Source organism: Bordetella tumulicola, assembly GCF_965138755.1.
Lineage (GTDB): Bacteria > Pseudomonadota > Gammaproteobacteria > Burkholderiales > Burkholderiaceae_B > Bordetella_A > Bordetella_A tumulicola.
Genome location: NZ_CBCSFP010000001.1, coordinates 849398 through 907068 on the forward strand (window position 1 = coordinate 849398; position 57671 = coordinate 907068).

Genomic DNA, 57671 nt, shown 5'->3' on the forward strand with positions numbered 1-57671 from the left:
ACCACCGGAACTCACAGTCGTGACAACGCCATGGTCGTTGGCCCGCGACGGGCTGTGATGAACATTTATCGTATCGATGTTCGGCGCGCTGAGAACACCCGAGAATGCGAAACATGATGAGCGGGCGTTCGGCGTAGCGGAAGCATCATGGACGGCCGCGCGTCAAGAACTCCTTCTCGCCGCAATGATCACTCACTCGCCTACAATCGAAAGCTATGAGTGATACGTTAAGTGCGCCCTGTCAGTACGAGGAAGATATCAAGAAGAGCCGCTTCGCGGTTTTTGCTGCGCCGGTGGCCAGCGTGGATGAGGCGATGGCGTTCTTTGCTCGGCATAGCGATCCGGCTGCGACGCACAATTGTTGGGCGTATCGCATTGGGCTGGCGTATCGGTTTAACGATGATGGTGAACCTGGCGGGACCGCTGGGCGACCTATTTTGCAGGCGATTGAGGGCCAGGACCTGGATCGGGTAGTGGTGCTGGTGGTGCGCTGGTTTGGCGGGATTAAGCTGGGTGCCGGCGGACTGGTGCGGGCCTATGGTGGGTGTGCGGCGCAGTGTTTGCGGCTTGGGCCGCGGGTGCCGATCATTGAGACGGTAAGTGTTCAGTGCCGGTGCGATTATGCGGAGCTAACTTTACTGAAGGCGCGTGTTGAGCAGGCGGGAGCCTCGGTTGAGACTGAGCAGTTTGATGGTGAGGGTGCCGCGTTGACGTTGGTGGTGCCGCGTACGGTGGTGGCGGATGTGGAGCGTGTGGTTACCGATATCACGCGTGGGCGATCTCAGTGGACGATTCAGGCACCGTGCCGACTGTGTAGGCGTGCAGATTAACCGCCGTGGCAGTCGGGGACTTCTTGGTCCAGGTAGACGTCGAATGCGACGTCGCGGGCCCATTTTTCGATCATGGTGTTGATGGTGCCTTGGCGGCGCCATTCTTTCATGGTGTCGGTTAGCCAGGTTTTGGTCGCGACGTCGTGGTCAGGGATGAGCCAGACGCGTTCGGCGCGTGGGCCGTTTTCGGACAGGGTGGAGGAGAATTTTTTCCACTCGGGGAATTTCATTAATGGCGCCCAGGTGACGTCGTCGATCAGGCCGATGTCGCAGTTGCCTTCGCGTACGGCGACGAGGGCGTCGGATGGAACGCGGTAGGTACGTACGGTGGTGCCCCATTGTTGGGCGAGTGCCTGGGCCTGAAAGGCGGCGGTGGACATGCAGACGGTGAGGCCTTTGGCGTCTTTCCAATGCTGCAGTGTGGTGTCGCTGCGAATGATGGCTTTGGGGCGTGCGGCGTAGCCGGTGGGAATGGCGGCGATGTGTTGATCGGCCTGCGCGGGTACAGGTTGATCCGTTCGGTGGGTCACGTTTTCGCCGGCAGGGGCTGGCATGTTGTGGGTAGTCAGCCCGGGCGTGCTTTGACCGGCGATGTGATCGCCGATCAGGAGATCGACTTGGCCGGTAGTGAGCGCATTGGCCTGCTGAGCCGGATCGATTTGCACGAGTTTTACGGGCAATCCGAGTTGTTCGCCAAGGCGTTCGGCCATGACGGTGTCCAGGCGTTCCGGCGTACGAATTTTGGCGCCAGCGATGGCTTCGGGTGCGAGGTATGGGATGCCGACGATCAGCATCCCACGTGTGCGTGCCTGCGCGAAGGGGGTAGCTGATCGAGGTGAGGCTGTAGATGCCTGTGCTAAGGAGGCCGCTGATTGAGGTGAGCCTGCGGATGCTGCCGTTGATGAAGCAGGCAGCGGCTCGGCGATCGCTACTGCCACGGCGAATAATAACGACGCCGCCAACGTACTCAACAGAGGTGATTTGATGCGGTGGCGCTGTCCAGGCTGTTTGCCGGTTGGGTAGGCGGCCCTGCCCGCAGTGTGCATTGGTATCGCGTTGGCACGATGCACGGCGGTGGACGCGGTGGGTTGCCGGACACGGGTGCAAGAGGTGGTTAGAACATCCATGGCGTCAGGCGGGCGGGTTTGCTACCCGCCCCTTCCCTTTTAAACGTACTGATAGCGCAGCAAGCGATGCTTGAGGTTTTCGAGGATGAACTGGTCGATCAGGGCCGCGAGGATGGCGATGACCAGGATGTTGGCCATAACACCCGTCATGTCGGCGATTTCGCCGGAGTAGGCGAGCGACCGTCCGAGACCCTGGCCGAACCCGATCAGCATTTCCGCGGAGATCAGGGCGCGCCAGGCGTTACCGAAGGCCAGTTGTGCGCCAGTGATGAGCTCGGGCATGACGGCGGGCAGGTAGACGCGTTTGATCAGGCCCCAGGAGGTTGCCCCCATCACGCGCGCCGCAGAGACGTGGACGCGTTGCACGGATTCGGTGGCGTTCATGACGCTGAGCGCGGCCGGAAAAAATGCGGCCAATGCGACGACCACGATAATGGGCGTGTTGCCAAAGCCCATTACGATCAGGAACAGCGGTACCCAGGCGATGGACGGAATCGACTGCAGGATGACGATGGCGCTGCGCAGGACTTCGCGAAAAAAGTACAGCACCGCTGCGACGAGACCAAAACCTACGCCGGCCAGCAGCGCCAGGCCGTAGCCTGCGCCCAGGCGTCCGAGCGAACCCGCCAGGCTCTGATGAAAGGATGATTCGCCCAATTCGTTGAACAGGCGCTCGACGACGGCGGGCACGCCGGGCATCAGGAAGTCAGGCAATGCCCAGGCGGCGCACTGCCACAGCAACAGAATGAAGACGACGCCAAGCACCCCGGCGAGGTGCTTGCGCAGTCCGGTTACACGAGTAGATGCGCTCAAAGTTTACGAGCCTCTTGCCAGGACAAATCGATGATGCTGGACACGTCGTACGGCTTGCCGTCGCGGGTTTTCAGCGAACCTTGGGCTTGCAGGATATCGGCGATTTCTTGCATGCGCGCCGTGTCTTTGTCGGTCAGCTTGGCCGTGAAGACCTGGGTCTTGATGGCGTCAGTGATGACGGTTTCACGAGGCAATTCGCCTTGCTTGAGTGTTTTGAGCGTGGGCTCGGCGATGAAGTACGACGCGATCAGCTTGGAAGCCTGCTCGGGGTTCTTTTGCAGTAGTTCGATGGCGGCTTTTTGTGCGTCGAGCGCCTTCCATACGTCGTCTTTGCGCTTGTCCAGCACGTCGCCCGAGGTGATCACCACCATGCACGGGAACGGCCAGGCCTGGCCGACTTCGTAGATTTGCTTGACGGGCGCGACCAGTTGCGCGATGCGGTCATACGGCTCGAACAGGAACGCCGCGTCGACGCGTTTGCCGACCAGAGACTGCACGGCGACGGCGGGGCTCACGCCCATGATCGTGACGTCTTCGGGTTTGAGGCTGCCCTCTTTCAGGACGACGCCCTTTAGCACGACGTCGGCGGTGCTACCCTCCTTTTGCGAAGCCAGGGTCTTGCCTTTGAGATCGGCGATCTTGTCAATGCCGGAATCATCACGCACAACCAGCGAGTGGTAGCCTTGTTGCGCGCCACCGACGACCTTCAGGTCGGCGCCTTTCGACGCCCATGCGACGGCGTTGGTAAAGCCCAGTACGCCGATGTCGGCCTGGCCACCCACGATGGCTTTGATCAGGTCAGTACCCGATTTGAATTCGATCAGTTCGGTATCGAGGCCGGCGTTCTTATAGAACTCGCCCTCTTGGGCCACGATGGCCTGGGCATCGTCCATGACGCGCAGATAACCCACGCGGAGTTTCTCGGCGGCCATGGCCGGCGCCGCGGCCAACAATGCCGCAGCCAGTGGCAAAGATAACCATTGTTTAAGTTTCATGAGTGCTCCCAGAGGGGGTATCGGTAGTAGGTTCAACCCTGTCTGACACGTGCGTCCAGCGTGACGCGTCGGGTCGACAGGCGGCAGTCATAAAAAAGTCGATGTGCTCGGCTTAGGGGTGGTTCAACACGCAGCGGCGGGATCAGCGCGGATGACCCGAGGCTGATCAGGCCGCCAATGCGACATTGCCCTCGTCTTTGTCCGCGCTGTCGGTGACTTGGATACCCAACAGGCTGAGGATCTCGCGTTTTTCCGTGGCCAAATCCGACAAGTCGTGCGTCTTTCGACGTTGCGTCAGGTTGAATTCGCGCAGTACGCGGGCCGGACGGGCGCTGAACACCACGATACGATCGGCCAGGAACAGCGCCTCGTCGACGTCGTGGGTCACCAACAGCACCGTGGGCTTTTCTTGCTGGATGAGTTGGCGCAGGACATCTTGCAGACTCAGGCGCGTCAGGGCGTCCAGCGCGCCAAAGGGCTCGTCCATCAGCATCGTCTGGGGCTGGGCGATAAATGCCCGCGCCAATGCGGCACGCTGGCGCATGCCGCCCGACACCTGCTGAGGATAGTAGTTCTCAAATCCCGCCAGTCCGACGCGCTCCAGCCAGGCGACGGCTTTTTCGCGAGCCTGGGCGCGAGCGACGTTCTGGAACTCCAGTGCCAGTGACACGTTGTCGCGCATGGTCAGCCAGGGGTACAGCGCGTGCTCTTGGAATACGAGGGTACGACTGGGGTGCGGACCGGTGACGGGCTTGCCGTCGGCGAGCACGCTGCCACGCGTGGGGTTTTCCAGGCCTGCCGCCATGTGCAGCAAGGTCGATTTGCCACATCCCGAGGGGCCTACCAATGCGACTAACTCGCCCATTTTGAATTCACTGGAGAACCCGTCAACAACGTGCAGTGCACCGAAGTCTTTGTGGACATGGTCGAAAGTCAGATTCATAGAGCGGGCTCGCGCACAACGTGCTTAAAAAACATAGCCCTAATCTAACAATTCGCTATATGAATCCAAACTATATTTTAATCATTGAATCATTACTTTTAGTTATATAAATATCGCATCCTCAGGTGAGATATCGAACACCCATAGCCGCGTGATCGGTTTTCACGATGCCTTCGGCATTGATTTTCAGCAAAAAATACAACAATAAATATCAATATTAAGAAATTAATAGGACTTTTAACGTAATTATTGATTGAATTTCTTTGTATTGTGAGCCATATTTAGACTTCAAGTGACATTTAAAGTTATTTGGAAAGTTTTCAACGGTTGCAGCTTTCCCCTTTCTTGTTTTCCCTCTTGGAGCGCGAATTCAATGGCTACAGTCTCGATTACGATACCCAACGGCGATTCCAAAATCGTCAAACCCGACGATTCCCATGGCGTCAACAACGATGACACGATTGACTTAACCCTGGAGGGCAGCAATCAACTGACGGTTGAGCACCTGCAAGTGCACCTCCACGTTGTGACCTCTGAAGCAGGTACCGGCGAAAGCGTCATTACCTCTGCACAGGACTCGGATCTCTCCATTCGCCACGTCCAACTGAATAACGGTCAAACCCTCAAGTACAACGTCGACCACGAGTCGTCGCTGACGTATAACGCCAAGGCGGACCAACTCGACGCGCTGGAGTCGAGCACGTTTCATTTCATGGGCACAACCGAGGGCGGTGACCCCGGTGCCGCCATTAAGCTCGTGCTGCCTCAGCCACTGGACACGGACATTAATCCCTCTATCACGAATTTGCAGCCCGGCGACTCGCTTTTGATCGAAATCGATGACGGTAGTGGGACGCCCATCGTACCGGCACACTATCAGTTCAATACTCAGCCAAGCGGCGTTCAGTTGCGTTTCTTCGACAGCGAAGACAACGATCTGGTGTATTTTGACCTGCCCGAGGGTTTCAACCAGGACCTCACATACGAAGTGGACTCGAATGGCAACTTCGTCGTCGGTTGCTATTTGCGCGGCACACACATCGCCACACCCGAGGGCGAAAAACTCGTCCAGGACCTGCAGCCCGGCGATCAAGTGCTGACCGCCAGCGGTAGCGTCGCCACCGTGAAATGGCTGGGGCATCGCACCATGTACGCCAGTCGCATTCCCGCCAATCACGCCATTCGCGCGTATCCGGTATGCATTGCAGCCGGGGCACTTGCGCCCAATGTGCCCACGCGAGATTTATACGTGTCGCCCGGCCATCATATGTACTTTGACGGCAAGCTGATTCCCGCCATGCTGCTGGTCAATGGCAAAACCATTACGCAGGATTTCTCTCGCCACGCGTTCGAGTACTTTCACGTCGAGTTGGATCGATTCGATATCCTGCTGGCCGAAGGCGCGGCTGCCGAGTCCTATGTCGATACGGGCAACCGTTCGACGTTCGAAAACGTGAAGACAGTCTCGATGCTCGCGGACTTTGGACCTGCCGAGGGTCGCCCTTCTATCGATGGCATCCAGATCGCCCGATCCGGGCCCGCGGTCGAGGCCGTGCGCAAGCATTTACTCAAGCGCGCCGCGGCGATCACGAAATCCACGCGCGTCAATGATCCCGATCTAAAAATTTCCGTCAACGGCCAGGAAATCTTGCCCGAGCTCGCCGGCCAGACCGAAGGGGTGATGCGCTTTGTCTTGCCGTCGGGTGTCCAGGCCAGCGATCTGCACATCGTGTCGCGCTCGGCCGTCGTCCGTGAAACCACGTGGCATGCCCGGCGTGATCTACGACGCGTCGGCGTCGCGCTGGCCAGCATCACCATCGAAGACGCCACGGGCCGACGCGAGATCAATGTGCAGGATAAGCGCTTGCGTGGGCTGCAACCGTCGCAGGACGTCCGCGGCGTCATCATGCGCTGGACTACGGGGAACGCGATTATCCCCGCCACGCTGCATGCCATCGAAGGCCCGGCCGTGCTCGAGCTGGATGTGCGGCGTACGTATTCGTATTGGGCGCCCGCGCAAAAGCGCGCCGCGTAGCCGAACAGTCATCTGATTGACATCTGATTGACGCCGTACTGACATCTCACACGGCGCCGCGGCCCCGGGCCGCTGCAGACGACCAAGTTACTCGTTCATTGAGTAGCCCAAGACACTGCAGCGGCCCAAGCGACCTTAGCTACCCGTCGGCGATAAACGCTCGCTAAACGGCTGCGCCCGTTATCATGCGTTACCACTTGCAAGACATAGAACAGCGCGTTTCCCTAAGCCTACTCAACCTAGCGGATGCCTTCTTGTCATGACCCAGTTCATCTTGGTAAGCGACGAAAACATTACATTCGATTCCTCGTTCTCCCCTGAGGACGGCATTGCCGATATTGCATTCCAAAAATCCAACACGGTCACGGTTGACGATATTGATCTCACCATTAACCTCGACGCGACTCATGGCGACGAAACAGGGCTGCCCGCACCAGCACAGACCACCATCAACGCCGTCAACGATGCCAACATCGTCATTGATTCCGTGATTGGCTACGAGCGGGATGGCGCGAGTCTCACGCTGAACATCAGCGACACATCGTCGATTTTTTACAACGCAACAAACATCAGCAATCTAGACGATTTTGACAAAGTGACCGTGAATTTCACGGGCGACGATGGCGCCGGGTTGTTCAAGCTGCAACTTCCGCCCGAAAGCGTTTATCGCAGCGCCACCCTGTCCGGGCTCTCGAACGGAGATTCGCTCATTATCGAGCCATACGGTTCCGCAACGGGCATTGGTCGCGTAAATTGGGATGCGGCAAATAGCGAATTGCATATCGACGTCCTCGAGCCAGACGGCTCATTGCGACCAGCCTTGACTTTCAAGGTCGAGGGTGACATCCCGGCGGACGCGACGTTTGAGAATGTAGGAAACGGCCAGGTCACCTTCAAGTCACCGTGCTATCTGCGCGGTACGCATATCGCCACATCCGAGGGTGAAAAACGCATCGAGGACCTGCAAGCCGGTGATCAGGTGCTTACCGTCAGTGGACGGCTCGCCACGGTGAAATGGGTGGGCTACTTCAAGCTGCACAGCAATCGCATCCCTGCTCAACATGCAACCCGTGCCTATCCGATATGCTTCACGGCCGGCGCGCTCGCGCCCAATGTTCCTACGCGAGACCTGTACGTGTCGCCTGGCCATCATATGTATTTTGATGGCAAGTTGATCCCTGCCCTGCAGTTGGTCAACGGCAAAACCATTACGCAGGATTTCTCGCTACGTGCGTTTGAGTACTTTCACGTCGAGCTGGATCGATTCGACATCATTCTGGCCGAGGGCGCGGCGGCGGAGTCCTATGTTGATGCCGGCAATCGCTCGGCATTCCAGAACGTGAACATCGACTCGATGCTGGCAGATTTTGGTCCTGCCAAAGGCCGCCCCGTCATCGATGGCATTAAAGTCGTGCGCGCCGGCTCCGTCGTTCAGGCCGTACACCAGCGCTTGCTCGAGCGTGCCGAGGCACTGAAACTCGCCGTGTAAGCACGCGCACGACAACGGCTAATGCCGCTATCTTGCGTTACCCCCTGCAAGACATAGAACAGCGCGTTTCCCTAAGCCCACTCAACCTAGAGGATGCCTTCTTGTCATGACCGATTACTCGTTAAGACCCGACGAAGACCTCACGCTCGATGCCTCGAGCGACCCGTTCGCGAACATTACACCTCACGGACCCAACACGATTACCGTTGATGGTAGTGATATCTACATGAACCTCGATGGCACCTCTGGGGAATTCATCGGCGCCTTTCCGGTGACGACTATCAACGCCACCAACAATGCCAATGTCGTCATTGAACAATTGACTGGTTACTCGATAGACGAGACGAGTCTCACGCTGAATATTGACGACACCTCCTCGCTTTCTTATGGCACGAAAGACTTCAATCAAGAGGCCTTCAGCAGGACGACTGTTAATTTCACGGGTGATGGCGGTGGGATATTCAAGCTCCAGCTTCCGCCCGAGAATATTCCTGACGGTGCCATATTGACCGGGCTCTCGAATGGCGATGCGCTTTATGTTGACGCGCTGGATCCAGAGACAGGAATACAATATAAGGTTGACGTAAATTGGGACATGTCAAATCGCCAATTGTCTATCGCTTCCATCGACCCGAACGGCAATGTGCGATCACACGTGACTTTCAAAGTTGAAGGTGAGATCCCACCTGACGCGATATTCGAGGACCTTGGAAACGGCAGAATCACCTTCAAGTCACCGTGCTATCTGCGGGGCACACACATCGCCACACTCGAGGGTGAAAAGCCCATCGAAGACCTGCAGCCGGGCGATCAGGTGCGCACCGTCAGTGGACGAGTCGCTACCGTGAAATGGGTGGGCTATTTCAAGCTGCACAGCAATCGTATTCCCGCCCCACATGCAATTCGTGCCTATCCGATATGCATCACGGCCGGCGCGCTCGCGCCCCGCGTTCCTACGCGAGACCTGTACGTGTCGCCCGGCCATCATATGTACTTCGACGGCAAGCTGATCCCCGCCTTGCTGTTGGTCAATGGCAAAACCATTACGCAGGATTTTTCTCGACGAGCGTTCGAATACTTTCACGTCGAGCTGGATCGGTTCGATATTATTTTGGCCGAAGGCGCCGCGGCGGAGTCCTATGTTGATGCCGGCAATCGCTCGGCATTCCAAAACGTGAACGTCGACTCGATGTTGACGGATTTTGGTCCCGCCGAAGGTCGCCCTGATATCGATGGTATTCAGATTGCCCGATCCGGCTCCGCCGTCGAGGCCGTGCGCAAGCATTTGCTCAAGCGTGCTGCGATGCTGACGCGCTCCACTCGCGTCAATGATCCCGATCTGAAAATCTCCGTCAACGGCCAGGAGATCCTTCCCGATATTGCCGGCCAGACTGAAGGGGTAATGCGCTTTGTCTTGCCCTCGGGCATCCAGGCGAGCGATCTGCACATCGTGTCGCGCTCCGCCGTCGTGCGTGAAACCACATGGCATGCGCGACGTGATCTACGACGCATCGGTGTCGCCCTGGCCAGCATCACCATCGAAGACGCCAGGGGCCGACGCCAGATCAATGTGCAGGATAGGCGCCTGCGTGGTCTGCAGCCGTCGCAAGATGTTCGCGGCGTCATCATGCGCTGGACTACGGGGAACGCGATTATCCCCGCCACGCTGCATGCCATCGACGGGCCGGCGGTGATCGAACTGGATGTGCGGCGTACCTATTCGTATTGGGCGCCCGCGCAAAAACTCGCCGCTTAACTGAATAGACAACGCTCGCTAAGCGGCTGGACCGTTATCGTGCGTTGCCACTTGCAAGACATAGAACAGCGCGTTTCCGTAAGTCCACTCAACCTAGCGGATGCCTTCTTGCCATGGCCGATTATTTATTAGAACCCGACGAAAACATTACGTTCGATCCCTCGTCTTCTCCCGAAGACGGCACTGCCAAGCTTACAGTCGTAGGCAACAACAGAATTACGGTTGACGGTCTTGATATCGACATTAGCATCGGGGAGGTACCGGGCGTCTCCCAAAGTGCACAGACAATCATCGACGCTGCTAACAACGCCAACGTCACCATTGATGACTTGGAGGGTTACCACACAGGCTCCCAGAGTCTCACGCTCAATATTGATGACACATCGTCGATATCCTATGGTGCCGAAGAGTTCAATCCAGAGGCCTTCAGCAGGACGACCATTAATTTCACGGGTGACGGCGGTGGCGTGTTCAAACTGCAGCTTCCGCCCGGACGTGTTCCTGACGGCGCCATTCTGACCGGGCTCTCGAATGGAGACACTTTCTATCTTGAGACGGACTCTCCCTTGAGGAAGATTGGCGACGTACGTTGGGATGCATCAAGTAATGAATTGCGCGTAACCACCTTCGAACCAGACGGCTCGCGACAGACGGCCGTGACCTTCAAGGTCGAGGGCGACATCCCTGCTGACGCGACGTTCGAGAATGTTGGAAACGGCCAGATCACCTTCAAGTCGCCGTGCTATCTGCGGGGTACGCACATCGCCACATCCGAGGATGAAAAACGCATCGAGGACCTGCAGGCCGGTGATCAGGTGCTTACCGTCAGTGGACGGCTCGCCACCGTGAAATGGGTGGGCTATTTCAAGCTGCACAGCAATCGTATCCCAGCTCAGCACGCAACTCGTGCCTATCCGATATGCATCACAGCCGGCGCGCTTGCTCCCAATATTCCTACGCGAGACCTGTACGTGTCACCCGGCCATCATATGTACTTCGACGGCAAGCTGATCCCCGCCCTGCTGTTGGTCAATGGCAAAACCATTACGCAGGATTTCTCGCTACGTGCGTTTGAGTACTTTCACGTCGAACTGGATCGGTTCGATATTATCTTGGCCGAGGGCGCGGCGGCGGAGTCCTATGTTGATGCCGGCAATCGCTCGGCATTCCAGAACGTGAACATCGACTCGATGTTGGCGGATTTCGGTCCTGCCAAGGGTCGCCCCACCATCGACGGCATTAAAGTCGTTCGTTCCGGACCCGTCGTTCAGGCCGTACATCAGCGCTTGCTCGAGCGCGCCGAGACACTGGCCCAATGGGCGCAGTCCGCCGGCCCGAACGTCGGACTGACATCGACGGCCAGATTATCGACAACCACTCAGCGTGGCGCTGGAATACGTTAGATCCCGCCTACTCTGGTCATGGCAAGCGGGCCGACATTTCGACGTACGGCCCGTTTGCCAAATCCGTTTTGATTGCTTGCGACAGCGCCCCCAGTTCGCAGCTATCGGCTATCGGCTATCGGCTCCAGCTTGCGGGTTGCCAGCGACATTTGCAGTGTGGGCGTCGCGCTGCCCATCGAGATTCGTTTGATGGGATAGGACAATAAGACGGAAGGATCGGGCATCGGCAGCACCGACAACCCCAGGCCGGCGCTGACCATGGCCACGATAGCCGCGGGATTGCCGAGCTTCAGGGTACAGCGCGCATCGCCGACGTTCTTATGCACAAAACGGGTCGCCGAGGCACTGCCGACAGTGCCGGGTTTTGCGATTTTTATTTATATAAAATTCCGAATAATCACCCAATAATTTTCGTTGGAATACTGAAGTCGTTCTCTCTATCATGGATGAAACTTTCATCTGAGCAGAAGGAGCACGAGCAATGTCAACGTGGGCGATAGGAATTGATATTGGAGGTACGTTCACCGACGTTGTCGCGCTGAATTATGGCGGTGGCGCGCTGCGCTCGCTTAAAGTCTTGACGACCCATGGCGATCCCGCCGAGGGTGTGGCCAACGGTGTCCAGGCCCTGATCACCGAATGCCAGATTGACTCCCGCCAGGTAAAACGCATCGTCCACGCGACCACGCTATTCACCAACGCGCTGATTGAACGACGCGGCGAACCCACGGGCCTGCTGACCACCGAGGGGTTCCGCGATGTGATCGAGATCGGCAATGAGCGCAAGTACGATCTCTACGACTTGAATATTGAGGCCGCGCCGGCGCTGGTGCAACGACGCTGGCGCGTCGAGATCGGCGCGCGCATGGATGCCGACGGCCAGGAACTGGCGCCCGTGGATGCGGAGCAAGTCAAACGCGCCGTGGCGCCCTTGATCGAGGAAGGGGTCAAATCGCTGGCAGTCTGTCTGCTGCATGCCTATGTGGATCCCAGCCACGAAATCGCAGTGCGCGATATTCTGAAACAGGCTTATCCCGACCTGGACATTACCTTGTCCAGCGACGTGGCGCCCGTGATCCGCGAATTCGAGCGCACGTCCACCACGTGCGCCAATGCGTATATCAAGCCGCTGGCCAATCGCTACCTGACCGCGTTGCAGCGTCGCTTGAGTGCCCTGGCCCTGCCCACCGATGTGCTGATGATGCTGTCCAACGGTGGTCTGTGCCATGTCGACGAAGCGCGCCGTACCCCCATCGAATTGCTGGAGTCCGGCCCCGCCGCGGGCGCGATCTCGGCATCGCACTATAGTGCGCGTGATTCGCTGTCCGACCTGCTGGCCTTTGACATGGGCGGCACCACGGCCAAGCTGTGCCTGGTAGAAAACGGCAACCCCTCTATCGCCTACGGTTTTGAGGCGGCGCGGCAAAGGCGTTTTGCCGAAGGCAGCGGTCTGCCGATCCGCATCACCACCGTGGATCTGATCGAGATCGGCGCGGGTGGCGGCAGTATTGCGTACCGCGATGCGCTGGGCTTGCTCAAGGTCGGCCCGCAAAGCGCAGGCTCGGAGCCCGGCCCGGCGTGCTATGGCCTCGGCGGCGAGGACGCCACGGTGACCGATGCGAATCTGCTGTTGGGCTATTTGAATCCCGAGTACTTTGCGGGCGGCACCATGAACATCGACGTCGATCTGGCCGGACAACAGCTGGGCAAGATCGGCGATGAGGTCGGCCGAGACAAGGTCGGCGTGGCTTGGGGTATTCATGACATCGTCGCCGAGAACATGGCTGGCGCGGCGCGTGTGCACGTGGCCGAGCGCGGCCGCGATCCGCGCGATTTCGTGCTGCTGTGCACGGGTGGCGGCGGACCGCTGCACGGCTACTACGTCGCCCAGAAGATCGGCGTCAGCAAACTGGTATGCCCACCCGCCGCGGGCGTGGCCTCGGCCTACGGCTTGCTGGTGGCCCCGGCGCGTGCCGACCGCTCGCGTACGGTCAGTGTCCGTCCGGGTAGCGACTCGCTGCAAACGCTGGAGTCAGCATTCGCTGACCTGGAAACGCAGGTACAGATTTCGCTCAATGCACTGGAAGCCACCTTTGGACCGGTGCGGATATCCCGCTACGCCGACGGCCGCTTCGCGGGCCAGGGCTTCACCCTGACCGTCCCGTTGCCGGACGGCCCGTACCACGGTCCGGGTGCGTCTGACGAAGCCAGCGTGCGTGCCGCGCTACTGACCGCCTTCGAAGCCGGCTATCGCGAGAAGTTTGGCCGTACGCCCCCCGATGTGCCGATTGAACTGCTGAACCTGCGCGTGTCCGGCGAAGCGCCGCCACGCCAGAAGCCGCCGCATGAAGCCGTCCCTACCGGCGCCACCGCGACGCCCAAGGCGCGGCGCAACGTGTATTTCCGCGAATGCAACGACTACGTCGACACGCCTATCTATGACCGCGCCACGCTGTGCGCCGGGTTCCAGGCCATGGGCCCCTTACTGGTCGAAGATGCCGGCTCGACCCTGGTCGTTGGACCGCGCGGCCGTGTCAGCCAGTCGCTGAGCGGCAACTTGATTGTCGATATCCTGGAGCAAGCATGAGCCAACCCCAAGTCATGGACGTGACGACCGATCCGATTTTTCTGGAAGTGTTCTGGGCGCGCATTCGCTCGATCGTCAACGAAGCAGCCAAGATGATTGTCCGCACCTCATTTTCCACGCTGTCCACGGAAGCCAACGATTTCGCCGTCGTGCTGACAGACTCGCAGGGCCGCGCGTTGTCGGAAAACAGCGGCAGCATCCCGTCTTTTATCGGCACGCTGCCCCGCACCACGCAAGCCGCCATCGAGCGCTTTGGCACCGAGAACATGCGTGCGGGCGATGTCTACATCACCAATAACCCCTGGATCGGCACCGGCCACCTGAACGACGTCACCCTGGTCAAGCCGCTGTTTCACCAGGGCGCGCTGGTAGCTTTTGCGGCCTCGACGGCGCACGTGCCCGATATCGGCGGCAAGATCCGTTCAGTCGATACCCGCGAGCTGTACGAGGAAGGTTTTCATATTCCGCTGATGCTCTTGCTACGCGAGGGCAAGGAAGACGAAACGCTGCTGAACCTGTTGCGCACCAACGTGCGCACGCCCGAGCAGACGGTCGGTGATATCTGGGCGCAAATGGGCGCACTGGAATTGATTGGCGGGCGGATCGACGCGCTACTCAAGGAATATGCGCTGCCCGAGCTCGATTCGCTGGCCCATGCTTTGTTTGAGCGCAGCGAGGCCGCCATGCGCGCGGCCATCCAGGCCCTGCCAGATGGCAAGTATCAGTACCAGATGAATACCGACGGCTTCGAGGAACCATTCCTCTATGTCGTCGAGGTGCGCATCGAAGGCGATACGATCACCTGCGATTTCGAGGGCACGTCGCCCCAGCAGCCACGCGGTATCAACTGCGTGCTGCCGTATACCGCGGCCATGTGCGCGTACGCCATCAAGACCCTGCTGTTGCCGGACCTGCCCAACAACGATGGCCTGTTTCGCCCCATCAGAACCACGGCACCCGAGGGCTCGTTGCTGAATCCACGCCAGCCCGCTCCCGTGGGCGGCCGCTCGTGCACGGGCCACTATGTGCCAACCGTCGTGTTTGGCGCCATGGCCCACGTAATCCCACGCGCCGTGATCGCCGGCGCGGGATCCCCGCTGTGGGTCACCAACTTCAGCGGCACACGCCCCAACGGCAAACCCTTTGCCACGGTGCTGTTCTACAACGGTGGCATGGGCGCATCGGCAACCAAGGACGGCGCCTCGGTCATGGCATGGCCCAGCAATATCTCGCCGACGCCCGTAGAAGTCGCCGAGCGCGAGGCGCCGCTGCTCTTTAAGCGCAAGGCGTTTCGCACCGACTCCGGCGGACAAGGACGTCATCGCGGCGGGCTGGGTGAGGAAATATGTTTTGTCAGCCGTCACGACACACCCATGTCGGTCATTTTCATGACCGAACGCACCAAGGTGCCCGCGCCGGGTATCGCCGATGGCGAAGCCGGCGCCTGCGGCGAAGTGCTAATCAATGGCGAGGTCATCAACAACCGGCTGCCTCAGTGGATACAACCCGGCGACGAGATCACCCTGCGCACCCCCGGAGGGGGTGGCTACGGTCCGGTGGTCGAGCGTAACCCGACGCTGATCAACCGCGATCAGCAACAGGGATACGTGCAAAACGTGCCGTAATTTTCGGGCCGCGCATCAAGCCCGCCGGCTTGATGCACCGGCGGGGTGGCGGCCCAAACAGACGTTTTGTCACCCCGCCTATACATCGATGATCAACGATCACAAGGGGAATTTATGAACAAAGCACTATTGAACAAGCGCATCTTCTGTGGCGCGCTGACGCTGACTGCCGTGATGGCGGTGCCCATCGCATCGGCGGCTTATCCCGATCAGCCCATCCACTTCGTCGTGCCCTACTCCGCGGGCGGTTCGACCGACCTCCTGGCACGCATGCTGGGCGAGAAAGTCGGCAATCAACTGGGGCAAACCGTCATCGTGGAAAACCGCCCGGGCGCCGGCAGCAACATCGGCACCGGCTATGTCGCCAAATCCGAACCCGATGGCTACACCATCCTGATGGCGACCTCCACTGCGCTGGCAACCAACCCTCATCTGTTCAAGAACCTGCAGTACGATCCGCAAAAAGACCTCGCCCCCATCATCCTGACGAGCACCCTGCCCAGCATGGTGGTGGTCAATGACAAGCTACCGGTCAAGACGATCGCCGAGCTCAATACCTATCTGAAGGGCCCAGACGGTCCCCATACTTTTGCGTCGGCGGGCACCGGCACACCGGCTCACCTGGGTGGCGAGCTCTACAAGCGCTCGTTGGGCGTTAACGTGATTCATGTCCCGTACAAGGGTGGCGCGCCTGCCTTGACTGATCTGGTGGGAGGCCAGACCGATTTCATGATCGCGGTGGCGCCCGAAGCCATCCCGCTGGTCAAGGACGGGCGGCTGCGCGCGCTGGCGGTCACCACCAAAACGCGTTTGGCCGCCTATCCGGATCTGCCCACGGTGGCCGAATCCGGCATTCCCGGCTATGAGCTAATCGCCTGGTACGGCGTGCTGGCGCCGGCCGGGACACCTGCCCCCATCATCGATAAACTGAACGCGGCTTTTGACAAGGCGCTTCAGGACCCGGCTGTCGCCAAGAAAATGGGAGAAATGGGCTTTGTGATCGACGGTGGTACGCCGTCCGTGCTGACCGAGCGCATTCGCACCGAGAGCGCCAAGATGAAAGAGCTCATTGAGCAGGCCAACATCACGCTCGACTGACGCGAGCAGCGATACGCACGTGCCGCGGCACGGGCGTATCGTGCAGTACCTGCTCGAAGATCGAAAGAAAGGCGTCGGCACTGGGCGACAGCGACCGCAGGCGACGCGAGACCAAACAGATCTCGCGCGATAACTGCGGCGTCTTCAGTGGCCGAAACCGTAGGCCATCTGCAAATCCCGTGTGCTCTACCGTCAGCGCCGGCACGATCGAGTAACGCCCCGGTATTTTCAAAAGCGAAAACAGCGACGTCGTGGACGAAACCTCGTCGAGCTTGCCCTCGCGCCGGCGAAACCCACGCGCCTGCTTGGCCAGAAACGCGCCGATACCCGTATCGTCACTGAAGCCCACGTAGTGATCAGGATCGAGTTCGCTCCATGCCAGAGCGTCGGAGCGCTGCGCCAGCGGGTTATCCTCGCCCACCACGATGCCATAACGGTCGCTCAGCAAGGGGGTGTAGATCAAATCTTCCAGACCGTTATGCTGTGCTGCCACGGCGAAATCAATGGTCCCTTCGGCCACCATCTGCTCGACCCGCTGTGCTCCCGCGTCGCGGATAGATATCGTGATTTGAGGAAAGTCCCGTTTGAAGACTTCGATCACCCGGTACAGGTAATAGTCGATTACCGACGCGGCGGCGGCGATACGCAAGTGCCCGCGCTGCACGCTGGCAAAGGCCTTCAGGTCCGAGATCGAGGCGTCGAAACGCTTGACCAGTTGCTCGGCCTCGGCCAGGTAGTGTTCGGCCTCGTCTGTCATGGACACACGACGCGTGCTGCGATCGAAGAGTTTGACCCCGACCGAGTCCTCGAACTGCTGGATGACATTGGTCAGCGACGACTGCGTCATATAAAGGCGCGACGCCGCAGCCGTGAAGGTGCCACTGCGCGCCACCTCGACAAAGCAGCGTAAATGACGCATGGATACGTTGCGCGACATCGTTTTCCTTTATTCGTATTTTCAGAATAAATATGTCTAATTTATCACTGAAAAGTGATGCTACGATAGACGACAGATGTCATTCGTTAGTCGGCCATTGATAGGCGGCCATTCCCGGTGGCCGATATGCCGGGCTACTTAGCACGGTGGCTCAAACGGCCAACGATGCGGCCATGTCTTCCTTACGAACCTTGGGCGCCCACGTGGCGTAGAGCATGCCCAATGCGTCTGCTTGCTGCCGCTCATAGGCGAGGAAAGCCTCGCTGACCTCGGTACCGCGCATACCACCCCGCACGGCGCCCGGTCGGCCGTCCACGAAATATTCTTCCCACGCTTGTGGCAAGCGTTGCGAGATGGGCACCGCCAACCACAGGCGCAACAGATGGCGCTTCTGATCAGGATCGTCATAATCTTCGAACGAGGTCCGCGAGTGCAGCGTGACGTAGCTGTTGAGCAGTTGCATATCACCGCGTTCAAGCTCCATCGTGTAGCAGAGCTTCTCGCTGGCCATCAGTTGCTCAAGCAGTTCGATGGCGTCGGATTGTGCGTCCGTCAAGCGTGGAACTTCGGGAAAGTCCCGCTGGGCAGCGACAATATTCTTGCGGTTCATGCGCGCGGCAAAGCAATCGCCGTCTTGGGCGAACACCGGGCAGCGATAGTAAGGCGGCTGGCTAGGGTCCTGCGCCCCTTGGTAGCTATGAAAGAACGGACGAACCATCACCTCGAGCAGGTCCGGACGCAGCCGCTGGACTTCATCGTGCAGCGCGATCGAACTGACCACTTTGCTGCCGCCGCCTGACTTCGCGGTGCGACGGCACAGCAGCGCCACAACATCCGTCGAATCGATATGGAAATCCAGTTGGGCGTTGGTGTTGTAGCCACGACCACCCTTGACCTTGTACGAGCCACCGGCGTCGCGCACGTCGGTCGTGAAATCACTGGCGCGGTTCTGTGGGCGACCGACGCCCATGTACAAGCCCATGCCCCAGTAGGCCATGCGGACGTCTTCTTCGGTCCAGACGTCCACGGGAAAGCCTTTCATCAGGCACATGCCCCAGCGACCCTGGGTCATGGCGATCGCCTGGCGCAGGATGGCCTGTGTCTCGGCATCCAGCGGAAAATCCTGTTGCCGCCATTCCAGCAGGGGCTTGCCATGCGTCTTGGCGTGCCGCAGGGCCTGATTCAGCGAATCAATGTGTCGCTGGCCGACGCGCAGCACCCAGGATACGTCCTTGCGAACGTCGTCCGCGATCCAGGCTTGCGGACCGCCCTGCCCAGTGGCTTGCTGGCTACTCATTTGTACGCTCTCCATCGTTCGGGGAAAGCGTTCAGTCTAGGCAGAGGCGTCCGTCTTGGGTAGCGCCGTTGTTTGATCCCTGACGTAAGCCTTTTTGAAGGCTACGTGCGTCACGGGGCACGCACGCCAGGGCGGTGGCTGGTGGCGATCAGCCTTCGATGCCGCGCGAGGACAGGAAGTCTTCGTAGCCGCCACGATAGTCGACGATCTCGCCATTGGGCAGGACTTCGATGATGCGCGTCGCCAGACCCGAGACGAACTCCCGGTCGTGCGACACAAAGATCAAGGTGCCCTGGTACTTTTCGAGTGCGAATTGCAGCGACTCGATCGACTCCATGTCCAGGTGGTTGGTGGGCTCGTCGAGCAGCAGGACGTTATGCCGGCCCAACATCAGGCGACCAAAGGTCATGCGGTTTTTCTCGCCGCCAGACAGGACTTTGGGGGCCTTGGGCAGATCGTCCGCCGAGAACAGCAACCGACCCAGCACCGAACGAATGGATTGATCGTCGTCACCAGGCTGACGGTACTCGCCCATCCAGTCAAGCAGATTGATATCCGTTTGCTGGAACTGGTCAGAGACGTCTTGCGCCATATAGCCCAGGTCAGCGTTATCCGACCATTTCAGCGAACCTGAGTCGGGTTTCAGATCGCCGGCCAACAGGCGCAGCAGCGTGGTCTTACCCACACCATTGGCGCCGATGATGGCGATCTTTTCGCCTGCGTCGATCATGGTGGAGAAATCACGGATGACCGGCGCATCGTAGGATTTGGAGAGCTTTTCGATCGTGACCGCCAGGCGGTGCATGACCTTGTTTTGCTCGAAACGGATGAACGGGTTCTGGCGCGACGACGGCTTGACCACGACCTGCTCGGACTTGATGCGGTCGATCTGCTTCAGGCGCGAGGTCGCCTGACGAGACTTGGATTTGTTGGCGGCGAAACGGCGCACAAAGTCTTGCAACTCGGCGACGCGCTCCTTGGCCTTGGCATTGTTGGAGACCAGACGCTCGCGAGCCTGGGTCGAGGCCAGCATGTAGTCATCGTAATTGCCGGGATAAATACGGATCTCGCCGTAGTCCAGGTCGGCCATATGGCTGCAAACCTGGTTCAGGAAGTGCCGGTCGTGGCTGATGATGATCATCGTGCTCTGATAGCTGTTGAGCACGTTTTCCAGCCAGCGAATCGTGTTGATATCCAGGTTGTTGGTCGGCTCGTCGAGCAACAGCACATCGGGATTCGAGAACAGCGCCTGCGCCAGCAGGACGCGCAGCTTCCAGCCGGGCGCGATCTCGCGCATCGGCAGTTGATGCTGATCGACGGCGAACTCCAGGCCCAGCAGCAACTCGCCCGCGCGGGCCTCGGCGGTATAGCCGTCGTACTCGGCAAACTTGGCCTCGAGCTCGGCCGCACGCATGTAGTCGTCCTCGGTCGCCTCGAGGTTGGCGTAGATCGCATCGCGCTCGGTCATCGCGTCCCACATTTCTGTGTGACCCATCATGACCACGTCCAGCACGCGCAGGTCTTCGAAGGCAAATTGATCCTGACGTAGTTTGCCCAGGCGCACCCCCGGATCGAGCGAAACGTTACCGCCGGAGGACTCCAGGTCACCGCCGATGATTTTCATGAACGTCGACTTGCCCGAGCCGTTGGCCCCGATCAAACCATAGCGGTTGCCTTCCCCGAACTTGACACTAACGTTCTCGAAAAGGGGTTTGGGACCGAACTGAATAGTAAGATTGGCGGTAGATATCACGGTATTTTATTAGGGCAAGAGACGCCCGCACAGACGCGGGGCTAAACCTAACAGTGTACCAAGTCGCGATTACAGCCGCTAATCCGCCGGGAAACCCTCGTCTCGCCACGCCCAACCCCGTACGTGGGCCTGGTCGGCCAACGCCCGAGCAAAAGCGCGTTCGAAGCCCGGTGTCAGCGGCAACACGCCCAGATAGTCACCGTCATGTCCCTGCGTCACCACGCCCATCAGTCCCAGCGTGGAAAGCTCTGGCGCCAGCGTGCCCCAGTCTTTCGTGAGGGCGCAACGACGCACTAGCGAGGCGGGCAGCTCGGGGGGCATGGCGTCGCGGGGGCAGAAAAACACGACTTGCGAGGCCGACAGATGCCAGGCCCCGATGGAGAACAGGCTGCGCGCCTGCGCGGGTACATCGGTGCAGGCCAGCAGAGGCTCGTTCAGTCCGGCTATCGGCCGGATCCAGACGTCCTCGTGCCGCTGCCAGTCCTGCGCCGCGTCCTGGCCCGTCAGTCGACGAAGCCAATCGGCAACTGGCCAGGTGCGTCGCGCCTCCTGGCCATCAGGCAAGGTTTCCGTCAAAAAANCCACGCCGGCAATACGGCAGAATGCCTCGGACAAGGCGTCAATCAACGCGGACGGAAGGCCTTCGTCCACTGGCGTGGGATGTTGTGTCCAGTCCAACCGATACATCGCCTGACCGGGCGCGAGCACGCCCAACTGCAAGGCCTGCGTATCGCCTTCTTCGCCCACGCGGCCCCATGTCAGAGAGAGTGTCCCCGCGCGGGCGTCTGGCATCTTAGTGGCCTTCACCACGCAGCCAGGCGCGGACTTCGGCCTCGCTGCTGATGATCAGCGGGCGAAAACGCGTGTCTTCGGCCCAGTCATAAACCACGCCGGCCACCGTGCTGCCGACGAAATAGCCCACCCCGCCACCAATAATGCAGCCCCCGAGGCCGCCAAGACCCGCGCCAATGGCATTACCCACTAAAGGCGCCTCACTGCCGGCCCAAAAACCTGCTGTCGCACCACCCGCGCCGACGACCTTGCAACCCGCCCNAGCCCCCGCCCAACCGGCAACGACCTCGGTCGCTCGCCGCAACGGTTTATCGGCCTGAACAATAGAGACCGCGTCGACGGCCATGCCCACTACGCCCAAAAAGCGACCGCCATGACGAAAGTAGCGTGCGGCATGGTATGTCGCCGGGGCGGCACCCGAAACAGGGGTATGGTTAGTAATGCCAAAGGTCGGCAGAGTTTTACTCTGATTCCAGTGATAGGTGATGGCCTTGCTGCCGTTAGGCAATTTCTGCTCACCGTAATCTAGACGCAATTGACGGCCAAATTTCTTGCCAGGATCTTCGACAAAAAAGAGCGTGGAGGTCGAATTCTTGAAATTGCCGGGTGCATAAAGCTGAATGCACAGTCCTTGCGTGCCGGGCACCGGAATACGGACAGACGACGCGGCGCCAGCACCAGCCATCGGGATCACAGCGCCGGACCAGGGCGCCGTTGCGTTTTGTGCCTGTTCGTCAGCCACAGATCCTATCCTCATGTACATAGACCCGAGCGGAATTGAATCACGATAACGCACGTGAGGACAACTCAATGGGTCTTTTCGCATCGCTCTTACGGGTTATCCCCATATGTCAAACAATTGTCAGGATGGGTTCAGCAAGGTTTAATCGACAAGCGGTATGCCAAACCATGTACAAGTATTTCAATTCACGCATACCGCGCAGGTCCCATGCATTGCGCTTTGTTCTTGCTGCACCTTACAAGCTGTTCCATAACAAGCTGGTCCATGCAGTTCACCGAGGAGACAACAAGCCATGCCACAAGCCACATCATCACGTCGTCGTTTCATTGCAGGAGCCACCACCATCGCAGGTTCCGCGGCGCTAGGATTTCCAGCCGTGACGCGCGCACAAAACGCGCCTATTTCTTTGCGCTTTCAAAGCACCTGGCCGGCCAACGATATTTTTCACGAGTTCGCGCAAGATTACTGCCGCAAGGTCAACGATATGGCCGAGGGCCAGTTGAAGATCGAAGTGCTGCCCGCCGGGGCCGTCGTAAAAGCCTTTGACCTACTGGATGCCGTGTCGGCAGGCACACTGGATGGCGGCCATGGCGTCGTGGCCTATTGGTACGGCAAGAACACCGCCGTCGCGCTCTGGGGTTCGGGCCCGTCGTTCGGGATGGATGCCAACATGCTGCTGGCCTGGCATGAATACGGTGGTGGTAAAGAACTGCTGACCGAGATCCAAAAAGCGATGGGCGTCAACGTCGTGTCGTTAATGTACGGCCCCATGCCGACACAACCGTTTGGTTGGTTCAAAAAACCCATCACCAAGTTCGAAGACGTCAAAGGCGCGAAGTTCCGCACGGTAGGCCTGGCTATTGACATGTATACCGCCATGGGCGCGGCGGTCAACGCCCTGCCCGGCGGGGAAATCGTTCCTGCGCTGGATCGGGGCCTGCTGGACGGCGCGGAGTTCAACAATGCCTCGTCCGATCTATCGCTGGGCTTTCCGGACGTGTCCAAGATCTGCATGCTGCAAAGCTTTCACCAAAGCGCCGAGCAGTTTGAGATCCTGTTCAACAAGAAAAAATATGACACGCTGCCCAAGCATCTGAAGCATATTCTGGCCTACGCGTCGCAAGCCGCCAGCGCCGACATGTCGTGGAAAGCCGCCGACCGTTATTCCACCGACTACATCAAGCTGCAGAAAGACCATAACGTCAAGTTCTACAAAACACCCGACTCCATTTTGCAAGAGCAACTCAAGATCTGGGACGCCATGATCGAAAAACGCTCGGCAGAAAACCCCTTGTTCAAGAAAGTGCTGGAATCCCAGCGCGACTTTGCACAACGGGCAGGACGGTGGCACAACGACGTTTCCGTCAATTTCCGAATGGCATTCAACCACTACTTCTCGCGCAAGCCCGCCGCCTGATTCGTTGATGGTTGACGTCAAGCCGCACCCTTGCACCCGCCTGGCGCGCCGGACCGATCGTTCGGCNCNCCAGGCGGGTGCGCATTTGTGCGCCCTGCTCTGCACTCTGTAATCTGGATCTCGCCCAATGCTCAAGTTGATACGCATGGTGGATCGGCTGTCTACTTTTGTAGGACAGACCTTTGCCTGGTTGATCGTCGTTCTGACAATCCATATCTGCTGGGAAGTCGCCAATCGATACATATTCAATACCCCCAGCGCGTGGGCCTTTGATTTGCAGCTGATGTATTACGGCGTGCTGTTCATGATGGCAGGCGCGTACACCCTAGCGAAAAGCGGCCATGTCCGGGGAGACATTCTGTATGGCTTTTTGCCGCCCCGCGTACAGGCCGGGCTGGACATTGTTTTGTATATCATTTTCTTCGTCCCGGGCGTCGTCGCGCTCGTGTGGGCCGGCTGGTATTACGCCGGCGAATCCATCGCCATTCGAGAACACTCTTCGCTGATGGCTGACGGTCCACCCATCTATCCCTTCAAAGCCTTTATCCCCATCGCCGGCGCCTTCTTGCTATTGCAAGGACTAGCGGAGATCGCGCGCTGCGCCCTCTGTCTGCGCGACGGCGTCTGGCCCGCCCGCGAGGAAGACGTGGAAGAAGTTGACGTCGACAAGCTCAAGGAAATGGTGCACGTCAAAGACGAAGACATCGCCCAGCTCGACCGCTACGTCATCGACGAGGAGAAGGCCAAGTGAAAATCAATAAAGCACTCTGGTTCGGCCTGACGTGCATCGCCATCGTGGTGGCGATGATAGGCTTTCTGACCCCTTGGCACGACATCACCACGGGTCACCTGGGACTTCTGATGCTGGCGCTGATCGTCGTCGCCATCATGCTGGGCTTTCCCACCGCCTTTACGCTGATGGGCATGGGCGTGCTGTTCACGTTTCTCGCCTACTACCTGCAAAACGCCGACCCGCAACAATCCATACGTCAAACGCTGGACCTGATGGTGCAGCGTACCTACGCCACCATGACCAACGATGCGCTGATCTCTGTGCCGTTGTTCGTGTTCATGGGCTACTTGGTCGAACGTGCCAACCTCATCGAAAAACTGTTTCGCTCCATGCACCTGGCCCTGGCCAGACTACCGGGAGCCTTAGCGGTGGCCACGCTAGCCACTTGCGCGATTTTCGCCACCGCCACCGGGATCGTGGGCGCTGTCGTCACTCTGATGGGTTTGCTCGCCATGCCCGCCATGCTCAAGGCAGGCTATAGCGTGCGCCTGACCGCGGGCTCCATCACGGCGGGCGGCTGCCTGGGCATCCTGCTGCCCCCCTCGGTCATGCTGATTGTGTACGGCGCCACCACCGGCGTATCCGTCGTGCAGCTCTATGCCGGGGCATTCTTTCCGGGCTTGATGCTGGCCGGATTGTATGTGCTGTATGTCATGCTCGTAGCGAAACTGAGCCCCAGCTCCGCCCCACCCCTCACCGCCGCAGAACGTGAAATTCCGCTGCCCGCCGAGGCCGACGCCCTCAAACGCCAAGGCTATACGAACGCCGTCAACGGCCTGCTGAGCGGTCTGTTTAAAGGCCGTCGCAACAGTGGCGTGTCGTTGCGGTTCTTGTCACGCAACATGATGCTGGCGTTAACACCATTGATCGCCTTTTTAGTCATCACGGGCTCGGCGTACTACCTCGTGACAGATCCACCTGACGTCTATGAGATCCCCGCAGAATTACGGCTGGGTGGCGGCGGCGGTGGTGACTACGGTGGACTGGCGGAGCCGCCGATGGATGGCGGACTCGCAGAGCCCCCCATGGAGGGAGGCCTCGCCGAACCGCCCATGGATGGCGGCCTGTCCGAGCCGCCTGGTGCCGGTGGGCTGGCCGAACCGCCCGGCGCCGAGAGCGCGGCTTCGTCCGCGATGGGCAAGGCCGAAAGGGGCGCCGCAGCCAGCACCGCCCCGGCAGCACAGGACGAGGGCCCCGCACGCGAACCCGCGCCCAACGGCTACTGGATATTCTTTGGCATCTGCCTCGCCATTCTGCTGATCTTTTACGCGCTGCTCACCTGGGCCAGGCTAGAGGTCTTCAAAATGCTGATGGGATCGTTCTTTCCCCTCGCCATCATGATCGCCGCTGTGCTGGGCTCCATCACCTTTGGGCTGGCCACGCCCAGCGAGGCCGCCGCCATGGGCGCCATGGGCGGCGCGCTCTTGGCCCTGCTGTACCGGCGGTTGAACATGCCGGTGCTCAAGGAGTCTGTCTTTCTCACGGCCAAAACCAGCGCAATGGTCTGCTGGTTATTCGTCGGGTCCTCGATCTTCTCGGCGGCGTTCGCGCTGCTGGGCGGCCAACGTATCATCGAAGAGTGGGTGATATCGCTCGGACTCACTCCCATTCAGTTCCTGTTGCTCGCACAGGCCATCATCTTCCTGCTGGGGTGGCCGCTTGAATGGACCGAAATCATCGTCATTTTCATGCCGATCTTCGTGCCTTTGCTGATCACCTTCGACGTCGACCCGCTGTTCTTTGGCCTGCTCGTCGCCCTGAACCTGCAAACCGCGTTCCTGTCTCCCCCCGTAGCTATGTCTGCGTTCTATCTCAAAGGCATCGCGCCACCCCATGTCACACTGAATCAGATTTTCATGGGCATGATGCCTTTCATGGGGATCCAGATCATCGCGATCTTCCTGCTCTATATGTTCCCGGGCATCGGCCTCTGGCTGCCGACTGTGCTCTATCGCTAACCCCAAAACCGGCCTTTGAAGGAAGCTGTACATGCTGCAAACCCTGGAAGTCGCCTACGGCCCCCAAACGGCCGTCGTCTGGCTCGCCCGACCCGACGTACGCAACGCCCTCGACGCTCGTCTCATCGGCGAGCTCACGGAAACCTTTAATACTCTGGCGGAGGACGACAATATCCGCGCCATCGTCCTCGCCGGCCGCGGCAAGGTCTTTTGCGCCGGCGCCGACCTCAATGCCATGCGTCAAAGCGCGCAGGCCAGCGAGGCGGACAATCGCGCAGACGCCCTCACCCTCGCCACCCTGCTCCACACCATCTATACCTGCCCCAAGCCGACTATCGCCCGCCTGCACGGCGCTTGCATGGCCGGCGGCCTGGGCCTGGCCACGGCTTGCGACATCGCGGTTGCCAGCCGCGAAACTCGCTTTGCCCTCACAGAAACCCGCCTGGGTCTCATCCCGTCCATGATCTCGCCGTACGTCCTGCGCGCCCTCGGCCCCCGCGCCGCCAGCCGCTGGTTTCTCACGGCCGAAACCTTCGATGCCGCCGAAGCCTGGCGCATCGGCCTGGTTCACGAACTTTGCGAACCTGAAGACCTGGATCCGCAGATCAATGCGATGTTAGGCAGCCTTATGCAAGCCTCGCCGAACGCATTAAGGGAATCCAAGCGCCTGATACACGACATCCCGCAACATCCCATCGACAGCGCCGTCCTGGAAGACACCGCCACCCGCCTGGCCAAGCTTCGGGCTACGCCGGAGGCCCAAGAAGGTATCGCAGCGTTTCTCGAAAAGCGTAGGCCGTCCTGGATTCCGGAGCAAGATACGGACGGTGGGAACGAAGCAGAGTGAGGGTGCGTTGGCGTAGGTTGATGCCAACGCTGGCATTCTCTGATGTGTGGGAGGCCGGGGCCGAGTGGCCACGCTGGCCAGTTTGAGGTTCGGGCAGTCCCGCGCAGCGGGACCTCGGCCCGTGCTTATGGGCCGAGCCGAGCCGATCTGGCCAGCGTGGCCACTCGGCCCCGGCCTCCCACACATCAGAGAATGCTGTAACCCACGTTGTTGTCATGCCATGGATGCTCTAACCCAGCTTGCAATGTTTATGCGGAGTGATGTCGTGGGTGCTTCGGGTAGATTAACAGGTGGGCAATAAACGTCGTGGCGATCTACTTGTATGTTCCAGGATATGACTGGCGTCTAGCGCTCTTGAGCGGCATATCATTGCCGACTAAGAGTACGGCCAAGCGAACTGACATAAGCGTAGGCCAGCCCACATTGCAGTCCGTGCCGCGCGCGGGGGTCGGACGTGTCAAAAACCAGACCTACATCAGCAAATCGTCCTTCAATGCGAATGCTCATCGATAACAAGATGCGCCATCCCCGCCTCGGTAGCAATCCCCACTTTCTGCCCGATCGGCAGCGTCGCCTTGCTACGGATATGCCCATAAGGCAACCCCGTAATGACTGGCACTTTCACCACGCTACGCAGCCACTTGACCACCGCCGGCATATCGTATCCCGCGTCGTGCTGCGCCAATCGGTACTCCGTAAAATAGCCAAAGACAATTGCCTTTTGACGCTGTAGCACACCCGCCTGCAACAACTGCGCCAACATCCGCTCGACCCGAAAAGGATGCTCTGCCACATCCTCGATGAACAAAATCCCGCCACGCACCTTGGGCATATATGGCGTCCCCATCAACGACATCATCGTCGCCAGATTGCCGCCCCATAACACCCCGCGTGCATCCACCCGGTCCGCATCCCGAGTCTCGAAACTCAGGATTTCCAGTTCCCCGCGCATCAACTCGCCGAACAACGCTGCCGTCAGATCATCGACCGTCTTGCCGCCAAAATCTGCCACTGCCGTCGCGCCCGTATAACTCACTGCGCCCGTCTGCGCTAACAGCGCCAAATTAAACGCCGTGAAATCACTCAGCCCCACAAAACGCTTGCCGCTATCGGCCATCGCACGCCAATCAATCTGCGGCAACAAACGGCTCAAACCATAACCGCCACGCGTCGCCATCACGATGGGATGCTTTTGCGCAATCGCGCGGTTCAGCCCGGCCAGGCGCTGCTTTTCCGTGCCCGCAAAACGCTGATGCACCGCCAATGCCGCGCGATCCACCGCCGTTTTAAAACCCTCTTGCGTCAAACGCTCCTGCGCCAACGCCACCGTCTGCGGATCACGAACCGCAGACGACGGCGATATCAAATAAATCCCGCTGGACGCCTTGGCCTGATGCGCGTGATCATGACCGCAGTCGTCGACGCAGACATGGCCTGCGTGGCCATGCGCGGGATGTTCAGTAATACTCATGTAGATTCCTTTGAGCGGCGTTCGCGAAAAAACCGACGCAGCATATCGCCGCAGGGTTGCGCCAATACGCCGCCAGTAATAGTCGTGTGATGATTCAATCGTTCTACGGCGCCGACATCCAGCACACTGCCGCAGGCCCCCGTTTTGGGATCCGATGCGCCATACACCACCCGGTCCAGTCGCGCATGCAACATCGCACCGATGCACATCACACAAGGCTCCAGGGTCACGTAAAGGCTTAAGCCGGGTAAGCGGTAATTATCCAGATGCTGTGCGGCCGCGCGTAGCGCCACGACCTCGGCGTGCGCCGTGGGATCACTATCCGTAATAGTACGGTTGTACCCCGCCCCCAAGACCTGCCCCTGCGCATCGACGACGACCGCGCCCACCGGAACCTCGCCTATGCGCCACGCGGCCTCGGCTTGCTGCATGGCGAGGGACATAAAATTTTCATCATCCGGCAACGTCGCCGTCACGCTATCAACCACGATATACCCGTGACTTCAGCGCAATGCGGCCGGCCAGACTGGTCACCGCCTCTTCGAGCCATTGATAAAGCTCGGCGTCTTCGCCATAGCGCGCCTGGTTCAGATTCGACACGCGCCCTTCCTCGATAAAACCCCAGGCCCGGCTACGCTTGTCGCGATGCTTCGGATCCCACACGCCGAACGCAAAACCGCCAGCGCTGCGAATCAACGAAAAACACGGAATATCGGTATATCCATCACCGACAAATACCATCTGATCAAACGGCACGCGCAGGCGGTCTTCGGGAACCTTGCGGTTCACCTCGAACGGCTTATTGCGAAACTCTCGCCCGATAATTCCCTTCTGGATATGGAACAAATAGCGGGTCTTGTCGGTAAAACTCACCAGACGGCGTGGGAACACAATGCCCCCGTCGGGACCGTACACAAATTCGGACGCCCAGATCTCGGTGAACTCGTGGGCGATCGGTGTCGAACGCACCACATCGCCTATCCCGCTCGAGATCAAATAAAATTCAAGCTGCACCTGTGGGTGTTCGGCCCGCACCGCGCTGCGCAAGCGCTGAAATAACGTCGGCACGCCATCGTGCAGAGGCAGCCTGGCCCCCCATTCTTGCAAACCCTGCTGCGTGATCAGGCCATGTTCGCCACTGCGAGACAGCGCAATCATCTCGTGCAAATAGGCCGGCACCGGGTCCCAATCCTGATCGCTCAGCAACGGGCCGACCTTGTCCTTCCAGAATGCAGCCGTATCCACCCCCAGGCTATCGAGAAAGCCAGACGTGCTGTCGGGAGCCAGCGTATCGTCGAAATCGAATATCAGGGCTATAACGTCAGACATGGGAGCGGCAAAAAATCGGTGATAGGCTGCATTTTGCCTGATCCCGACCCTGCCGTCTTACTGCACGGGCAACGGCGTAGCCGGTGCGGCGGGCGCGCCCGGAGTCGCAGGCATACTTGGTGTGGTGCCCGGTACCGTTCCCGGGGCCGGGCTCGGCGCGCTAGTACCCGGAACCGTCGCGCCCTGAGTGCCTGTGGCAGGCATCGTGCCAGAGGGCTGCGGGGGTACCTGAATCACCGTTTCGCGCAATATCCCACCGCTTTCTACGCTTCCCTTCACGCTAGAGGGCGACGACATCTGCTGCAGGCAAGTCTGACGCTGCGACGCAGGGAGTTTGTTGCAGCGATCCGTCGCATTGCTGCTGTAATTAGCCGATTGCCCGTTATCCAGTCGCTTGCGATTGGCCTCGTCACGCGCCGCGCCCGCCTCTTGCAAGCAAACCGCCTTGCTCTGATGTGTCTGGCCCGTGTTGCAGCGCTGTACGTCCAACTCGTACTGCGACTGAATCGAACTGGATGCCGAGGTATTGGCCGCCTGCGCGACGGACATCCCCGCCAACCCGCCTAGCGCCCCGGCTACCGCAAACACCAGCGTGCAGGTCCGATTGTGTATATGTCGTAGGTTCATTTTTCGCTCCTTCAACAATGTCGTATGCGTGATAAGCATACAAGCCAGTTGTTACGGTACGACAAAGCGGCAAGCCTGAGGGCGTACAGATGTTACAAATACGTCGGCCCGTAAACGGCTCCGGGGTTCCGTAGCGCCCTGATACGATTCGCGCCCGAGTTATTCGCGTCCCTTGTTATTAGGGGTGAACTCGCCCCGCTCGCGCTGACCGCGGTATGCCGAGGCGCGCATCAGCAACATGGCCGTCACCGGCGAAGTGATCAGCAGCAACAGCGTAATCAGAATCTCGTGGATGACAAAACGCTCCTCTATCGACGAGAACACCAGAATAGACGCCAGCAATACACAACCCGCCCCCATGGTATTACCCATGGTCGGCGCATGAATACGCGACACAAAATTTTTGAATCGCAACAAACCTACTGAACCAATCAGCGCAATGATTCCCCCGGCGATCAGCAAAATACTAGCGGGGATACCCGCCCACAACGGAATATCGGTGTTCATGGTTCGATCACCTCGCCGCGCAACAGGAACTTGGCCATTGCGGTCGATCCGACAAAGCCAAACAGCGCGATCAGCAATGCCACGTCAAAGTACACCGAAGTCCCTGACCGGATGCCAAATGCCAACATGGCCAACATGCCGTTAATGTAAAACGCATCCAGCCCCAGGATACGATCCTGGGCGGTCGGGCCCCGCACCAGTCGTACCGTCGCGCAAGCCATTCCCAGTACAAAACACAGCAGCGCAAATGATGCGGCCCAAAATAGCATGACGTTCATTCGAAAACCTCCATCAAGGTGCGCTCGTAGCGGTGCTTGACCAACTTGACCCAGGCGTCTTCGTTCTCGAGATCCAGCACATGCAAGGTCAATATGTCGTGAGACACGTCGACCCACACGGTACCGGGTGTATAGGTCAAGATGCAACCCAACAGCGCACGGCCATGCGGATCCTGCAAATCCAGCGAAATATGGACGTGACCCGGGGTGTAGGCACGGCGATACTCGAGAATCAACTTTCCCACGGCGATGTTCGAACGCACGATGTCGAGTATTACCCGGCCCGCCAGCCCCACCAGCAACCACAGCTTGTGAGGCCGGCTGCGCAGCGGTCGCAAGCGGGTCGATGCCACGCCGAGCCATATCGCTAATGCAGCGCCCAACGCGATCTGACCCGCAGAGAACGACTCGTTCAACAACAGCCACAGGATAAGTAGCACCAGGGGCAGCAAAATTTTGTAAAAGCGCCGCATCAGTGCCCCCCTATCGCCCGGGTCGGGCTCGCCGACAACACAGCGTCAATGTACAGAGAGGGGTCATCCAGCGACCGTGCGGCCGCGTCCAGATACGCCGACACGGGCCCTGCCCCCGCGGCCAGCGCGACACACAGCAGAAGCAAGATGCTGACCGGCCCCGCCTCAAGGACACGCAGGCGCGGCGTGGTGCGCTCATCGTTACCCCAGAAAATACGCATGCCGGCACGCCCGAAAGCAATAATACCGGCCAATCCCGCGACCAACACCCCCGCCACCAGAATCCACGCATCGGCGGGCTGCATTGAGGCATTCGCCTCGGCCACGGCGGCCGATAACAGCGAGAACTTTGCCACGAAACCGGACAAGGGAGGCAAGCCGGTCACCAGCAGTGCACACGAGACAAAAGCCAGGCCCAGGAAGGCCATCGCCGCGGGAATCGCGACCCCGACCACGTCATCGGACCGATTGGGCGATTCAGGATCATCCAGGTCGAACAAGTCGAGCGTCACCGCCAGGACATTGGCCCCGAAGGTCTGGGTACGCTCCACCAACTCGACCAGCATGAAAAACGCACCCGTGGTCAACACCGAACTCACCAGATAAAACAGCGCGGGCCCGGTCAAGCGAACGCCCGGCATACCTAGCGCGGTGAGCAGCGTGCCTGCGGAAACAATCACGCAGTAGCTGACGAGCTGATCCAGTTGCTGCGTCGCCAGCAACCCGATGGCGCCAAAGATCAATGTCGCCATCCCGATCACGAACATCCATTCCAGGCTGAAAGCCGCAGGCGCACCGGTTGGCAGCAACAGCGACCCAATGCGCAGCAAGGCATAGATGCCCACCTTGGTCATGATGGAAAAAATAGCGGCCACCGGCGCGCTGGCAGAGCTATAGCCTCGCACCAACCAGAAATTCATCGGCCATGCGCCGGCCTTGACCAAAAAAGCGACACCCAGCACCGCCGCGCCAATCTCGAACAGCAAGCGATCGGTGCCGCCCAGCGTCCCTGCACGCACTGCCAGATCGGCGAGGTTCAGCGTGCCCGTCACGCCGTAGATCAGCGCGATACTGATCAGCAACAGAAACGATGCCACCAGGTTGACCGCGATGTATTGCAGGCCGGCACTGACGCGAGCGACGCCCGAACCATGCAAAATCAGACCATACGAAGCGGCCAGCAGGATCTCGAAGAAGACAAACAGGTTAAACAGGTCGCCCGTCAGAAAGGCGCCATTGAGCCCCATCAGCAGGAACTGGAACAACGAATGAAAATGCACGCCTAACCGATCCCAGCGCGCCAACGAATAAAACAGCGAGGCCACGCCCAGCACAGCGGTCAACGTCAACATGACTGCCGAGAGCCGGTCGACCGCCAGCACAATGCCAAATGGCGCCGCCCAATCGCCCAACAAATAAACGCCCACGCCCTTGGGCCAGATGTCTCCCGCGCCAGCGGCCAGCGCGAGCAAGGTGATGGCGGCAGCCAATTGAGCCAGCGCCGCCAACACAGAGATGCTCGCCCGCAAAATTCGGTGCTTGTCCGCCAGCAGCAACATCGCCGCGCCCGCGATCAGCGGGACGACGATGGGATAGACAGGTGCGTGTTGCAACCAATTGATCAAGATTCCGACTCCCTGCCATCAACGTGGTCGGTGCCAGTCAACCCGCGAGAAGCCAGCAATACGACAAGAAACAAGGCGGTGGTCGCAAAGCCAATCACGATAGCCGTCAACACCAATGCCTGGGGGATGGGATCAGCCAGCGCGGCCGGGTCGGCCACCCCGCTTGTGGCGACAACCGGCGGACGCCCCACCGTCAGGCGACCCATTCCGAAAATGAACAAATTGACGGCGTACGACATCAGGGTCAGGCCCATGATGACCTGGAAGGTGCGTGGTCTCAGGATCAACCACACCCCCGACGCGGCGAGTACGCCAATCGCGATGGCGAGTATCAGTTCCATTGGGCAGGACTCCCGGATTCTGCGGCGGTAGCTTCGGCCGCGGCCGACGCCTCGGCGGCGGCTTTACGTTGCGCACGCAAGGATTGGTGAGCCAGAGCGACCAGTATCAGCACGGCGCCGCCCACGACCAGCATGTAAACACCAATATCAAAGAACAGCACGCTGGAAAGGTGGATATGCCCAATGATAGGGATGGAAATATCTGCTGCCAGGGCCGACAAAAGTGGCTTGGAGGCAAACCAGGCCGCGATCGCCGTTCCCCCCGCGCACAAAAGTCCGAGTCCGATCCAGTGTTGCGGATTCAGGCGACTGCGCGATTCCACCCAGTACACCCCGCCCACCATGTATTGCAGGATCACGGCAGTCGCCATGACCAGCCCGCCGACGAAACCGCCGCCGGGCGCGTTGTGGCCGCGCAGCAGCAAGTACACCGACACCATGGCGGCGATGGGCAACAGCAGGCGTACCAATACGGCGGGCAGCGCCATGGCATTGTCGGGCAGCAGAGCCTTGGTATCGGGCGATACCGTCGGGATACCCTGGTCGCGCTGCTGGCGAGGCAGATCAATGCTCTCGGCCGGTGGCCGGAAACGCCGCAACAGGGCATAGACTGTCAACGCCACGATACCGACGACCGTGATTTCGCCAAAGGTATCAAAGCCACGGAAATCGACCAGAATCACGTTGACGACGTTGGTGCCTCCACCTTCGGGCAGCGCGTTCTCGACAAAATAAGAGGAGATGGTCTGACCCTGCGGACGTGTCAGGACGACGTAGACCAACGCCGCGAGCGAGGTGCCGGTCACTGCGGCAATCACCAGATCTCGCACCCGGCGTGCCCGTGCGCGGAAGTGATTATCAACGCCACCCTCGATACGACGCGGCAACCACCGCAGGCCGAGCAACAGCAATACGACGGTCACGACCTCGACCGCCAATTGGGTCAGGGCCAGGTCAGGCGCCGAGAACCAGACGAACGTCACGCAGGTGACCAGCCCGGCGCCACCGGCCAGGATCAATGCGGCCAAGCGGTGATATTTGGCTTGATAGGCGGCGCACACCGCACAGATCGCCCCAACCGTCCACAACACGGCAAAAGCGGGATCCAGCGGCGTTGTAGCGGAGGTAATTCCGTCCCACTCTCCTTGGCGCAATGCCAGCCAGGCCACGAACAAGGCCCCCAGCACCATCAACAGCATTTGGACTTGCATACGCGTGGAGGAAATGCGCATCAGCACCCAGTTGGCCGCCACGCTGGAATAATCGAACAGAAACTCGAACGAACGCCGCCCGTCGAACCGATAAATGAACGGGACGCGACCGGGATGGGCGCGCTGTCGGGCCCGCAAAGCCAGATACAGCAAGATGCCGCTGATCATGGCCACAAAGCTCATCACCAACGGCAGATTCACCCCATGCCAGACGGACAGGCTGTACTCCGGCATGGCTTGACTACCCAGGATGCTTTGCGCCGCACTATGCAAAAAAGGTCCAAGCGTCACGCCGGGGATGATTCCCACGACCAAACAGGTCAACACCAGCAACCCGCTGGGCACCAGCATCCAGCGGGGCGGCTCATGCGGCGCGCGCGGCAAGTCTTTGGCTGGTGGGCCGAAGAACACCTGCAAAATGAATCGCAGCGAATACGTCACACTGAACGCACTGGCGATCACCGCAAGAGTCGGCAGACCATGCTGCACAATGGGGTCGCCGCTGACAAAGGTCGTCTCGGCGAAGAACATTTCCTTGGAAATAAAGCCGTTGAGCAACGGCACCCCCGCCATGGCGGCGGCCGCGACCACTGCCAGGGTCGCTGTGATCGGCATGGCGTGTCGCAACCCACTCAGTCGTCCCAAATCGCGCGTACCTGTTTCGTGATCGACGATACCCGCCGCCATAAATAGCGAGGCCTTGAAGGTGGCATGGTTGACCATATGGAAAATCGCCGCCACCAGCCCCAGCGAGCTGTTCATTCCCAACAGCAGCGTGATCAGCCCCAGGTGACTGATCGTGGAATAGGCCAGCACGCCCTTCATGTCTTGCTGAAAAATGGCGGCGTAGGCCCCCAGGAACAACGAGCACAGTCCTGCTCCGCCGATGATCCAGAACCACTCATCGGTACCGGACAACACCGGCCAAAAACGGGCCAGCAGGAACACGCCCATCTTGACCATCGTGGCCGAGTGCAAATAGGCCGACACCGGCGTGGGCGCCGCCATGGCGTTGGGCAACCAGAACTGAAACGGAAACTGCGCGCTCTTGGTCAATGCGCCCAGGGCCACCAGGATCAAGACGGCGGGATACCAGGGATCGGCGCGAACGAGGTCCCCCGAGGCCAGGACCTGATCAAGGTCGTAGCTGCCGACGATGTCGCCCAGAATCAACACCCCCGCCAGAAGACACAATCCCCCTGCGCCCGTCACCGTCAAAGCCATCCGTGCGCCGCGGCGGGCGTCTTGCCGGTGATGCCAATAGGCAATCAGCATGAACGAGGCCAGGCTGGTCATTTCCCAAAATAGGACTAATTGAATCAGATTACCTGACAGCACCACGCCCAGCATGGCGGCCATGAATGCCTGGAAAAACGAGAAAAATCTCGGTACCGGGTCCTCCGGCGACATGTAATACCGCGCGTACAACACGATCAGGGCGCCCATGCCCGATACGATCAAGGCGAATAGCCAGGCAAAGCCATCCATCCGCAACGTGAACTGCAAGCCCAATGCCGGCGCCCACGCGAGGTCCGTACGAACGATGCCACCGTCAGCAACCTGCGGGTACAGACTGGCCACCAGCAGAAAACTGGTCAATGCGGTCAAGCCGGCCAGCCAGGCCTCGGCGTTGCGGGCGTTGGATGGCAACAGCGCGGCGCACAGGCTGCCGACAAACGGCAGAGCGAGGATGAGAATCAGCAACATGGTATTCCGGGAGGACCGGCAGCGTGAGTCTGGGGCATGAGCCACACCTGATGCCGGGATGGAGTTACATGAAAGCCAAGCCAAGCCCATCGGACCCCGCGAGCCGCAAACACGGCAACGGCGTATCTGTAAACGTCGGCCAAACTCTCACCCCGAAAAATATCAGATTCCTGTAAGGTTCGCACAGCGATCCAGGCAATTTTTGCGGTTGATAGGCACTTTAAGGTGCATTTTTCGTGTCAATTTGAGTGAGTTAGGGGCACGGGGCGTATCGGTACTCCCATATCCTGCCAAGATTCGGCGTGGCAGGTCAGCAGCAACACCTGGTGCCGAGAAGCGGCATCGTATAGTGCACGCTTCATCAACTCGCGCCGATCCTGATCGGCATGTACCAGCGTATCGTCCAGCACCAACAGGGTCGGCCGGCCCGCTTGCTGCAATAAATCCGCATAGGCAAACCGCGCCAATACGCCGAGCTGCTCGCGCGTCCCAAAACTCAGGGTGTCCAGGGCTTCCTGCGCCTCGGCCCCTGCTCCTCGCAACACGGCGGCAGGCATCAAGGCATCGTCCAGACGCCATCGCGCCCCCGGAAACAACAATCCCACATAGTGCTGCAGACGTTGCGCCAGCGGCTCAAGCAGACGCTGGGTCGCCGTCGCGCGCCGCTCTCCCAGCAATTGCCACAGCAAATCCAGCGCCTGGGCGCGTGTGGTGAATTCGTCACGCCGACGGGCCAGACGCTGCGCTTCGGCCTGCGCCTGGAGCAATTGCTCTCCCAATCCGTGCGCTTGCGCCTGCTCCAGCTTGCCCTGCAACTGGAGCAATTCGGCGTGACGGCGTTGCTGCTCGTCCCGCAACAATCGCGCCGACTGCTCAAAACGCTGGGCGTCTTGTTCAATCAGCTCAGGTTGCTGGGCCTGCAACGCTGCCTGCACAGTCTGGCAACGCTGCGCCAAGGTGTCGCGCGTGGCGCGCGCCTCGACCAACCGAGCCCCGCGCTGCTCGCGTTGTTCGACACGACTGGCAGTGTCGAACTCAGCCTGCCGGGCCGTCCATTGGGCTTGCAAGACCTGCGCCGTCGCCTGCTGCGTATCCAGCGCCGTCCGCGCGGTTGTCACGGTGCGATCGGCGTGCTCCGCCTCGACCTTTGCCGTCCGCAGCGCCTGCTGTGCCTGGATCAGATCAACGGGGGTGTCGACGTCCGGCAAACCGGCCAGCTGCGCTTCGAGCTGTGCCCGACGTGCCTGCGACTGGGTATGCGAGGCACGCAGCGACTCGATACCCTCGGGCGCCTGAATGCGCAGCGTTTGCCGCGCCATGTCCAGTTCTCGACGGACCTGTTCATAGGCGGCGGCACGCGTCTCGGCCTCAGCCAGCGTGGCCGCCCCAAGGCCAGCCAGCAACGCCTCGCGCTGTGCGTTCGCTTTGTGTAACTCAGCCAGGACGGCGGGTAGATCTCTGCCACCCGGCTCGATGCGCAAGCGTCCGACCCCGGGTATTTGTACGTCAGTCGCCTCGGTCAGCAATACCTCGCCCGCCCCCGCCAGTGTCTGCGCCGCGACCTGCAATGTCTGCCCCGGGGTCAGGTCGTGCAGCACACGCGTCGCGCCGGCGTGCTGCTGAATCTGCAGTTGCACCAGATGCTGCTCGAGTTTGCGCAGGCTGCCCAGTGCCTTGTCGTCGATGACAGACTGGGTCTCGGCGGCCTGCAGGCTCTGCACCTGTGCCGCCCACTGCTCCGCCTGGGCAATGCGCTCCTGGCCGTGCTGCAGTTCCGCTTCCAGCCGCGCGATTTGTGCCAGGCAATCCTGTCGCTGGGCCGCCTGCTGCGCCGCCACCACCTGGGCATTGCCCTCGGCCAGTCGTTCGGCACTGCGTTGCTGATGTTGCTGCGCGCGCGCCAGTGCCTCGCGTGCCGGCGACAGACGCGCCGTCGCCGCCTCGGCCTCGGCCTGCGATGCACGCAACGCAGCCGCGTCCCGCTGGTCCCGTTCCACCTGCTCATGCAGCAGGGCCAGCGTACTGTCCGCCTGCGTCAGCTCACGCTGCAGGCCGGTCAGCGCGTCCCGCTCGCGACTGATTTCGTTCAAGCGAGCCCGGGCCTGCGCTGCCCGTTGCTCCATCCCAAGCCAGGGCTGGTCATGCTGCGCCTTGTCGTACTCGCGCCGCAGCACCGCCAGACGGTCAACATCCGCATCCAGCGCCTGCTTGGCGGCTGTCAGCGTCGCGACGGTCTGCTCGGCACGCTGACAGGCGTCTTCCGCCTCTTTATAGGCCCCCTTGGGCCGGCCACTGCGCCCATCGCGCAGCGTGGCGCGTTCGGACTCGACCCGCTCGTACAGCGAGTCGCCGTCGGCCGAGGTGAGCTCGCCCGTCAAGCGCGTCAGCGCATCGCGGACATGACTTTGGGCATGGACGGCGGGTTCGAGCAGATTCTGCCCCGCACCTTGCTCTATCCATAACAGGCCCGGGATGCCGCCATGTTCCGCGCGACTGCCGCCCTTGGCGGAGAACTCAAACCCCAGCAATGCGGCCAGAGCGTTCTCCGCCGCTTCGCCTTCGTGACGCGTCGCGCCCTCATTGATCAACAGTTCGCAACGGGCTCGGCTGAGGAATGACTTGCGCAACAAATACTGTTGATCGGCATGCTCGAATGCAATCTCTACCGACGGCCGGGCGCCCGACATCCCCCACGGTGCCAGATCGGCGACCTTGGTCGTTTTGTAGCGTTCTAGAAATGCCGCGCGAATGGCGATCGCAATGGTGCTCTTGCCAGCCTCATTAGGCCCGGCGATCACATTCAGGCCATCAGCCAAATCGTCCAGGACGACCGGATCACGAAATTTGCGGAATTCCTCCAGAGCGATACGGCGCAGTTTCATGGCGCCGCCGTCCGTTCGCGCTGGAATTGCACCAGCAGCCGCAAGGCTTGACGCGCAACCGCTGCCTGCGCGGGATCGTCCTGTAGCGTTTGCAACTGCGCAGCCACCTCACTCACGTAACCGCTGGCGCCCAAGGTCAGCAGATCCTCGGCATCGGGCGCGAGCGATAGGCCGTCGGTGTCGAGCAGCAAGGCACGACTACGGGCCATTGCCCGCGCGACGGCGTCTTGCAGGGCGTCCCAGGCCTCAAGCGGCAACTGCCCCGCGACCTCCAGGCGCAACACATCCTCTGCGTCGATTTCCTGTAAACGATGCGCCAACGACTCGGCATCAGAGCTTAACTGCAGCGATTCGTCCCATAACGCCCACCGATAACGACCGACAGGCAAGATCGCAACCGCCGGCTCGGCACCCGGGCCGGATAGTGTCACGTCCAGCACGCTCCCCGATGCATTCGCCCGAAAGCGATCTGGCTCCGGTGTGCCGGCATACCAGGTGCGTGCATCGATCTGCAGGCACCCATGCCAGTCGCCTAGCGCCAGATAGTCCAGCCGCGAGCGACTCGCCCGATCCACGGCGATCGGATTGGCGGAATCCACGCTGTCGGGCAACCGGCCCGTGATGCTGCCATGGGCCAGCCCCACCCGCAGCCGACCCGGCGCAGTTTCCAGCGTGTCAAAAACGGCCGTTGTATCGTCGTAGGTGTGCCGCTGGGTCAGGGGCGCGGCCAATACGGCCAGATTCAGCGTCGGAAGATCGACCACGCCAGGTTGCAAGGGGATATGCACATTCGGCCCAATACAGCCTAGTTGGCGCGCACGCGACCAGACGCTATCGGCCAACGCTGCGTCGTGGTTGCCGGCAATCATGACCCATGGACCGGTAAAGGCAGACAGCGCATCGAACAAACGCCGGATCGTGCGATCCGACACGGCTTGCGTATCGAACACATCGCCCGCCACCAACACCGCATCGGCGTGGCGCTCGGCCGCCAGCGCCGCGATGCGTGCGACGACGTCATAGCGCGCCTCGGCCAGCATGGCCGCGTCGTCAGTATCGAACTGACCGTATTGCCGCCCGATCTGCCAGTCGGCGGTATGGATGAGATGCGTCACGAAACCCCTGCTAGTGCCTGCGCCATGATGGCGATCATGGGGAATTGTGGCACATCGCGGGGCCGCGGCGAGCGCGGCAGATTCAGGCTGCCGAATGCTCCCCGAGCGCCAGGCGCGACTGACGCACCCGCGAGGCGCCGTAACGCGACAACGCCAGATCGTCAGCCCGGATCGTGGGCGGCTGGCCGGTCACCAGGTCGGCCAGCAGCTTGCCCGAACCGCAGGCCATGGTCCAGCCCAAGGTGCCGTGCCCCGTGTTCAGGAACAAGTTGGCATAGCGCGTCGGACCGACAATCGGCGTGCTATCTGGCGTCATGGGGCGCAGACCCGTCCAGAACTCCGCTTTGGTCACATCGCCGCTGCCGGGATACAGATCATTGACCACGTATTCCAGGGTGCGACGACGCGCCGGGTTCAAACGCAGATCAAAACCGGCCAACTCCGCCATGCCGCCAACGCGGATACGGTTGTCAAAACGCGTTACCGCGACCTTGTAGGTTTCGTCCAGCACCGTCGACACCGGGGCAGCTTTCGAATCCCGCAGGGGGATCGTCAGCGAATAGCCCTTGACGGGATAGACGGGCAAATCCAGTCCCAACGGCCGCAGGAAACCACGCGTATAGCTGCCAAATGCCGCCACGTAGCGATCAGCCGTCAGCGTCTCGCCGTCGACTCGAACCCCGGTGATCTCGCCGCCGGCCATTTGCAAGCCCTCGACATCCTGCCCATAGCGAAACTCCACGCCCAGTCCCGCAGCCAACTGCGCCAATTGACGGGTAAAGAGACGGCAATCCCCGGTTTCGTCATTGGGCAGGCGCAGGCCACCGACCAATTGTTGAGAGGCGTGCGCCAAGGCAGGCTCGGCGGTTTGCAGGCGATTGCGGTCAAGCAACTCGTAAGGCACGCCGCAGGCCTCCAGCACCTGGATATCGCGTTGCGCGGCCTCGTATTGAGATTCGGTGCGAAACAGCTGTAACGTGCCGCGAGTACGCTGCTCGTATTGAATCCCGGTCTCCGCGCGCAAATCGCTCAGGCAATCCCGGCTGTACTCGGCCAGGCGCAGCATGCGTTCCTTGTTGATCGTGTAGCGGGCGGCCGAGCAGTTGGCCAGCATCGCGGCCATCCAGCGCCATTGATACAGCGTGCCGTCCGGCCGGATCGCCAGCGGCGCATGCTCTTTCTGAAACATCCACTTCAGGGCTTTGAGGGGGATCCCGGGCGCCGCCCAAGGCGTGGAGTAACCCGGCGACACTTGGCCGGCGTTGGCATAGCTGGTTTCACATGCCGCCTCGGCCTGGCGGTCGAGAACCGTGACTTTGACCCCCTGACGGGCCAGGTAATACGCGGTTGTCGTACCGATGACACCACTGCCCAGAACGATGACGTGCATGAAATTCCCCTGCTGCAGACGATTTAAACAAATGAATCGATAGTCTAGGATTGAATAAGCAGTGGAAATCACTAAAATTATTGGTTCTAATTGGTTTTTATACTGATACCAGCGGCTAACCGGCCCTCTCAGAGCGAAATGCGCGAACTTGATCGTATCGACTTGAAAATCCTGGATATTTTGCAACGTGATGGGCGGATTTCCATCACCGATCTGGCCGAGCGCATCAGCCTGTCGGCGACGCCCTGCTCCGAGCGCGTCAAGCGCCTGGAACGCGAAGGCGTCATCACCGGGTATCATGCGCGCGTCGACCCTGCGGCGTTGGGTCGCAATTTATTGGTATTCCTGGAAATCAAGTTATCGGCAAAATCAGGTGATGTCTTTGACAAGGTCAAACAGGAATTGCTTTACGTCCCCGAGGTCATGGAATGCCACTTGGTCTCGGGTGATTTTGATTATCTGGTCAAGGCACGCCTGACCGAAATGAATGAATACCGCCGACTGCTGGGCGCGATTCTGAAACGCCTGCCGGCGTCGGCCGAATCTCGCAGCTATGTGGTGATGGAAGAAATCAAGGAAACCTTGTACTTGCCCGCCGTCGGCCATTAATTACGCATTACCGGAGATCCACACCCCATGACGCGCCTGTATCGATATTTTTTCCGCGGGCTGATTACCGTCCTGCCGATTGTGCTGACGCTGTACCTGCTGTTTGTGTTCCTCACCTGGACCGAAAGAGCCGCGCTATCGCTGCTCAGTCCGTTTATCGGTAGTTTTTATATTCCCGGCATGGGATTGTTGCTGGGGATTCTGGGCATTTTGCTTATTGGCTATTTAGTCTCGAAAGAGCGCGTGCAAAAGATCTTTCATTTCGTGGAGATGCCGTTTACCAACATCCCGGTAATCAAAAGCATTTATTCGTCGCTCAAAAGCTTTGCGGATTATTTTTCGCCCAGCGCTAAAGCCGACACCCAGCACGTCGTCGTGCTGCGTATCCCAGGCCAAGCACTGGAACTGGTGGGTCTGATCACTCGACGCAGCACCGAAGGCTTGCCCGAGGGATTTTTGTCCGGTGACCGTGTCGCCGTTTACTTGCCCATGGGTTACATGATCGGTGGCTATACCGTGTTCGTCCCGACCGACTGGGTGCAACCCATCGACATGTCAGTCGAAGAAGCCATGCGTGCGTCGCTGATTGCCTGGATGGCCCAATCGTCAACATCAGGGCGCCCTGTGCCGCCCACCGCGCCTGTGGCTCCAACGAATCCGGGGGCTTTTGCAGCGCCTGTAACGCCAGCAACGCCTGCGACACCTGTAACGCCTCCAACTTCGACAACTCCCGCGACGCCGACAACTCCAGCAACGCCTACGACTCCACCGCCAGCGCCAGAGACGCCACCAGCCGCGCCGGCAACGACGCAGTCACCTACCCCGCCCTCTGACACGCCCAAATCCTAAGTCTTCTGTCCTAAGCCTTTTCAAGCCTTCTATCTAAGCTTTTTATCTAAGCCTTTTATTCACTTCGCTGCCCAGGATCCCCCATGAAATTCATGGCCAAAAACTCTCTCTTTGCCATTTTGCTTCGATCATCATGGTGGATCAGCATGCTCGTCGCGGCGGGACTGGTATTAGTGGCGGTTGCGGTCGTGCCGCCAGCCTACGCGCCCTTTCCGATTTTTGGCGCCATCCCGTTTATCGTGATCTCCGGCGTGGCCGCCTGGAAACAACGCAACAAGCCTTCGCAGGCCCGCATCGAGGAAACGAGCCAGGCTCTGTCCGTGCTGTCCTGGTCGGCTTTTGCCGATCAACTCGAAGCGGCCTTGCGCAAAGACGGTTGCGAGGTCAAACGCTTAAAAGGCTTAAAGGGTGATGCCGCCGACTTTGAAGTCACGCGAGCGGGCAGCGGCCGGGCGCTCATGTCAGCCCGGCGCTGGAAAGCCGCCCACACCGGCGTCGAACCGCTGCAGCGCCTGCAGGCCGCACGCGCCGAAGCCGGCGCCAACGAGGGTATTTATGTCTCGCTGGGCGCCGCTTCGGGTCCCGCATTGGCCTATGCCGCGCAGAACAACATCCAGATCATGGATGCCCAGGCGCTAGCCAAACTCTTTCGCCATCGATAACAGCCGGAGCCAATGCCTGCGCAGTTGGCAACCGGCCCCCCCTTACATCAACGAACCTTGCCCTCCTTCCAGGCCTGCAGCAACTGATCGTACGGAATGGTCTGGCCCTGAGGTTTTTCGTTGGCCAATTTCTTCCATGGCGCATGCTCGTCCGATAGCCACTTGGCGGGATCGCTCTTTTTGTTGAGCTTGGGCGCACACTGCGCCATGCCCGCGCGTTCCAGGCGCGCCATCACGCGATCCATTTCCTCGGCCAGATTATCCATGGCCTTTTGTGGCGTCTGCTCACCCGTCACGGCGGTCGCGACGTTCTTCCACCACAACTGTGCCAGCTTGGGATAGTCGGGAACGTTATTGCCCGTCGGTGTCCAGGCAACGCGTGCCGGGCTGCGATAAAACTCGATCAGGCCGCCATAGTTGTCGGCATTCTTCGTGAAGTAATCGCTGTGAATATCGCTATCGCGAACAAAGGTCAGGCCGGTGATCGATTTTTTCAACGACACGGTCTTGGCATTCACGAACTGGGCATACAGCCATGCGCCTGCCAGACGATTGGGATCGGTGGATTTAAAGAACGTCCACGAGCCCACGTCCTGGTAGCCGTTTTGCATACCCTCTTTCCAATACGGGCCATAGGGCGACGGCGCCATCCGCCACTTGGGCGTGCCGTCCTCATTCACCACCGGCAACCCCTTCTTGGTCATATCGGCGGTAAAGGCCGTATACCAGAAGATCTGCTGCGCGATATGGCCTTGCGCGGGCACCGGTCCGGATTCCGAGAAGGTCATGCCCATAGCCTGCGGCGGTGCGTACTTCTTCATCCAGTCGATGTACTTGGTCAGGGCATACACTGCCGCCGGGCTATTGGTCGCCCCGCCTCGCGACACCGACGCGCCGACTGGCGTGCACTTGTCGTCGGCCACGCGTATCCCCCATTCATCGACCGGCATCCCGTTGGGCAGCCCCTTGTCGGCGGCGCCCGCCATCGACAACCACGCATCGGTAAAGCGCCAGCCTAATGACGGATCTTTTTTGCCGTAATCCATGTGGCCATAGATCTTCTTGCCATCCAATTCTTTCACATCATTCGTAAAGAAATCGGCAATGTCCTCGTAGGCGGACCAGTTCGTGGGCACGCCCAGGTCATAACCGTACTTGGCCTTGAACTTGTCGCGCAAATCCTGGCGGGCAAACCAATCGGCGCGAAACCAGTACACATTGGCAAACTGCTGGTCCGGCAATTGATAGACCTTGCCGTCGGGCGCGGTCGTAAATTTGAGACCGATGAAATCTTTCAGATCCAGATCGGGGCTGGTCCATTCCTTGCCGTCCCCATCCATATAGTCCGATAAGGGCAGAATGGCGCCATAACGGTAGTGTGTGCCGATCAGATCCGAATCCGAAATCCAACCGTCGTAGATCGACTTGCCCGACTGCATGGAGGTCTGCAGTTTTTCGACCACATCGCCTTCCTGGATCAAGTCATGATTGACTTTGATCCCGGTGATTTCACTAAAGGCGCGAGCCAGAGTTTTGGATTCGTACTCGTGGGTCGTAATGGTCTCGGACACCACATTGATTTCGGTGACACCTTTGGCCTTGAGCTTGGCCGCAGCATCGATAAACCATTGCATCTCGGCCATCTGCTTGTCCTTGGACAGCGTCGAAGGCTGGAATTCCGAGTCGACCCATTTTTCCGCCTCGGGTACGCCCGCCCAGACGGTTGAACTCCCGATCAATGCAATAGCCGCAGCCATCGCTTGCAAACGCAATTTCATGACCTTCCTCCTCGATGAACCTTCCCTTTTATGCTGCGGACCTGGGCCTGGGAAGCTACCGGCCGGCGGTCATTTCGCTACAACATTTTTTAATTAACCCTTGCGCATCACCCATGCCAATACCAGCAATGACACGGCAAAACCGATCCAGAGCGAGGGCGAATCTTCCAACCCAAACCAATCCATCATTTTTTCGCCCAGCCCGACATAGGCCAAGTTGATCCAGGCCATGATCATCAGGCCGATAAACAATCGATCACCTCGCGTCGTCGCGATCGGCAAAAAGCCTTTGCGCAACGAGGTGGGCGATTTCAGCTCCCATACCGTCATGCCGACCAGCATCAGCCCAATGCAGATAAAAAACACCGCGACCGGCGTCGTCCATACCATCCACTGCAACATGGTGCGCCCTCCTCGCTAAACCCGGCCCATCGCAAATCCTTTTGCGATGTAGTGCCGCACAAACCAGATCACGATTCCCCCGGGCACGATGGTCAGGACGCCGGCCGCCGCCAATACGCCCCAATCCATCCCCGATGCCGATACCGTGCGTGTCATCGTCGCCACGATGGGTTTGGCATTGACCGAGGTCAACGTGCGCGCCAACAGCAACTCGACCCAGCTGAACATAAAGCAGAAGAACGCCGCTACCCCCACGCCTGCCTTGATAAGAGGCAAAAAGATCGTCAGAAAAAATCGCGGAAACGAATAGCCATCGACATAGGCGGTCTCATCGATCTCGCGCGGCACGCCCGACATGAAGCCTTCCAGGATCCACACAGCAAGCGGCACGTTAAACACCAGGTGCGCCAACGCCACTGCCAAATGCGTATCCATCAGCCCCAGCGAGCTATACAACTGAAAGAACGGCAACAGGAACACCGCGGGCGGTGTCATGCGATTGGTCAGCAACCAGAAGAACACGTGCTTGTCGCCAATGAAGCGATAACGGGAAAACGCATAGGCAGCCGGCAACGCCACCGCCAGCGAAATCACCGTGTTGATCACCACATAAATCAGGGAATTGATATAGCCCGAATACCAGGCGGGATCCCTGAAAATAGTGAGATAGTGTTCAAACGTGAAATCGTTCGGCCACAACGTCAGCGTACTGACGATCTCTGTATTGGTCTTGAACGACATGTTCAACATCCAGTACAGCGGCAGGATGGCAAACGCCAAGTACAGCACCAGAAAGCCCGTGCGCCAGGCCCAACCCCGCTTATCCATGAATGTCCTCCTGCTCGTTCGTACCCGCGCGCTGCATCCAGTTGTACAGCATGAAACACAGCAGCAAAATAATCAGGAAATACACAATCGAAAACGCGGCGGCAGGCCCCAGGTCAAACTGGCCCACGGCCTTTTGTGTCAGGTACTGAGACAAGAACGTCGTCGCGTTGCCCGGGCCACCTCCCGTCAACACAAAGGGCTCGGTATAAATCATGAAGCTATCCATGAAACGCAACAACACCGCGATCATCAAGACCCCGCGCAGCTTGGGCAACTGGATATAACGGAACACCGCCAGACGCGTCGCCCCATCAATGCGCGCGGCCTGGTAGTACGCCTCGGGTATCGCGCGCAACCCCGCATAGCACAGCAGCGCCACCAGCGGCGTCCAGTGCCACACATCCATGGCCAGCACCGTCAGCCAGGCGTGCAGGGAGTTGCCGGTATAGTGATAGTCCACACCCAACCACGTCAGCGCAGCGCCCATCAGCCCGATATCCGTGCGACCAAACACCTGCCAGATCGTGCCCACGACGTTCCAGGGAATCAGCAGCGACAAGGCGATGATCACCAGTACCGCCGAGGCGCGCCATCCCGTCGCCGGCATGCACAACGCCAGCAAAATACCGAGCGGAATTTCAATGGCCAGCACCGCCAGCGAAAATCCGATCTGTCGCAACAAGGCGCTGTGGAGCTCTTCGTCCTGCAGCACCATCGCATACCACTCCGTGCCCACGAACACGCGGCGATCGGGTGAAAAAATGTCTTGCACCGAATAATTGACGATTGTCATCAGCGGCAAAATGGCGGAGAACGCCACGCAGATCACGACCGGCAACACCAGCAGCCAGGCACGCTGATTGATGGGCTTCATAGCATGCGCTCCTCGTTTCGATAGAAGCAGGTATGCGGATTCAATAACGGCAGCCAGACCGTATCACCCACCGCGACCTCACGGCCGACATCCGCGCGAGCGCGCAACACCATGCCCTGAAAATCGCAGGTCAGCAGCAGATAGGTTCCCAAGTCCTGGACCCGAGACACCTGGGCCGGCACCGCGCCTGGCGTCCCGGCCTCGCACGGATGCAGATATTCGGGCCGCACACCTAATTGCACAGCGCCGGCCTCGGGCAGCACACTCGCCATCGAGGGCGACAGCCCCTCATTGGATAACGGGCCAGTTGATGCGTCGTGCCGCGATTCCGTCACGCCGGACCATGCCAAAGGCGACGCCGACTCCGGGCTCCACAAGCGATAGGCGCCGACCATCAACGCCCCGTCTTGCCATTGGGCCGGCAGAAAATTCATCCCCGGCGAGCCGATGAAATGGCCCACGAACGTATGTGCGGGACGCTCGAACAAGTCTTCGGGGCTGCCGATCTGCACCGCCTTTCCCTTTGACATCACGACCACCTGTTCGGCAAACGTCAGCGCTTCGGTCTGGTCATGCGTGACGTAGATCAACGTCAGCTTGAGTTCATGATGGATCTCTTTGAGCTTGCGCCGCAATTGCCATTTCAGATGCGGGTCAATCACAGTCAACGGCTCATCAAACAACACCGCCGATACGTCGCTGCGCACCAACCCGCGGCCCAGGGAAATTTTCTGTTTGGCGTCGGCGCTCAACCCACTCGCTCGGCGGATCAATTGTCCCGACATGTCCAGCATCTCGGCGATGCGCCCCACGCGCTCTCGGATGTGCGCTTCTGGCATCCCCCGATTACGCAAGGGAAAAGCCAGGTTGTCAGCCACCGTCATGGTGTCGTACACCACGGGAAATTGAAACACCTGGGCAATGTTGCGCTGCTGCGGCGTCAACGCCGTCACATCACGACCGTCAAACAGGATTCGACCCTGCGACGGACGCAATAGTCCCGAAATGCAGTTCAGCAAGGTCGTTTTTCCGCAGCCCGATGGCCCCAGCAGCGCATAGGCGCCCCCATCGCGGAAAGTGAAACGCAGAGGCAGCAAAGCATAGTCGTCATCCGATTGGGGCTGGCTGACGTATGAATGGGCCAGGTCCAGTTCAATCGCAGCCATCAGGCAGCCCCTGCGGCACTGCCGGTCGTCAGCAATTGTCCGCCCGCATCAAAGGCATACAGGCTCGCGGGATCAAAATACAGCGTCAAGGTGTCCTCCAACTCGTAGCGGTGCACACCCGCTAATTGCGCCACCACCGGTCCCGCCGAGGTTTGCGCATGCACATACGTATCCGACCCCGAGATCTCGGCCAGTTGGACCACCCCGGGCAAGGCCACCCGTCCCGTGCCGGGTTCGGTGCTAAAGGCGCCGGCCCGCAAGCCCGCCGTCATCGCCGGCTGGCCATCTGCGTCGGGTAGCCGACGCGCCGCCACCACACCGCCCTGAAGCACGATGCCGCCTTCCTGGCGTTGGGCGGCAAAGAGATTCATGGGCGGGTCACTGAATACGCGCGCCACGCGCAGCGACGCGGGTCGGTGAAAGACCTCTGCCGCCGGGCCGTACTGCAAGAGCTCGCCCGCATCCATCACCGCCGTATAGCCGCCCAGCAACAGGGCTTCGGCCGGCTCGGTGGTGGCGTACACCACTGTCGAGTCCCCCTCGGCAAACAGGCTGTCGAGCTCGTCGCGCAACTCCTCGCGCAGCTTGTAGTCCAGATTGACGAGCGGCTCATCAAGCAGCACCAATGGCGCCTGCTTGGCCAAAGCGCGAGCCAGGGCGACGCGCTGCTGTTGCCCGCCCGATAACTCGGCCGGATAGCGTTTCAGAAAGTGCTCGATGTGCAGGCGTTCGGCCATCGCCTGGACCTGACCGGCGATATCAGCCTCGCCGCGCAACTTCAGCGGCGACGCAATGTTGTCGTACACCGACATCGAGGGGTAATTGATGAACTGCTGGTAGACCATGGCCACATTGCGGCGCCTTACCGGCACGCCCGTGACATCGGCGCCATCGACCAGGACCCTGCCCGACGTGGGGCGATCCAGCCCCGCCATCACACGCATCAACGAGGTCTTGCCCGCCTGGGTCACCCCGAGCAACACCGTCATTGCGCCAGGAATCGGGGACAGACTCATCGGATACAGATGGGTTTGCGACCCCGCACGCAGGGAAATCTGGTCCAGCATTAACTGCATCGTGTTCCTCCAAGTGGACAGATGCGCTGCACTTTCGTTATTTATTTGTATTTTTGCGTTTTACCCAACAAACGAAAGAAAAACAATCGTGCACTGCGTCATTTTATTTTCGATTTTGTTGTTTTATGATGTCGGCATGATACTGAACCCTCGTCAAACCGCACTGGTCGAGCTGGTTCGATCCCAGGGATCGGCCAGCATCGAGTCTCTGGCCCGACATTTTGATGTCACCCTGCAAACCGTGCGGCGTGACGTCAATCTTCTCGCAGAAGCCGGGTTGCTGTCACGCTTTCATGGTGGCGTCCGTATCGAGTCGTCCACCATCGAGAACATCGCCTATCGCAAACGCCAGGGCCTGCATGCCGAGGCCAAACAGCGCATCGCCCGCGCGGTCGCCCAGGCCGTGCCCGATGGCTGTTCGCTGATCCTGAATATTGGCACGACGACCGAGGCGATCGCCAGAGAATTGTTGCGTCATCGCGGACTGCGTGTCATTACCAACAACCTGCACGTTGCCGATATTTTGTCGGACAACGTGGATTGCGAAGTCATCATCGCGGGCGGCGTCGTGNGCTCNCGCGACCGGGGTATTGTGGGCGAAGCCACCATGGACTTCATCCGCCAATTCAAGGTCGATATCGGCCTGATCGGTATTTCCGGTATCGAAGCCGACGGCACTTTGCGCGATTACGATTTCCGCGAGGTCCGCATCGCCCGCAGCATCATCGAACAATCACGCGAGGTCTGGCTGGCGGCCGACAGCAGCAAATTCGAACGCCAGGCCATGGTCGAACTGGCCCATATCTCGCAAATCGACCGGTTTTTTACCGATGCCCATCCGCAGGCGCCTCTTGCCCAGGTCCTGCAAGAATCCGGCGTTCGCTGCGTGATCGCCGAAGCGCCTGTCGAACCTATTCCCGGTGCCTCGTTGTAACTGCCGGCTCTGCCTTCGCGCCGCCCCTCCTTCCTCTTATCAAGCACCATGAACTCGACGCCCGTTCCTAAGCCCATCCCCAACCGCCATACCCTGCTCAACACCATGAATGACCGCGCGGTCTGGGACGTCGTCGTGATCGGTGGTGGCGCAACCGGCCTGGGCACTGCGGTCGATGCCGCAGCACGCGGCTACCGCACCTTGCTCATCGAGGGCGAGGATTTCGCCAAGGGCACCTCCAGCAGAGCCACCAAACTGGTGCACGGCGGGGTGCGTTACCTGGCCCAGGGCAATATCAGTCTGGTGCGCGAGGCCCTGCATGAACGCGGCCTGCTCAATCGCAATGCGCCCCATTTGGCCTGGCCGCTGGGTTTCGTCGTGCCGGCCTATGGCTTGTTTGATCAGCCGTTCTATGGGGTCGGCTTAAAGATGTACGACCTGCTGGCCGGCAAGCTCAACCTGTCGCCCAGCCGCTGGTTGTCAAAAGACGAAACACTGGCGCACGCCAGCACCGTTGCCCCTACCGTGGGAGGGCGAAATCTGCGTGGCGGCGTGCTGTACTACGACGGTCAGTTCGACGATGCGCGATTGGCGACGGCGCTCATGCGTACGCTATTCGATCTGGGCGGCACGGCCATCAATTATGTCCGCGCAACGGGCTTGATACGCAGCAACGGCAAAAGCGCCATCGAAGGCGTCATCGCACAAGACACGTTCAGCGGCACGGAATACCCCTTGCATGCGCGCTGCGTCGTCAACGCCACGGGCGTATGGGTCGATGCCGTGCGCCGCATGGATGACGCCCAAGCCCAAACCATGGTCGCGCCCAGCCAGGGCGTGCACCTGACGCTGCCACGCGATTTCCTGCCGGGCGACAAAGCCATCCTGGTCCCCAAAACTGACGACGGGCGCGTGCTCTTTGTCGTGCCATGGAACGGTCACACGATTGTGGGCACCACCGATACGCCGCGCGACGACTTGCCCCTGGAGCCGAATGCGTCGGACGCTGACGTGGATTTCATTTTGCAAACGGCGGCCCGCTACTTGAGCCGCAAGCCGACACGCGCGGACGTGACCAGTGTCTGGGCGGGCCTGCGCCCACTAGTCAAGGCCCCAAGCGACACCGCCACGAAAACCCTGTCGCGCGAACACACGGTTGTAGTCTCGAACTCGGGCCTGGTCACCGTCACGGGCGGCAAATGGACGACCTATCGCAGGATGGCGCAGGACGTCATCGACATCGCCATTACCCACCAGCTCTTGCCACAGGCCCATTGCCGCACTGCGGATCTGCCGCTGCATGGCGCCGGCCCTGTAGGTGCGCCAGGCGCCCCTGCCCGTGGTACGCCCGACAGCTATTACGGCACCGATCTGCCGGCATTGCGCGCCCTGCCCGGCATCGAACACATCCTGGTCAAGGCCAGCGGCCTGACCGAAGCCCATGTGCGCTTTGCCGCCCGGCATGAGCTAGCCCGCAATGTCGAAGACGTCCTGGCCCGCCGTAATCGCGCGCTGTTCCTGGATAGTGAATCCGCCATCCTGGCCGCCCCCGAGGTGGCACGGATATTGGCCGAGGAGCTCGGCCTGGATGCCAACTGGCAACGTGCCACACTGGAGGCGTTTGAAAAAACCGCGGCGCATTATCGGCTCAGGTGATCGGGTACCAAAGCACCAAAGCGGCCCTCGCGAGGGCCGCGTCAGAGACTGATGAAATCCTCGGTACGATCAGGTTGGATGCCTCTGCGGATTTCACATTACCCTCGTGAATCACTCGCGAAACCGGTGACGTGTAAGCCCAGTCGAACACGCTGCGCCTGGTCGAAGCCCCACTGTGGATACAACTTCTCAAGGACTTTTTCGTCCATAGCCTCGAGTCGGGCACCGGCCTCGAACAGCCTATCGAACGTCGCCTTGAATGCGGTGGAATGCCACCCGTAGCTGCTTTGATTATCACTGAGGTGAAACATCACCGTACGCCCCTCGTTATCACGCGCGTTGACATCTGCAGCGTTGGAAAGCAGGACTTCTACCGCGTCAGGGTTTCCGCTCTGAATGGCGTGTACCAAGGGGCTAAAGCCGTTAACGTCTTGCGCATTCACATCGGCGCCGCTCTCGCAAAGCGATCTGACACCTTCGTCGTCGCCTTGCCTTGCCGCAAGGTGCAGCAGTGTGCGCCCCTCGTTATCTGCCAACCTGATATCGGCTCCCATGCTGATTAAGTGTTCTACCATACCCTTATTGCTAGCGTCATAGGCTGCCATCACTGCTGTCCGCCCGTCCTCATCACGCGCGTTTACATTGGCCCCGTGTGTGCACAGCAGGTCGACAAGCTCCTCATCGTCGTCCTGTACTGCCAAGCTGAGCGGGGTCTGTCCGGCATGGTTCGCCAACGAGGCATTCGCGTGCCCTGTTTTGATGAGAATTTCTGCGATCTTGAGGTAACCGCGGTTGATCGCAACGATCAACGCCGTGTTTCCGTTGCGGTCTTGTCCATTCACGATCTGGCTTGCATCGCCCCTAAGCAAGTCCTCCACCTCAGACATCTTCTTCGCCATCGTCGCCCGAACGAGCGGGGGGGACGTATCGTAGTGGCCTATATTTCGGCTCTCTACGAACAGAGCCCAAGGGATCTTCTGGGACGGATCTGGTGCGTCAGTTTCTGACGAGAGGACGTCCAACGACGTCTTCGCTTCGTCATCGAGCCTCGCGTCTATCGCCTGGTGCAACAATGACGGGTCGTGGTTTCTTGGCAAGGAAATCAATTGGTCAGTGTGCTCCTGATGATCTGGCACGTCAGGTTCTGACAAGAGGACGTCCAACGACTCCTCTGCTTCGCTATCGGGCTCCGCGTTTACCGCAAAGTCGAAGAATGGCGGGTCTTGTTGTTGCGACACGGCAATCGATGGGTCAGCGCGCTCATGGTCAAGCGCATTCATATCGGCGCCGTGAGCGTGAGGCTCGGCGATCAGGTTCCGGTCGCCGGCCTTTACCGCAACCTGCAGCGGTGTGTCTCCCTGGTCATTCAGCGTCTCGATATTGGCGTCCGGGTTCTTGAGCAAGTCTTTTGCAGCCTGTACATCGTCGCGCAGTTTGACTGCCATCGATGCTGCCTGCTCATGCTTGGCCAGCGCGCTTACACCGGCCCGGCTTGCGCGAAACGCATCGGTAACCAGGGCGAGAAGTTCTGGATCCGCCCGCTCTCTTGCCAAGCTGAGCGCGGTCTCTCCGGCACGGTTCGCCAACAAGACATTCGCTTGTCCTTCAGTGATCAGCACTTTCGCGATGTCGAAATAACCCCGGCGGACCGCCGCCATCAACGCCGTATTTCCCATCTTGTCTTGCACGTCTACGCTCTGGATTGCGCCGGCCCCAAACAAGGACTTCACCAGATCCACAATCCCCGTCATCGCCGCCCAGATGAGTGCGGTGCACCCTCTGGCATCCGTCGCGTGGGGGGAGGCGCCAGCACTCGCCAGCGTCTTGACCATTTCTATGTTCTCCCTTTCAACGGCGAGAATCAAAGGGGTCTTTCCGAACCGATCAGGCGCGTCAATTTCTGACGGGATGAGCTCCAACAACGTCTTTGCAACTTCATTGAGCCCCGCTTTTATCGCCTCGCCCAATAATGGCGGGTCTTGTTGTTTCAACGTCGCAATCAATTGATCTGAGCAGTTTCTAGAAAGGACACCGATTTCGGCTGCGATACTATGGTCTATTGCCCGCATTGTCTCGGACTGAGTCTCGGCGCCACTCAGTTGCGTGACTCTGGCGATGACATTGTTGATTTCACTCTGTGCTTTGTCGTCGTGCGTTCCTGACACGAAACGGCTCACATAGCTGATCGGATTCATAAAACATCCTTATCTGGGATCGATTGCAAATTTGAGGGGATGTTGTTCTCGCCCGGGATGCTATGGACGAATCATGCTTTGTCCCGTTGTCCCGGACAGGAGACAATCGGGGTCAACGATGATGTATGTCACCGGACCAAGCTGAATTGGTCATGACAGCCTCCGCTCAGCTTGTGATGCTCATCGTAGGTAACAGAGAAAACCGTTTCGTTCCCGCTTTTTACCCATACGCAGCTTGCGTCTGGCCACTCATCGGGCCGGACTCATGCAATAGCAACAATTACATAGCCGTTGTGTCGCCCATAGCACGAAGAGCGGCGACGCCCAGACACGCGAATGCGCGCTCATATTGCCCGTCGCTAAACGATTCTTTACAAGCAACTAAATAATACGGAATCGTACGCTTGTCGCGATCACGCACGTTGGCGTCCGCCCCATTGAGCACCAAGGCGACGATCATTTTGAGGTTTCCCGCCTGGATGGCGCGTATCAAGGGACTAAAGCCTTCAGGGTCTGGCGCATTCACATCGGCGCCGCTTGAGCAAAGCGGGCCGATAAGATCTGTATCCCCCCGTCCTGTTGCCAAGCTGAGCGCGGTATCTCCGGCATGATTCGCCAACGAGACATTCGCGTGCCCTTCCCTGATCAGCATGGTTGCGATCTCGAGGTGGCCCCGGCTGATCGCGGCCATCAACGCGGTATTTCCCGCGTTGTCCTGCGCATCCACGATCTGGATTGCGCCGGCCCCAAACAAGGACTTCACAAAATCCACGATCCCCGTCATCGCCGCCCAGATGAGCGCGGTGCATCCTCTGGCATCTGTCGCGTGCACGGAGGCGCCAGCCCTCAACAGTGCCTCGAAGATTGGTTTGTTACCGCTTTCTGCGGCGAGAATCAGAGGAGTTTTCCTGGACGCATCACGCCCTTCAATGTCTGACGGGACGAGTTTCAACAACGCCTTCGCGACCTCATTGAACCCCGCCTTTATCGCTTCACCCAATAATGGCGGGTCTTGTTGTTTCAACACGGCAATCAATTGGTGAGGGTGCGCTTGATAAAGAGCATCGATTTTTCCCGCAGCCTCGCTGTCTCTTTCGTGCAGTGCTTCGGACTGGGTCTCGCCGTCCAATTGTTCCTTGAGATTGGCGATGGCCTCGTTGATTCCACTCCGGTTTTTGCCGTCGTTCGTTCCATACACGAGACTGCTCACATAGCTGATCGGATTCATCAGGTTTTCTGGACGTCGATGCTGGACGCCTGGGGAACATTTACGGGTTTCTCTTTCTGCTCGATATTTAGCCCCGCTAGTTTGAGCATCTCACCGTCAAGACTATCCAAATCCAGTAGTTGACCGACCAGCGCAATATCCATGGAGTATGGTCGAGCACCCGCGTCGCGCAGTTCTTTGACAGTCTCACGATTGTTGCTAGAAATCGCATGAAACAAGGCGGTACGTCCCTGCTTATCTTTCATATCGATATCGATATTCTCTTCTTTCATGTACTCAATCAGGAAACGCACGGCTTCCGTGTTACCTGACCGGGAGGCCAGCGCTATCGGCGTGAGACCCTCATGGTTCTGCGCACTCAGATCAGTCCCTTCGTTGTAAAGCCTGTGGGCAATACTTCTATTGAAAGCCGGCTGGCTCGCCATCAGGCCCAAGGCCGTGTCTCCATCTTTGTTGGTCAGCGTGACATTCGCTTTGGCGTTATTAAGCAATTCGTATATCAGCGATATGCTTGATTCGAGACCCTCGCTGCCTCTGGTGTGATCCTTCATATTCATAACGGCAAACATCAGCGCAGTGTTCCCGCCTTTATCTTGTACATCCACGCTAGGAATGGCCCCCGCACCCAACAGGGATCGCACCAGCTCCACAATGCCGCTCAAGACCGCCCACATGAGCGCGGTACATCCTGTGGCGTCTACCTTCTGCATATCCGCGTTGCCTGATAACAGTTCCCGGACGAGATACTCGCTGCCTTGCTTGGCCGCAAGCATCGACGGCGTAAGCCCATCGCTATTTGGGGTATCGATCTCGAACGGGATTATTTTCAGCAGCGTCGACACCGCGGACTCAAGGTTCTTTTCCACGGCTTCGCACAGTGGCGGAGTTTCTCGCCGTTTCAGCGCCGCGATCACTTCATCGGGGTGCTCTTCAAACATCTCATCGATGCTCGACACATACTCCTCGTCAAACAGATACTTTATAGCCTTGTTTATGTCCTCCTCTAGCTCCTGATTTTGCTGATCGTTGTTTCCAACAACATAGTTATACGCGGCTCGAACGGGATTGAAACTCGTCATGACGACCTCTATTTAAGGTGTGATAGTCATCGTAGGTAACACCGCATAGGGTTTCGTTCCCGTTTTCTCCCGGGGCGCGGCTCCGCGCCTTATGATCCAGACGGCGTATCATTCATTCACTTCACCGCCAGACCGATTGCCC

46 protein-coding genes and 2 pseudogenes are annotated in these 57671 nt (G+C 59.6%); 18 read left to right on the forward strand and 30 right to left on the reverse strand.

The annotated features are described in order from the left end of the window. Nucleotides 1-215: 215 nt before the first annotated feature. The gene (locus tag ACNAZS_RS03945) at nt 216-830 is read left to right on the forward strand and encodes an IMPACT family protein (RefSeq protein WP_415786349.1); all 615 of its coding nucleotides are present in this window, start codon (nt 216-218) and stop codon (nt 828-830) included. Here the strand turns inward: ACNAZS_RS03945 and ACNAZS_RS03950 are convergent. The 4 genes from ACNAZS_RS03950 to ACNAZS_RS03965 all read right to left on the reverse strand — a co-directional run bounded on the left by ACNAZS_RS03950 (nt 827) and on the right by ACNAZS_RS03965 (nt 4708). Next, a complete protein-coding gene (locus ACNAZS_RS03950; protein ID WP_415786351.1) occupies nt 827-1624 on the reverse strand; it encodes a type 2 periplasmic-binding domain-containing protein in 798 nt (265 codons plus the stop codon). The genes ACNAZS_RS03945 and ACNAZS_RS03950 overlap by 4 nt on opposite strands. Nucleotides 1625-1996: 372 nt before the next feature. Continuing rightward, complete coding sequence (locus tag ACNAZS_RS03955; protein ID WP_415786353.1) at nt 1997-2770, reverse strand: ABC transporter permease; 774 nt, start codon at nt 2768-2770, stop codon at nt 1997-1999. Further along, nucleotides 2767-3765, reverse strand: coding sequence for an ABC transporter substrate-binding protein (locus ACNAZS_RS03960; RefSeq protein WP_415786355.1), 999 nt, complete (start codon nt 3763-3765; stop codon nt 2767-2769). Before ACNAZS_RS03960 ends, ACNAZS_RS03955 begins: the two co-directional genes overlap by 4 nt. 166 nt (nt 3766-3931) lie before the next feature. After that, complete coding sequence (locus tag ACNAZS_RS03965; RefSeq protein WP_415786357.1) at nt 3932-4708, reverse strand: ABC transporter ATP-binding protein; 777 nt, start codon at nt 4706-4708, stop codon at nt 3932-3934. Nucleotides 4709-5081: 373 nt separating this feature from the next. Here ACNAZS_RS03965 and ACNAZS_RS03970 point away from each other — a divergent pair, with 373 nt between their 5' ends. From ACNAZS_RS03970 to ACNAZS_RS03985, 4 genes are all read left to right on the forward strand, one after another. Further along, nucleotides 5082-6743, forward strand: a complete 1662-nt coding sequence (locus tag ACNAZS_RS03970) for a Hint domain-containing protein (RefSeq protein ID WP_415786359.1) — start codon at nt 5082-5084, stop codon at nt 6741-6743. Nucleotides 6744-7002: 259 nt separating this feature from the next. After that, nucleotides 7003-8232, forward strand: a complete 1230-nt coding sequence (locus ACNAZS_RS03975) for a Hint domain-containing protein (protein ID WP_415786361.1) — start codon at nt 7003-7005, stop codon at nt 8230-8232. A gap of 106 nt (nt 8233-8338) precedes the next feature. After that, a complete protein-coding gene (locus ACNAZS_RS03980) occupies nt 8339-9988 on the forward strand; it encodes a Hint domain-containing protein (protein WP_415786363.1) in 1650 nt (549 codons plus the stop codon). Nucleotides 9989-10101: 113 nt separating this feature from the next. Continuing rightward, complete coding sequence (locus ACNAZS_RS03985; RefSeq protein WP_415786365.1) at nt 10102-11391, forward strand: Hint domain-containing protein; 1290 nt, start codon at nt 10102-10104, stop codon at nt 11389-11391. A 101-nt stretch (nt 11392-11492) separates the two neighbouring features. Here ACNAZS_RS03985 and ACNAZS_RS03990 read toward each other — a convergent pair whose 3' ends face one another. After that, complete coding sequence (locus tag ACNAZS_RS03990) at nt 11493-11717, reverse strand: type 2 periplasmic-binding domain-containing protein (RefSeq protein WP_415786367.1); 225 nt, start codon at nt 11715-11717, stop codon at nt 11493-11495. 155 nt (nt 11718-11872) lie between these two features. Here ACNAZS_RS03990 and ACNAZS_RS03995 point away from each other — a divergent pair, with 155 nt between their 5' ends. The 3 genes from ACNAZS_RS03995 (at nt 11873) to ACNAZS_RS04005 (ending at nt 16701) form a co-directional block, all read left to right on the forward strand. Next, complete coding sequence (locus ACNAZS_RS03995) at nt 11873-13978, forward strand: hydantoinase/oxoprolinase family protein (RefSeq protein WP_415786369.1); 2106 nt, start codon at nt 11873-11875, stop codon at nt 13976-13978. Next, the gene (locus ACNAZS_RS04000; RefSeq protein WP_415786371.1) at nt 13975-15603 is read left to right on the forward strand and encodes a hydantoinase B/oxoprolinase family protein; all 1629 of its coding nucleotides are present in this window, start codon (nt 13975-13977) and stop codon (nt 15601-15603) included. Before ACNAZS_RS03995 ends, ACNAZS_RS04000 begins: the two co-directional genes overlap by 4 nt. Before the next feature lie 114 nt (nt 15604-15717). Next, nucleotides 15718-16701, forward strand: coding sequence for a Bug family tripartite tricarboxylate transporter substrate binding protein (locus tag ACNAZS_RS04005; RefSeq protein WP_415786373.1), 984 nt, complete (start codon nt 15718-15720; stop codon nt 16699-16701). Here ACNAZS_RS04005 and ACNAZS_RS04010 read toward each other — a convergent pair. The 3 genes from ACNAZS_RS04010 to ACNAZS_RS04020 form a co-directional block, all read right to left on the reverse strand. Further along, nucleotides 16688-17638, reverse strand: a complete 951-nt coding sequence (locus tag ACNAZS_RS04010; RefSeq protein WP_415786375.1) for a LysR family transcriptional regulator — start codon at nt 17636-17638, stop codon at nt 16688-16690. The genes ACNAZS_RS04005 and ACNAZS_RS04010 overlap by 14 nt on opposite strands. A 151-nt stretch (nt 17639-17789) precedes the next feature. Beyond that, nucleotides 17790-18935 (reverse strand): TauD/TfdA family dioxygenase, encoded by a 1146-nt coding sequence (locus ACNAZS_RS04015; protein WP_415786377.1) that lies wholly within the window; start codon nt 18933-18935, stop codon nt 17790-17792. Nucleotides 18936-19083: 148 nt separating this feature from the next. Beyond that, nucleotides 19084-20688 carry an ABC-F family ATPase gene (locus tag ACNAZS_RS04020; protein ID WP_415786379.1) on the reverse strand — a complete coding sequence of 535 codons (1605 nt, stop codon included), beginning with the start codon at nt 20686-20688 and terminating at the stop codon, nt 19084-19086. A 1826-nt stretch (nt 20689-22514) separates the two neighbouring features. Between ACNAZS_RS04020 and ACNAZS_RS04025 the strand changes: the two genes are divergently transcribed. From ACNAZS_RS04025 to ACNAZS_RS04040, 4 genes are all read left to right on the forward strand, one after another. Then, nucleotides 22515-23639, forward strand: coding sequence for a TRAP transporter substrate-binding protein (locus ACNAZS_RS04025; protein ID WP_415786381.1), 1125 nt, complete (start codon nt 22515-22517; stop codon nt 23637-23639). A gap of 127 nt (nt 23640-23766) precedes the next feature. Further along, the gene (locus tag ACNAZS_RS04030; protein ID WP_415786383.1) at nt 23767-24390 is read left to right on the forward strand and encodes a TRAP transporter small permease subunit; all 624 of its coding nucleotides are present in this window, start codon (nt 23767-23769) and stop codon (nt 24388-24390) included. Next, on the forward strand, nt 24387-26390 hold the full coding sequence (locus ACNAZS_RS04035; protein ID WP_415786385.1) for a TRAP transporter large permease: 2004 nt from the start codon (nt 24387-24389) through the stop codon (nt 26388-26390). Before ACNAZS_RS04030 ends, ACNAZS_RS04035 begins: the two co-directional genes overlap by 4 nt. Nucleotides 26391-26421: 31 nt before the next feature. Next, nucleotides 26422-27237: an enoyl-CoA hydratase/isomerase family protein gene (locus ACNAZS_RS04040; protein WP_415786387.1), complete on the forward strand. Its 816-nt coding sequence runs from the start codon at nt 26422-26424 to the stop codon at nt 27235-27237. A gap of 490 nt (nt 27238-27727) precedes the next feature. Here ACNAZS_RS04040 and ACNAZS_RS04045 read toward each other — a convergent pair whose 3' ends face one another. From ACNAZS_RS04045 to ACNAZS_RS04105, 13 genes are all read right to left on the reverse strand, one after another. Continuing rightward, nucleotides 27728-28708: an LD-carboxypeptidase gene (locus tag ACNAZS_RS04045; RefSeq protein WP_415786389.1), complete on the reverse strand. Its 981-nt coding sequence runs from the start codon at nt 28706-28708 to the stop codon at nt 27728-27730. After that, entirely contained in the window at nt 28705-29184 is a 480-nt protein-coding gene (tadA, locus tag ACNAZS_RS04050) for a tRNA adenosine(34) deaminase TadA (protein WP_415787065.1), read from the reverse strand. Before tadA ends, ACNAZS_RS04045 begins: the two co-directional genes overlap by 4 nt. 4 nt (nt 29185-29188) lie before the next feature. After that, a complete protein-coding gene (locus ACNAZS_RS04055; protein ID WP_415786391.1) occupies nt 29189-30037 on the reverse strand; it encodes an HAD family hydrolase in 849 nt (282 codons plus the stop codon). 57 nt (nt 30038-30094) lie between these two features. After that, entirely contained in the window at nt 30095-30664 is a 570-nt protein-coding gene (locus ACNAZS_RS04060) for a hypothetical protein (protein ID WP_415786393.1), read from the reverse strand. 159 nt (nt 30665-30823) lie between these two features. Then, a complete protein-coding gene (gene mnhG / locus ACNAZS_RS04065; protein ID WP_415786395.1) occupies nt 30824-31171 on the reverse strand; it encodes a monovalent cation/H(+) antiporter subunit G in 348 nt (115 codons plus the stop codon). After that, complete coding sequence (locus ACNAZS_RS04070) at nt 31168-31449, reverse strand: K+/H+ antiporter subunit F (RefSeq protein ID WP_415786397.1); 282 nt, start codon at nt 31447-31449, stop codon at nt 31168-31170. The genes mnhG and ACNAZS_RS04070 overlap by 4 nt, the downstream gene beginning before the upstream one ends. Beyond that, the gene (locus tag ACNAZS_RS04075; RefSeq protein ID WP_415786399.1) at nt 31446-31922 is read right to left on the reverse strand and encodes a Na+/H+ antiporter subunit E; all 477 of its coding nucleotides are present in this window, start codon (nt 31920-31922) and stop codon (nt 31446-31448) included. Before ACNAZS_RS04075 ends, ACNAZS_RS04070 begins: the two co-directional genes overlap by 4 nt. Next, the gene (locus tag ACNAZS_RS04080) at nt 31922-33547 is read right to left on the reverse strand and encodes a monovalent cation/H+ antiporter subunit D (protein ID WP_415786400.1); all 1626 of its coding nucleotides are present in this window, start codon (nt 33545-33547) and stop codon (nt 31922-31924) included. Before ACNAZS_RS04080 ends, ACNAZS_RS04075 begins: the two co-directional genes overlap by 1 nt. Then, nucleotides 33544-33888 carry a Na+/H+ antiporter subunit C gene (locus tag ACNAZS_RS04085; RefSeq protein WP_415786402.1) on the reverse strand — a complete coding sequence of 115 codons (345 nt, stop codon included), beginning with the start codon at nt 33886-33888 and terminating at the stop codon, nt 33544-33546. The genes ACNAZS_RS04080 and ACNAZS_RS04085 overlap by 4 nt, the downstream gene beginning before the upstream one ends. Continuing rightward, nucleotides 33879-36806, reverse strand: a complete 2928-nt coding sequence (locus ACNAZS_RS04090) for a monovalent cation/H+ antiporter subunit A (RefSeq protein WP_415786404.1) — start codon at nt 36804-36806, stop codon at nt 33879-33881. Before ACNAZS_RS04090 ends, ACNAZS_RS04085 begins: the two co-directional genes overlap by 10 nt. A gap of 239 nt (nt 36807-37045) precedes the next feature. Next, nucleotides 37046-39688, reverse strand: a complete 2643-nt coding sequence (locus ACNAZS_RS04095; protein WP_415786406.1) for an AAA family ATPase — start codon at nt 39686-39688, stop codon at nt 37046-37048. Further along, the gene (locus ACNAZS_RS04100) at nt 39685-40803 is read right to left on the reverse strand and encodes a metallophosphoesterase family protein (protein ID WP_415786408.1); all 1119 of its coding nucleotides are present in this window, start codon (nt 40801-40803) and stop codon (nt 39685-39687) included. The genes ACNAZS_RS04095 and ACNAZS_RS04100 overlap by 4 nt, the downstream gene beginning before the upstream one ends. Nucleotides 40804-40885: 82 nt before the next feature. Further along, nucleotides 40886-42193 (reverse strand): D-amino acid dehydrogenase, encoded by a 1308-nt coding sequence (locus ACNAZS_RS04105; protein ID WP_415786410.1) that lies wholly within the window; start codon nt 42191-42193, stop codon nt 40886-40888. 138 nt (nt 42194-42331) lie between these two features. Between ACNAZS_RS04105 and ACNAZS_RS04110 the strand changes: the two genes are divergently transcribed. From ACNAZS_RS04110 to ACNAZS_RS04120, 3 genes and pseudogenes are all read left to right on the forward strand, one after another. Beyond that, nucleotides 42332-42802 carry a winged helix-turn-helix transcriptional regulator gene (locus ACNAZS_RS04110; RefSeq protein ID WP_415786412.1) on the forward strand — a complete coding sequence of 157 codons (471 nt, stop codon included), beginning with the start codon at nt 42332-42334 and terminating at the stop codon, nt 42800-42802. 27 nt (nt 42803-42829) lie between these two features. Beyond that, a pseudogene (locus ACNAZS_RS04115) lies at nt 42830-43480 on the forward strand (DUF502 domain-containing protein); the annotation flags it as partial. Nucleotides 43481-43734: 254 nt separating this feature from the next. Next, nucleotides 43735-44313: a restriction endonuclease gene (locus ACNAZS_RS04120; protein WP_415786414.1), complete on the forward strand. Its 579-nt coding sequence runs from the start codon at nt 43735-43737 to the stop codon at nt 44311-44313. Nucleotides 44314-44360: 47 nt separating this feature from the next. Here ACNAZS_RS04120 and ACNAZS_RS04125 read toward each other — a convergent pair whose 3' ends face one another. The 6 genes from ACNAZS_RS04125 to ACNAZS_RS04150 all read right to left on the reverse strand — a co-directional run bounded on the left by ACNAZS_RS04125 (nt 44361) and on the right by ACNAZS_RS04150 (nt 50437). After that, nucleotides 44361-46091, reverse strand: coding sequence for an ABC transporter substrate-binding protein (locus ACNAZS_RS04125; protein WP_415786416.1), 1731 nt, complete (start codon nt 46089-46091; stop codon nt 44361-44363). A gap of 93 nt (nt 46092-46184) precedes the next feature. Continuing rightward, a complete protein-coding gene (locus ACNAZS_RS04130; protein WP_415786418.1) occupies nt 46185-46493 on the reverse strand; it encodes a DUF2160 domain-containing protein in 309 nt (102 codons plus the stop codon). A 15-nt stretch (nt 46494-46508) separates the two neighbouring features. Then, the gene (locus ACNAZS_RS04135; protein WP_415786420.1) at nt 46509-47321 is read right to left on the reverse strand and encodes a carbohydrate ABC transporter permease; all 813 of its coding nucleotides are present in this window, start codon (nt 47319-47321) and stop codon (nt 46509-46511) included. Then, the gene (locus ACNAZS_RS04140) at nt 47314-48195 is read right to left on the reverse strand and encodes a carbohydrate ABC transporter permease (RefSeq protein WP_415786422.1); all 882 of its coding nucleotides are present in this window, start codon (nt 48193-48195) and stop codon (nt 47314-47316) included. The genes ACNAZS_RS04135 and ACNAZS_RS04140 overlap by 8 nt, the downstream gene beginning before the upstream one ends. After that, nucleotides 48192-49361: an ABC transporter ATP-binding protein gene (locus ACNAZS_RS04145; protein ID WP_415786424.1), complete on the reverse strand. Its 1170-nt coding sequence runs from the start codon at nt 49359-49361 to the stop codon at nt 48192-48194. The genes ACNAZS_RS04140 and ACNAZS_RS04145 overlap by 4 nt, the downstream gene beginning before the upstream one ends. Beyond that, complete coding sequence (locus tag ACNAZS_RS04150) at nt 49361-50437, reverse strand: ABC transporter ATP-binding protein (RefSeq protein ID WP_415786426.1); 1077 nt, start codon at nt 50435-50437, stop codon at nt 49361-49363. Before ACNAZS_RS04150 ends, ACNAZS_RS04145 begins: the two co-directional genes overlap by 1 nt. A 136-nt stretch (nt 50438-50573) precedes the next feature. Between ACNAZS_RS04150 and ACNAZS_RS04155 the strand changes: the two genes are divergently transcribed. From ACNAZS_RS04155 to ACNAZS_RS04165, 3 genes and pseudogenes are all read left to right on the forward strand, one after another. Beyond that, nucleotides 50574-51008: DeoR/GlpR family DNA-binding transcription regulator (locus tag ACNAZS_RS04155; RefSeq protein WP_415786428.1), on the forward strand; the 435-nt coding region annotated here is incomplete at its 3' end. Between the two features lie 6 nt (nt 51009-51014). Continuing rightward, a pseudogene (locus ACNAZS_RS04160) lies at nt 51015-51371 on the forward strand (DeoR family transcriptional regulator); the annotation flags it as partial. A gap of 48 nt (nt 51372-51419) precedes the next feature. Further along, the gene (locus ACNAZS_RS04165; protein ID WP_415786430.1) at nt 51420-53027 is read left to right on the forward strand and encodes a glycerol-3-phosphate dehydrogenase/oxidase; all 1608 of its coding nucleotides are present in this window, start codon (nt 51420-51422) and stop codon (nt 53025-53027) included. Between the two features lie 98 nt (nt 53028-53125). On the opposite strand, the gene ACNAZS_RS04170 is transcribed toward ACNAZS_RS04165, so the two are convergent. From ACNAZS_RS04170 to ACNAZS_RS04180, 3 genes are all read right to left on the reverse strand, one after another. Beyond that, nucleotides 53126-55222, reverse strand: coding sequence for an ankyrin repeat domain-containing protein (locus ACNAZS_RS04170; RefSeq protein WP_415786432.1), 2097 nt, complete (start codon nt 55220-55222; stop codon nt 53126-53128). Between the two features lie 280 nt (nt 55223-55502). After that, a complete protein-coding gene (locus ACNAZS_RS04175) occupies nt 55503-56450 on the reverse strand; it encodes an ankyrin repeat domain-containing protein (protein WP_415786434.1) in 948 nt (315 codons plus the stop codon). Continuing rightward, the gene (locus ACNAZS_RS04180; RefSeq protein ID WP_415786436.1) at nt 56450-57529 is read right to left on the reverse strand and encodes an ankyrin repeat domain-containing protein; all 1080 of its coding nucleotides are present in this window, start codon (nt 57527-57529) and stop codon (nt 56450-56452) included. Before ACNAZS_RS04180 ends, ACNAZS_RS04175 begins: the two co-directional genes overlap by 1 nt. Nucleotides 57530-57671: the final 142 nt, after the last annotated feature.

Bases quoted from the DNA above. Each gene is read 5' to 3' on its own strand.
- ACNAZS_RS04165 (WP_415786430.1), top strand. From the start codon at position 51,420: ATGAACTCGACGCCCGTTCCTAAGCCCATCCCCAACCGCCATACCCTG.
- ACNAZS_RS03965 (WP_415786357.1), bottom strand. From the start codon at position 4,708: ATGAATCTGACTTTCGACCATGTCCACAAAGACTTCGGTGCACTGCAC.
- ACNAZS_RS04095 (WP_415786406.1), bottom strand. From the start codon at position 39,688: ATGAAACTGCGCCGTATCGCTCTGGAGGAATTCCGCAAATTTCGTGAT.
- ACNAZS_RS04140 (WP_415786422.1), bottom strand. From the start codon at position 48,195: ATGAAGCCCATCAATCAGCGTGCCTGGCTGCTGGTGTTGCCGGTCGTG.
- ACNAZS_RS04105 (WP_415786410.1), bottom strand. From the start codon at position 42,193: ATGCACGTCATCGTTCTGGGCAGTGGTGTCATCGGTACGACAACCGCG.
- ACNAZS_RS03975 (WP_415786361.1), top strand. From the start codon at position 7,003: ATGACCCAGTTCATCTTGGTAAGCGACGAAAACATTACATTCGATTCC.
- ACNAZS_RS04010 (WP_415786375.1), bottom strand. From the start codon at position 17,638: ATGTCGCGCAACGTATCCATGCGTCATTTACGCTGCTTTGTCGAGGTG.
- ACNAZS_RS04125 (WP_415786416.1), bottom strand. From the start codon at position 46,091: ATGAAATTGCGTTTGCAAGCGATGGCTGCGGCTATTGCATTGATCGGG.
- ACNAZS_RS04015 (WP_415786377.1), bottom strand. From the start codon at position 18,935: ATGAGTAGCCAGCAAGCCACTGGGCAGGGCGGTCCGCAAGCCTGGATC.
- ACNAZS_RS04040 (WP_415786387.1), top strand. From the start codon at position 26,422: ATGCTGCAAACCCTGGAAGTCGCCTACGGCCCCCAAACGGCCGTCGTC.
- ACNAZS_RS04180 (WP_415786436.1), bottom strand. From the start codon at position 57,529: ATGACGAGTTTCAATCCCGTTCGAGCCGCGTATAACTATGTTGTTGGA.
- ACNAZS_RS04170 (WP_415786432.1), bottom strand. From the start codon at position 55,222: ATGAATCCGATCAGCTATGTGAGCCGTTTCGTGTCAGGAACGCACGAC.
- ACNAZS_RS04175 (WP_415786434.1), bottom strand. From the start codon at position 56,450: ATGAATCCGATCAGCTATGTGAGCAGTCTCGTGTATGGAACGAACGAC.
- ACNAZS_RS04145 (WP_415786424.1), bottom strand. From the start codon at position 49,361: ATGGCTGCGATTGAACTGGACCTGGCCCATTCATACGTCAGCCAGCCC.
- ACNAZS_RS04130 (WP_415786418.1), bottom strand. From the start codon at position 46,493: ATGTTGCAGTGGATGGTATGGACGACGCCGGTCGCGGTGTTTTTTATC.
- ACNAZS_RS04085 (WP_415786402.1), bottom strand. From the start codon at position 33,888: ATGGAACTGATACTCGCCATCGCGATTGGCGTACTCGCCGCGTCGGGG.
- ACNAZS_RS04025 (WP_415786381.1), top strand. From the start codon at position 22,515: ATGCCACAAGCCACATCATCACGTCGTCGTTTCATTGCAGGAGCCACC.
- ACNAZS_RS03970 (WP_415786359.1), top strand. From the start codon at position 5,082: ATGGCTACAGTCTCGATTACGATACCCAACGGCGATTCCAAAATCGTC.
- ACNAZS_RS04110 (WP_415786412.1), top strand. From the start codon at position 42,332: ATGCGCGAACTTGATCGTATCGACTTGAAAATCCTGGATATTTTGCAA.
- ACNAZS_RS04070 (WP_415786397.1), bottom strand. From the start codon at position 31,449: ATGAACGTCATGCTATTTTGGGCCGCATCATTTGCGCTGCTGTGTTTT.
- ACNAZS_RS04005 (WP_415786373.1), top strand. From the start codon at position 15,718: ATGAACAAAGCACTATTGAACAAGCGCATCTTCTGTGGCGCGCTGACG.
- ACNAZS_RS04120 (WP_415786414.1), top strand. From the start codon at position 43,735: ATGAAATTCATGGCCAAAAACTCTCTCTTTGCCATTTTGCTTCGATCA.
- ACNAZS_RS04075 (WP_415786399.1), bottom strand. From the start codon at position 31,922: ATGCGGCGCTTTTACAAAATTTTGCTGCCCCTGGTGCTACTTATCCTG.
- ACNAZS_RS04030 (WP_415786383.1), top strand. From the start codon at position 23,767: ATGCTCAAGTTGATACGCATGGTGGATCGGCTGTCTACTTTTGTAGGA.
- ACNAZS_RS03950 (WP_415786351.1), bottom strand. From the start codon at position 1,624: ATGCTGATCGTCGGCATCCCATACCTCGCACCCGAAGCCATCGCTGGC.
- ACNAZS_RS03980 (WP_415786363.1), top strand. From the start codon at position 8,339: ATGACCGATTACTCGTTAAGACCCGACGAAGACCTCACGCTCGATGCC.
- ACNAZS_RS04000 (WP_415786371.1), top strand. From the start codon at position 13,975: ATGAGCCAACCCCAAGTCATGGACGTGACGACCGATCCGATTTTTCTG.
- ACNAZS_RS04055 (WP_415786391.1), bottom strand. From the start codon at position 30,037: ATGTCTGACGTTATAGCCCTGATATTCGATTTCGACGATACGCTGGCT.
- ACNAZS_RS03995 (WP_415786369.1), top strand. From the start codon at position 11,873: ATGTCAACGTGGGCGATAGGAATTGATATTGGAGGTACGTTCACCGAC.
- ACNAZS_RS03985 (WP_415786365.1), top strand. From the start codon at position 10,102: ATGGCCGATTATTTATTAGAACCCGACGAAAACATTACGTTCGATCCC.
- ACNAZS_RS04060 (WP_415786393.1), bottom strand. From the start codon at position 30,664: ATGAACCTACGACATATACACAATCGGACCTGCACGCTGGTGTTTGCG.
- ACNAZS_RS03945 (WP_415786349.1), top strand. From the start codon at position 216: ATGAGTGATACGTTAAGTGCGCCCTGTCAGTACGAGGAAGATATCAAG.
- ACNAZS_RS04135 (WP_415786420.1), bottom strand. From the start codon at position 47,321: ATGGATAAGCGGGGTTGGGCCTGGCGCACGGGCTTTCTGGTGCTGTAC.
- ACNAZS_RS04090 (WP_415786404.1), bottom strand. From the start codon at position 36,806: ATGTTGCTGATTCTCATCCTCGCTCTGCCGTTTGTCGGCAGCCTGTGC.
- mnhG (WP_415786395.1), bottom strand. From the start codon at position 31,171: ATGAACACCGATATTCCGTTGTGGGCGGGTATCCCCGCTAGTATTTTG.
- ACNAZS_RS03960 (WP_415786355.1), bottom strand. From the start codon at position 3,765: ATGAAACTTAAACAATGGTTATCTTTGCCACTGGCTGCGGCATTGTTG.
- ACNAZS_RS04045 (WP_415786389.1), bottom strand. From the start codon at position 28,708: ATGAGTATTACTGAACATCCCGCGCATGGCCACGCAGGCCATGTCTGC.
- ACNAZS_RS04150 (WP_415786426.1), bottom strand. From the start codon at position 50,437: ATGCAGTTAATGCTGGACCAGATTTCCCTGCGTGCGGGGTCGCAAACC.